Origin of the sequence: Anoxybacillus sp. MB8 (genome assembly GCF_011006755.1) — a bacterium.
Taxonomy (GTDB): domain Bacteria; phylum Bacillota; class Bacilli; order Bacillales; family Anoxybacillaceae; genus Anoxybacillus; species Anoxybacillus gonensis.
Genome location: NZ_RXXX01000020.1, coordinates 1 through 48,976 on the forward strand (window position 1 = coordinate 1; position 48,976 = coordinate 48,976).

Below are 48,976 nucleotides of genomic sequence, written 5' to 3' on the forward strand. Positions count from 1 at the left end.
AAAACAGCAGGGGTGGCAAGCTTTTTTTGTCGAAAACCGCATAAAATCAATAAAAACTTAGGGTATGTCTTTAAAACTTTTGACAATACCTTCGTAAAAAGGAGGGGTGTGGGAATGAAAAAACGTGTGGAAAATGCGCCGTTGTTGTATATTGTTCAGCCGAATTTAGGACCGAAAACGTGTTATATGCAACAGACGTTTCGAACGAGAAAAGAAAAGCCGTCGTATCCGCCGCCGTCATTTGCGAATTTTCGTGATATGAATACGGCTGAGCGCATTGAATTTTTAGCGACGCTTCCGAATGAACTTCGACCGGTGACGTGTGAATTGAAAACGAAAAATCGCACGTATGAAGGCATTGTTCAAACGTGCGATAAGAAAAAAGTCGTCTTTATCGTAAGCGATGAAGAAAAAACGATCACGATCCCGCTCGAACATATCGTATCGGTATCGCTTATTGGCAAATCTTAATATACACACGTTCCAGCTGCTCGGCTGTGTTTGCGAAGGAAAACATCGTTTCCGCTCGTTTTCGTCCTTCGTAAGCAAGTGCGAGCGCTTTTTCTTTATTCCCTAGCAATTCGCTGATCGCATGGGCGAATGCTTTTGGTGACGCATAGTCGTCAATGACAAGCCCGTTTTTGTTATGTTCGATCACTTCGCCATTTCCGCCGCGGTTTGTCGTAATGATTGGCATGCCTGCCGCCATCGCTTCGTAATGCACGCGGGCGAGCGGCTCGTGCCATTGCGAACTGCAAACGAACACATCGCCCATCGTGAATATGTGTGGAATATGTTCAGACGGGATGTAGTTTGTAAATTGAATGCGGTCGTTGTAAGGTTTCGCCAATTGATGAAGAAAGCGTACGTAATCGTTTGCCCGATTGTCGCTAAACCATTTCCCACCGACGATGACGAGCTTTGCGTTTCGATGTTCAGCTAATACGTGATTCATGCTTTCAATTAACACGTGTACCCCTTTTGTTTTGCTTAACCGCCCGATAAATAAAATAACGTCGTCTTTTTCAACAAAAAACCGTTGGCGCATATTGGTGCGCAGTTGTTTTCCTTCGTCTGTCCATGGCGGCATGTAGCGCGTTGCATCGACACCGGAGTAGACGACTTGAATACGATCGTTCGGGACATCGTATCGTGTTGTGACGGTGCGCTTCATATATTCACTGACGGTTGTGATGGCGTCCACTTCCGCGATGACTTGTTTTGCAACGTCTGGCGTCATTTTCATCGGTGAAAACATATCGTTATGCAAACTGGTGACGAAGCGGCTGTTTGGCGCGGCTTGTTTGTAAAACAGCACGTTTGCGGGACGGTTAAAGACGTGAATGACATGAAATGTTCGTTTTTTTAATTCATTTGCAATATGTTGTTCGTATCGTTCTTTTGGTACACGTACGTATTCAATGCCATCGCGTATTTCGTACATCGGAAGCGATGGGTCGGTAATGGAAAAAATGGTGAGCGAATGAGTTTCGGCAAAAAACGGGGCGATGCCATCAATCATGAGTTGAATGGCTCCCCCTTTTATTGCTGGAGACGGCAATTTTTCAGTACAAATCCATGCGATGCGCATTACGACCTCCCATAAAGCGAACGAATATATTCGACTTCACGACGCAATCCTTCTTGTAACGACACGTTCGGGGCGTAGGCAAGCATGTTTTCTGCTTTCGAAATGTCCGCCCATGTATGTTTCGGCTCGCCGATCGCTTGATTCACATATTGTTTTTTTGCTTGTTTTCCGATCAACGTTTCAAGCATCGCGATGACGTCGTTGACGGATGCGCGCTCTTTTCCGCCGATGTTGAACGTTTCGCCAATCGCTTTTTCATTGCCGAGAACAGCGAGCGTGCCGTTGACGCAATCGGAAATGTACGTAAAGTCGCGCGTTTGTGTGCCGTCTCCGAAAATCGTGATCGGCTCGTCAAACAACATTTGCCGAATAAAACGATGAAACGCCATATCGGGCCGTTGCCGTGGACCGTACACGGTAAAATAGCGCAAAATGGTGATCGGTACATGAAATGCGGATTCGTATATGCGGCATAAATGTTCTCCCGCAAGCTTCGTCATGCCGTATGGTGACAGAGGGGCAGGAGGTGTGTTTTCATGCACGCGCCCGTTCGTTTCACCGTATACAGATGACGTTGACGTATAAATGAACTGTTTTGGCCGATGTTGTTTACATGCTTCAAGCAACCGTTGCGTCGCTAATATGTTGTTTGTCGTATATAAATCAAACGATGTGCCCCAGCTTGTGCGCACGCCCGGCATGCCGGCAAAATGATAAATGACATCCACTTGTTGGACGATCTCGTCAAGCGGCAACGACAGCAAATCCCCTTCGATCCATGTGAAATGGTCATACGTGTTTAACGTTTCTACTGTTTTTTGTTTCATCGCTTTTGGCGTCGGACCGATCAAACAATCGATGCCAATGACGTGATGATGTGGCAACAATGCTTCACATACGTGCGAACCGATAAATCCAGCTGCTCCTGTGACGAGTATGTTCATCCGCGTCCCACCCCTATATAGTTTAGTCCTGCGTTCATGATCGCCTCACGAGGCAAGCTATTTCGTCCATCGATGATGACGTTTCCGTTCATCATTTGTTTCACATATGCCCAGTTTAATTGTTTATACTCATCCCAATCGGTCGCCACGACGAGCGCATCTGCTTGTGCGATCGCTTCTTCTAGCGTATTTGCTTGCTTTACATTGACATTGTGTAGCACAGCTTTCGGGTCATGAGCGATGACATTCGCCCCATGCGCATGCAGTTTTTTAATGAGTGAAACGGCAGGCGATTCGCGAATGTCATCTGTATTTGGCTTAAAGGCAATGCCGAGCACCGCAATCCGCTTTTTAGACATATGTCCGAGCGTACGCTTTATTTTTTGTACGTACCAGTTGAGCTGGGTATCGTTAATCGTTTTTGTCGCTTCTAACATGTACGGACGCACGTTTTGTTCATATGCCATTTGTTGTAGGGCGGCGACGTCTTTCGGAAAACAAGAGCCACCGTACCCGATGCCAGCTTGTAAAAAGTGCGGGCCGATTCTTCCGTCAAGTCCGATTCCTTTTGCGACATCGACAACGTCGACGCCGTACGCTTCACAAAGGCGGGCCATTTCGTTTATAAATGAAATTTTTGTTGCTAAGAAGGCGTTAGCAGCATATTTAATCATTTCGGCGCCGCTTAAACTCGTCACGACATATGGCGCGTGAATGCCCGCATATAACGCTTGCATAACGGAAAGTGAGCGATCATCATCGTGATGTAAACCGATGACGATGCGATCCGGATAAAGGGAATCAAAAATGGCGGACCCTTCGCGTAAAAACTCGGGGTTTGATACGACGTGGATATGTTTTCCTTCGTTTTTGAAATGGTTGTATATGCGTTCGTTCGTTCCGATTGGGACGGTGCTTTTTATAACAAGTGTTTGTTTTTCGTTTATGTGTGGGGTGAGATCGGCGATGGCACGGTTGACGTATGAAACGTCTGGCTTTCCTTTCGAATTAGCGGGAGTGCCGACGCAAATAAAAATAACATCTGCTTCTACATGTATTTGTTTATGATGAAAAAAAAGCCGACTTTGATGGTCGGTAAATAACTCGGCTAAGCCCGGCTCATAAATGGGAACGTCTCCGCGTTTTAAGGCGGCAATTTTTTGTTCATTTTCATCTACGCAATGAACGGTATGCCCAAGTTTTGCGAGAACAGCTGCCGTCGTTAATCCGACATAGCCAGCACCAATGATACAAACGTTCATCTTTTCACTTCCTTTATTCGTCTTCGTCGTCTGTTTTCGTCATTCCGATTGTCGTCGTTTGTTCTTGTGTTGCGGCGACGAGCGATTGTGTCGGCAACTCCACGGCAACGACGTCACGGCAGTGGATCGTCATGCGTTTTCCACCGTTTTCGTAAAATGGGTCGACGATGATGGTCAATGTTTTTGTGGCGGCGTCTAGTTGGACGAAGTGAGCATTGTAGTACGTCTCTTTGTTTGTGTGCACATGTAGTTCTGTTCCTTCGCTTACATTAGCTAGCGCGTCACACAACTGTTGCATATGACGATGTTTAGCTAAAAAATGTTTGCTGAAAAAAATGTTATACATCGTTTCACATCCTTTTTCGTTAGATCACTCATTGCATTATATGTGAAACAACAAAAAGGGGTACATTTTTTGCGACATGAGGCATAAAGTGAAGGGGAGGAGGAGAGAAGATGGACGTCTTTCACTTTTTTCTTTTATGTGTTGCATCGTTTCGTTTGACGCGGTTAATTGTATATGATCGGATTACGTCGTTTTTGCGGGCGCCGTTTCATGACGAGTTTGAACAAGATGGGGAAACGTATATTGTGATCAAAGGGACAGGAATAAGAAAATGGATCGGGGAGTTATTCAGTTGCCATTGGTGTACAGGGATATGGTGCGCAGCTGGGTTGTATGTCGGAACGGTTTATGCGCCAAGCATCTTTATGCCGCTCGTATCGGTATTAGCGATTGCAGGGGGAGCGGCGCTCATGGAAACAGTTGTCCAAAAATGGAGCGAATAAAAAAGCGGGCGAACGCCTGCTTATTTATTTACAACAATATAATTAGAAGATGATACCCCTTGTTTCAGTTGGCGAAAATAGACGAATGCTTCCACGACAACGGTTTGGATGATGCGCAATTCAAATGACGGAAAGCGCAGTTGTTCGTTCGGTAAAAGGGTTGTTTCGGCGATGGGCTTTAACCAATATTCTCCTTCTTTCATTTTTTCACGCCAATGTTCGACCGCGAACGTCCAGCCGCCTTCTTCTTGCGTTTGGCGGAATGAAAATTTTCCGCTTAGTTGCGCGTGATCGGGAGGGCGAAGACGAAGGCAAATAATCGGATCGTTAAGCGGTGTATTGCCGCTATTTTCGATGACGAAATCACCGATAATTGTCGCATCTTCCTCTTTTTGTTCTGGCATCATGACAGCGTACGTGAAATAAGCATAGGCGCGCACGACGTCTTGTTTGATTTCTTTTTTCCGCCGTTTTTCTTCCTCAAGCGCCACTTCGTAAAAAAGAAGTTGTTGTTTTAACTGTTCAATCGTTTGTTCATATTCGTCGAGTTGCTCCAGTTTTTTTTGCACATATTGATTGCGTAATTGCTCGCGCTTTAACTCTGTTTCGACAAGCTGTAATAGCTGTTTATATTTTGCCACTTCCGAGCGGTAATGAATAATTTTTTGTTGGAGTTGAATATGCTGGCTGTTCATCATGTACCTCCTTTCTTTATTTCATATATATGTAGCCATGAAAGGAAACATCAATAAAAAAAAGGCTGCTGAACGACAACAGCCTTTCATTCATTAATGTGCTGGGAATACTTCTGGGCATTGCGGTGGGAATTTGTCTGTTGGGCAAAGTGTTGCTTCTAAAATTTCTTCGCGCGGTTGGCAGAAGCGTGCTTCGACTTCGATTTTTACGTCTGCTTCCATTTGCACTTCTAAGCATAATGTAATCGATACATCAAGCTGTGAGAAGTTGTCAGTGCAAATTAAGCTTGCGTCACATTCGAAAAACGAAATGTGGCAGTCGAGCGTCGTTCCTTCTGGTGCGCATAAAATAAATGTTTGTGCTGTCGCAAACGGAATTGGGTTTGACTCGCAAACGACGTGGCCGTTCGCATTAACGACTTGCACGACGACGTGACCTTTCACAAGTGCTTTTACTTTTTGCAATGTGACTGTATCTCCGGATGGAAGTGTGACGTGCACTGGTTGACGGCCGTTTGGCTGTAAAATTTCTTGGCAAATGAGCGCGTTGTTGTCAACCGTTTGATCAATGCGGTTTCCTTCATCGTCTGTTAAAAAGCAGCGAATCGAGAAGTCGCCAGCGCTTAAGCCGTTAGACGCGAAAAAGTCACAAACCGTTTGCCCTTGGCGTGGACATTTGCTTTCAGGAAAGATCGTTTCCAAATCCCCATTTGAAAAACTACGCAACGGCACATCGACTTGACGAGTAACCCAGTCATACACTTTGCGTGTTTTAATACACACTTTTTCTTTACGCTCTTTATGATGCGTCATGCCTCGTTCCTCCTATTTCAGTTTTTCCCGTCGCATGTATCGGGACTACTGTATAGTATGAGAAAGGTAGGTAAGTGTGCAGGGATATGTGCGGAATTTTTTTGTCATAAATCGCGACGTTTTCGAATTGTTATGTAGTAGAAAGGAGGAGGGATATGCAAGAAATAGACGTATTGCGGGCAGAAAACGTGTTGTTAAAAGAATTGGCGGCGTTAAGCGAACAACGTTATGAAGAAATTAAACGATTAAGAAAAGAAAACGAGGAACTAAAAAAACAGCTAGAACAATTAACGAAACAGCTATTCGGGCAAGGGACGGATTCATGGTTTATGCATACCGTCAAACGCCAACAAGCGTTAAAACAAGGGATGCAACCGCCACTTTCGACGCCATTTTCATTTGCGCAAAAAAAGAAATAGGGAAAACGCATAGTCGTTCGCTCCATCTTTTTCATATGCTATTGTATCTTACATGTGTGGAGGGTTTGCTATGGAAAAGAAAAAACCGATTGTCCTCGGTGGAACACAAACAACGAAAGTATACACATCGTCACCTGCTCCTGTGAAAAAAACAGGCGGTTGCGGATGCGGAAAGAAATTAAAACAATAGCGGGGAGAGGAAAAAGATGGAGCGTTTTAAAAATTACGGGCTATGGTTAGCGATCGGTTCATTTATCCCGCTTTTATTACAGACGTTTGGCATTGATTTAGATTTAGGGAAATACGAGCAATTATGGAATGCGTTTTTAAGCATTTTAGTCATGGCAGGTATTTTAAATAATCCGTCGCTTGGGAACGGATTTCGCGATAAACGTTAGCTCCTTCGGGGGCTATTTTTTTTGTATAACTTTGTCGGATCAGCGCATGCTATGTAATGAAAAAACGAAGGAGGTTTTCATATGACTGTCGCAAGCTCTGTAAAGCAAACATTAGCGGGATTGAAATCAGCGCAGGCAAGTTTTGAAACGTTCGCCTTGCAAACGGAAAATGAAAAGGCAAAACAATTGTATCAACAAGCAGCGCAACAAACGCAAGCGATCGTCGATTTAATTGCTCCGCGCGTGCAAGAAATTGAACAAGAAGAGCCACAATATAAGCAATAAGTCATTTGGGTGTCCGATCGGGACGCCCTTTCGTTACATGAATAGAAAGGTGAACGCCATGAAAAAATGGTTTGTACTTATGAGTATGTTTTTTCTTATGAGTTGTGCGCATGAACAAAAAGAACAACAACAATCGCTTCAACAAGAAAACATCACAAACGTCAGCTATGACGGAAGCGCGAAACGAAGCGATCAACAACAGGCAAAACGGGCGGTTGACATGTTGAAAGAAAGGGAAGATGTAAAAGATGCGGTTGCCGTCGAAGCGAACGGACGGCTGCTTGTTGCGTATCAAGTGAAACATTTGCATCGCTTTCGCATGAAACAAATTGAAAAAGAGGTAGGAAAAGCGCTCAATGAACAGTTTCGCGAAAAAGTGATCGCATCGCACGATTTAAAAATTTTTTGGAAAACGAAAGCGTTAAAAGAAAAAATCGAAACGAAAAACATAAGCGAAAAAGAAATCGAAAAAGAAATGACAGTCATTCAAAAATTAAGTGAAGAACAAACGTAGCGAGGTGAGAGGATGGCGAACGAAAAACGAAAAAATTTAACGCCCGTCCAACAAGAGTATCATCAATTTGAACAAGCGCGTGAAACGAAGCGTCCGGTGTTGAAAAACTGTGTGCGCGCCTTTCTTGTCGGAGGTTTGATTTGTACCATCGGACAAGCCATTTCGTATTTTTACATGTATTTTTTCGACTTTACGGAAAAAACGGTCGGCAATCCGACGGTGGCGACGATGGTATTTATCGCTATGTTGTTAACCGGGTTTGGTGTGTACGACCGATTAGCGCAATTTGCAGGGGCAGGAAGCGCGGTGCCTGTCACCGGATTTGGCAACGCCGTCATTTCAGCGGCCATTGAACATCGGACGGAAGGGTTTGTGCTTGGCGTTGGGGGAAATATGTTTAAACTAGCCGGTTCCGTCATTTTGTTCGGCACGTTTTCTGCATTTGTCGTGGCGCTCATTAAAACGATTGCGGTGAAATGGGGTGGGCTCGGATGATGAAAGGGCATCGCACATGGGTGTTTGAAAACCGTCCGGTCATCGTCGCTACCGCAACGGTCGGTGGACCGTTTGAAGCGAACGGAAAGATTGCCGATGATTTTGACTTGTTGCATGAAGATCTTTGGCTTGGAGAAGATTCGTATGAAAAAGCGCATAAAGTGCTATTTGAAGAAGCGTTTTTTCAAGCGATGAAAAAAGCGCGCATCGAAAAAGAACAAGTGCAGTTTATTATTGCAGGAGATTTAATTAATCAAATGACCCCTTCAAGCTTTGCGGCCCGCACGCTCAGCACTCCGTATTTAGGCGTATTTGGCGCCTGCTCGACGTCGATGGAAGCGCTCGCTTTAAGTGCATTTATTGTCAATTACGGTGGGGCGAAGTACATATTAACGGGCGCCGCTAGCCATAACGCTGCGGTTGAAAAACAGTTTCGCTATCCGACCGAATACGGTGGGCAAAAGCCGCCGACGGCGCAATGGACGGTGACAGGGGCAGGAGTGGCGCTCGTCGGAAAAGAAGGAGATGGGCCGCGCATTACGTCGGCAACAATTGGGCGCGTCGTCGACATGGGATTAACCGACCCGTTTAATATGGGTGGGGCGATGGCACCAGCGGCGGTCGATACGATTGAGGCGCACGTTCGCGATATGGGAATCGATCCGTCGTATTACGACCTTATCGTTACAGGCGATTTAGGAAAAATCGGGCGCACCGTTTCCCTTGATTTGTTGCGAAAAAACGGGATGGAGCTTGAAGAAGAGCGGTATCAAGATTGCGGATTACTCATTTATCGAGAAGGGCAGCCGGTGTTGTCGGGAGGAAGCGGGGCAGGGTGTTCTGCGACGGTTGTGTATGGTCATTTGTTACATCGCATGAAGCGCGGAGAAATAAAACGGATGCTTGTCGTTGCGACAGGGGCGCTTTTATCACCGCTCACGTTTCAACAAGGGGAAACGATTCCGTGCATTGCGCATGCAGTAGCGATTGAGTATGGAGGCGATGATCGATGATGGCGATGTTTTTTTGGGCGTTTGTCGTCGGAGGGCTTATTTGCGTGATTGGACAAGTGATGTTTGATGTGTTCAAGTTGACGCCTGCCCATACGTTAAGCGCGCTCGTTGTTGCTGGAGCGATTTTAGACGGATTTGGGTTGTACGAGCCGCTTATTGATTTTGCAGGTGCAGGGGCAACGATTCCGATTACAAGTTTCGGGAATGCGCTCGTACACGGGGCGATGCAAGAGGCGGAAAAGCACGGCATCGTTGGGGTGTTGACGGGCATGTTTGAAGTGACGAGCGCCGGCATTTCTGCCGCCATCGTGTTCGGTTTTATCGGAGCATTATTATTTAAACCGAAAGGATAGATGGAGATGACGATTGGTTCACAAGTGAAACAAAGTTTAGCGAATATGAAAGCGATTCATGCGACGTTGCAAGAGCTTGCGCTTACTTCAACGAACGAGGAGGCGCAACGTACGTTTCATGAAGCGATGTTACAGACGGAACAAATGATTGCGGCATTAAAAGGACGCATCGCGACGCTTGAGCGCGAGGAGCCGCAATATAAGGGGATGTAAACATGCCAGCATGGTTAGAAGTGGCGATTCGTTCGATTTGCATTTTAATCGGTCTATTTGTCATTACAAAATTATTAGGAAAAAAGCAATTATCCAAATTGTCGTTTTTTGAATATATCGTCGGCATTACGATCGGGGATATCGCCGGATCGATGTCGATGGATTTAGATATTCGACTAACTGAAGGAATCACAAGCATTTTAATTTGGTCGCTTTTCCCTGTTGCTATTTCGATCATTTCGTTGCGAAGTAAAAAATTTCGCGACTTCGTCGAAGGCAACTCGACCGTATTTATTAAAGACGGAAAAATTTTAGAAGACAATTTGAAAAAAGAAAAATATACAGCCGACGAACTGCTTGAGCAACTGCGGAAAAAAGATGTGTTTCGCGTTGCCGATGTGGAATTTGCGACGCTTGAGGCAAACGGTGATTTAAGCATTTTGCTAAAGCGTGACAAACAGCCGCTGACGATTGGAGACGTACAATCATACGTTCCAGAGGAAAAAGAGCCACAAACGGTCATTATGGACGGCAAAATTTTAGACGAACCGCTTGCGACAGCCCGCCTAAACCGCGGATGGTTAAAGCAACAGCTCGATCAAATGGGGGTCGCTGTCGAAAACGTTTTTTTAGCGCAAGTCGATTCGTACGGTCAGCTTACTGTCGATTTGTATGACGACCGCATTCAAGTACCAGCGCCACAACAAAAACAACTATTGCTTGCATCGATGAAAAAAGCAGAAGCGGACTTTGAACTATTCGCCTTGCAAACAAACGATCCGAAAGCAAAACAAATGTATGAACAACAAGCGAAACAAATGCAACAACTTATTCAAAAACTACAACCGTTTTTAACTTAAGCCACGGCACGGACGTGGCTTTTTCGTGTGGGGGATATTTGAACATCGTTTCTTCGCATGTAAAAATATGCTGGGGTTGATTTTTGGTAATAATGTAAATTTTATAGAATTAAGGGTTATCCTCCTAAATCCGTGATGGATTGATATTGATTTTGATTTCGTAAAGGATTTTATAGATCTTTCATTCATAAAATCCTTTTTGTGATATTTGTGCTAGTTGAACGCTAGTGATCAACTAGCACCACGGGTTTATTTAATTCTGAAGTAACAATTCATTATCCTTACTATTTTTCCTAATCCATTCATTTATAACCAAATCATAGCTATCAATAACAATGAAATTGTCTTCTAAATCGTCATTCCGTATAAAATCAAAAAGACTTTCCTCATGTTTAGTTTTTATCAATATTTTCAAAATACAGTCCCTCTTTTTGCTTGCTTTAAGCAGCTTGTCCCTTGCTTCTTCAAAAGTTTCACTCTCTTTTTGTATCTTAATAGGAACCGGTTTACCTTGGTAATATTCTTTCAAGAATCCGTCAATTCCGCTATTTCTTTGAACTGGAATGGCATCCAAGCTATTTAAAATGGCTAATTCTTTTTCAGTTTTTGTTATATATTCTTTTTCACCTTTTTCAAGTAAAAATGATGACGTTTTAATTGGATTTTCTAACCTTTGTTTAGTAAGTTCAACTGCGTCCTTAGAAATATCAATTCCTATATATCTTCTGTTCAATAATTGTGCAGCTACTAAAGTTGTACCACTCCCGCAAAAAGGATCTAAAACTAGATCTCCCTCGTCAGTAGCAATTTTGATTATTTGTTCCAATAATAAAATAGGTTTTTGAGTAGGATAACCAATTCTTTCTTTTGCTTTTGGATTTAAAAACGGAATATTCCAAACATCAGATAAAGGAACGCCTTTCTTTTCTTTCCCAATCACAACTTTTCCGATTTCATTCACTTTATATACTACTTTGAAATTTTCATTTCTGACTCTTTCTTGGAGTATCTGGTCTACGTTTGTGGTCGGTGAATAATCAGTATAAATTGTGTTAAATTTAAAATTTTTTGTTTTGCTATAAAAATAAATGTTTTGATGATTATTTAATAATCCAACTTTCGAATTAGACCATCTTTTATAGCTCCATATTATTTCACTTTGAAAGTTCTCCATTCCAAACACTTCGTCTAATGCAACTCTTAAATAATGTGATGCTGCTTTGTCACAATGTAAAAATATTGAACCAGTCGGTTTTAATACCCTTCTACATTCAATTAAACGTAGCTTAATATAATCAATATACTCATTTATGGAATCCCAACAATCATCAAATGAATATTCTTTAGAGTTATCCCGTGTTTTCAATTTCTGTTTCTTTTGTGTAAAAAAAGGAGGGTCTAAATATATTAGGTCAACACTTTCATCTTTAATATTCTTAAGTTGTTCTAAACAATCTCCTAACAAAACGGTCATACTTCATTTGCCTCCTCTTTTTGTGTTATCTTCCGCTATCCTTTCGAGAATTTGTTTTAAATTCACATCAGTAGTATCTTCAATATATTGCCAAGCAGAATCACCATAATAATAGTAACCATTTACCCCCATATACAATGTTTCAAGCGTTTTTTGGATTTTTATTGCCTGTTCTCTGTTCGGATAATAAAACATAATACGAATTGGAACAAATCCAGCATTTTTAATAACTTGGATTCTTGTATGCTCCTTAGTAATATGGTCACCATCTGTTGTTGCATCTCGCCATTTGATTTCATAGGCATTATTATTTACTAAGCAGTCAATTTCAAATGTTTTGGGACGTTTCCCAATAGTATTGGGTATTTTAACTTTTTTTAAAGCATTTTCTCCAAATTTGTGTTCGAAACATAAAAGGGCAGCTTCTTCAAGAAATGAACCAGCATATTTGTAAAGAAAACGCCCTTTATTTTGATAAATATCTATTAATTCACCTTCCTGAACTGTGACTTTTAACACTTGATAAAGCAGATAGTGAGATTTATCATCATTTTTCATGTCTTCCACTCGTTTTTGCACTTTTTGATTAAGTTTATATGCGTAAGTCTCCGCTAAATTAGCTATCGTTTGTTCAATAGACATAATATTTTCTCCCCTTCCATGTCAACCGATGTAACTAACTTATAATTTTACTATACTCGTGGTGCAGGATAAACTGGAGCAATCGTAAAAAATAGCTCTTGCTAGTGGAATGAAAGTGCCAACAAACATTTGGAAGGAGAACACCCCATGCAAGAGCATTCTCATTTTTCTACAGATCGATCAAGATTTAAGGGCAATATACTTCTATTTTCTTTTCTGTGTCTGACCAACCGTCATCGATTCAGAAGTACCTGCAGCTCCGTAATCGTCATTTGGTCAAAAAGGAAGACGCCGTGGTTGTCGCGATTCGTCTTTTAGGAAAGTTGCTCGGGTTTACATCCGAACATGCATGGCATCGCTTTGTTATGGGGAGATTGTTCACAAATGGCTCGTTTCTTGAACGTTCTTAGTACAACTGTCGCTACCGAGCGTTGCACTTTGTGATTCAATGTATTCATTATCAGTAGCGATTTGCAAAAAAGTTGCATGAAGCGTACCAAATTGCATTTTGGGCTCTATCTTTCAAACAACTATCCGAAGCATGTGGGAAGAAAAACGTAAAGCAATCGAGGGGGTGTTTTCCGTCCTCGTTGATCAGTATCTCATTACAGAGATTCGTGGCAATTCGATTGCGGTAGGTGAGGTAACAATAGACGGCATCCTGTTTGTGTATTCACTTGTAATATTTGTGCTAGTTGAACGCTAGTGCTCAACTAGCACCACGAGTGTATATTAATGAAGTTTAAGCTGAATCCGTGATAAAAACACGTGCAAACTGCCGAGAGAGCTCAATAAATCAACAAATATTGCACTTCACCCAATAGGTGAATATGCAAAAATGAGCTAAAACCTCGATATGATGGGATTTTTTTGTACTTATGAGAAGAAACTGTCACGGATTCAGGGTTTAATATAAATTTCTAGTATTTAATAAATAACACTAACATCCTTTGTTAGCTTTTAATTGTTTGAAGAAACTCCTCGACTTGTTCGCGCGTTTTGGCATTGGCGCTATGTAAGTGAGCGATTTTTTCCCCGTTTTGGAATACAAGTAAGCTTGGAATGCCCATGACGTTGTACGTTTCTGCGATGTCTGGCACATCGTCGCGATTGATGTCATACCATGTAAATTGTGGATAACTAGCGATCACTTCGCCGATAAATTGATCCATGCGCACGCAATCTGGGCACCATGTTGTAAAAAATTTAACGACAACCGGCGTGCTTGAGGCGATCGCCTGTTCAAATTGTTGTGCGTTTTGTAGTCGTTCCATATGACACGTCCTTTCTTTTCATTTCGTCTTTTATTTTAGCACACGTTTCTGTTTTTTACGTATGAAAAAGCAAAGGGGGGAAGAGGCGATGAACAAATTCGAAAAAGAACTGCAATCATATGCGCGAGCAAAACATGAAAAGCACGATGCGCTTATGAAGGCGTTTGAAACGTGGGGAAAAGACATGGAAGCGACGTTAAATAAATTAGAAAAAATAAATGATGCCCTATTTCAACAGTTTCAAGCGAACATGAGCGATGCCGAGGCGTTTTTTGCGAAAAAGTGCATGTTTCATCATTTTCGCTAAAGCGCCCATACCAAATGAAATTCGGTGCATATGATGTAAGCGAAAACGTTGAAGGAGGTGGAGTCTCATGGGCTTCGGATATTGCGGATATGGTTACGGTGGTTACGGCTACGGCGGCGGATACGGTTCAACATTCGTGTTAATCGTTGTGTTGTTCATCTTATTGATTATTGTTGGTGCAGCGTTCGTTCACTAAGAAGAGGCGTTCCAAAGGATCACACCTTTGGAACGTTTTTTTTTGTTTTTCATATGCTGAAAAAGAAAAATGAAGGAGGCGGAGGAAGATGGATCAACACTTTTTTAAAAATATTGAAAAGAAAACGGGCGTGAATATGCAAGATATTTTTGCGCTCGCCAATTCATTACAAAACGCCAATTTTAAAGACGAAAAAACGGTGCGCGGCATCGTCAAACGCGTCGCACAAATTGCGAATCGCAACGTGCCAAAAGAATTGGAAGATAAAATTGTGCAATCGATCGTCAACAACGGAAAACAAATCGATTTTAACACGATTGCGAACATGTTAAATAAAAAATAACGAAAAAGCGAAAAGTCTTATACGAGGCTTTTCGCTTTTATTTCGAGAAAAGAAAGCAAGCGGGAAGTGTTTGCTTTTTTTAAGCGGCGCATGGACGGAACGGAAATAAAGAGGCGCTCTTTTGCGCGTGTGATCGCAACGTAAAGAAGGCGGCGCTCTTCTTCAAGCGGAGCGACATCCCCATTTCGATACGCCTCAAGCGCATAATCGTGCGGCAACAGTCCGTCTACTGCTCCAATAATATATACGATTGGAAACTCTAACCCTTTCGAGCGATGAATCGTCATGAGTTGAATGCCGTCGTCGCACGTTTTGCTCGCATACGTTTTGACGCGCTCGACGTGAGAAAGAAACGCTTGAATCGTCTTAAATTTTCGCGCGACGACTTTCATGTCGCGCACATCATCTGATCCTCTTTCGATCGCATTTCCTTCGTTTCCGCGCTTTTTTAAAAAGTCGCCAAAGCCCATGTCTTTTTCGATGAAGTCGATCGCTTCGAGCGGTTTCATTTCTTTCACTTTCGCAAAGAGCGGAGCGATCGCGCGCAATTTTTGTTGTTGAAACGGTGGAATGCCGTCGAGTTTGGCGAGCGCTTCGACGAGCGAACAGTCTTGTAAAATCGAGATCGCTTTGATATCGTTGATGACCGTCTGTTTTAAAAACAATACAGTGACGACATCAGCAAGCGCCTGTTCGTCGTTCGGATTGATGCTTAATTGAAAAAAGCTTAATAAGTAGCGCACGATGCGACGATTGTAAAACGAGTCCGCATCTGTTGTAACAGGTAAACGAAGTTGTGAAAGCCGTTCAAAGACGGCGCGTCCTGAAGCGTTTGTCCGGCATAAAATCGCAATATCGCTCGGTTTTGCGCCTTCTTGTAGCCGTTCGACGATGTCGCATGCGATCATCGTCGCTTCTTCTTCTTCATCGTACGGAAAAAAACAGATCGGCATATGTCCGCTATCTGTTTGGGCGTTCATTTGTTTCGGAATGCGCGTGCGACTTTTCGAAATAATGCGATTAGCAAGCGAGACGATCGGATGCGGCGAGCGATAGTTTTCCGTTAGCTTCACAATTGTTGTATTTGGAAAATCTTTTTGAAACTCGTGAATAAACGATGAATCTGAACCGCGAAACGCATAAATCGCTTGGTCGTCATCGCCAACTGCGCAAATGTGATGCGTATGTGAGGCGAGCAGTTTCATCGTTTCGTATTGCACGTTGTTAATGTCTTGAAATTCATCGATGAGAAAATAATGAAACCGTTCGTGATATTGTTTCAATCGTTTTTCATCTGTTCGCAACATGTCATAGCACGCATATAACATATCATCAAAATCAAATACATCGAGCTGCCGTTTTTTTTCTTCATATTGCACGTACAACTGTACGACGCGCTCGTCCCATTCGTTTTCAATGGCGATATGATCGAGCGAGGTAAGCGTATTTTTCCAATACGAAATGCGCTGCATCGCTTCATCATACGGAAAATCGCGTTCATCGATGCCGATGTCGCGACCGATTTCTTTCATCATCCGTTCTTTTTGCCAGTCGCGAATGAGCCGCTCATGACGCCAACGAAACGGATCGGCATGTTGTAGCATGCGATAAAATAAGCTATGAAACGTTCCGATAGTCGGCAACGCATCAAGGTTGTATGCATGAAGTCTTTCCGTCAGTTCTTTTGCGGCTTTTGTCGTAAAGGTGACGATCATCATGTTTGCCGCTTTGATGTGATGAGTTGCCATCATCGCAGCGGCGCGCGTCGTTAACGTGCGCGTCTTTCCGCTGCCAGCCCCCGCAAGCACAAGAAGGGGGCCTTCGATGCGGCGAACGGCTTCATACTGCTCGGCATCAAGCGACACGCCACATACGGTCATTTGTTTTTTTTCTTTCGCTTGAAACGGTTCGGTTGGCTGAATGGCGATGATATTGGCTCGTTTTCGTTCTTCTCGAATGCAAGGGTCAGAAACATGATAAAAGTGCGGGGCATGTTCAATCGCTAAATGAAAGCGAACGACTCCACCGCACATCGGACACGTCCATTTGTTTCGTAAACTTTGTTCATACACGAGCTCATATTTTTCTCGCGCTAACGTATGAATATCAAATAGCTTGCCGTTATATCGTGCTTTATTCATCGGTCAAACTCCTTCGTCTAACGTCAACGTCTATGTTAACAAATCATACAATAAGAGAAAAGGAGTTTTTTTATGGGTGGCGAATAAATAGACAAAGGAGGCGATTTGTATGCACATCCCACCGATTCGTCCAAACCCGCTTCATGTTCCGCGCGTGACAAACATCCAACGAGCAACAAACGACAAAAAAGAACAAACGGCACAAAAGAAAAAACGACCTCAAGATCGTTCCATGAAAAAACGCTAATATGCTTGGACGTGCATCCCTTTTCCGTCTTGCCATTCGGCGTATAAAATATCGTTATAGTTTTCAAAACCAGCGTGGCGAATATGTTTTTTTAACCATTGTTCGTCCCAACCGTTCTCTTGTAAATTGTCCCAAATGACTTCCCCGTCGATAATGACCGTCACAGGCAATGTCGCTTCCGATGCAGACATGTGATGATCTTGCCGCGTCGGCTGCTCGAACGGGGCTTTTTTCATGACGCTCACTGTGCCGTCTGTTTCTAAAATGGCGTATTCCACTTCGCGAACGGAAAAGACGTTGCGGGCGCGAAGCAAATGTTGCAGTTGGTTTAGATCGAGCTTCGTTTGTTTTAACGCTTCATACAAAATTTTTCCTTTCGAAATGACAATGACCGGTTTTCCTTCTAACAATTCACGAAGTTCTTTTTTCTTTTGTGTAATCATCTCCGTCGTGTAAATGAGCAGTCCCCATAGTCCAATCGCAAACAATACTTTCGAGAGTCCGACTTTTGCATCGTATAAACCGTTGCCGACAAGTTCCCCGAGAACGAGGGCAGAAATAAAGTCAAACGGCGTAATTTGCGTAATTTGTGTTCGCCCAAGTATTTTCGCCATAATAAATAAGGCGATATAACCGACAACTAATTCGACCGCAATTTGTCCAAATTCGTTCATAACGATATCCTTTCGTATGTAGCTTCTTTTGTTAGTATGTCGAGTGTAAAAAAAAACATGCGACCGTTATGATCGCATGTTTTTGACCATCGTCACATGTGGAATGCCCGCGTCCAGAAAGACGTCGGATACTGTTTCGTAGCCGAGCTGTTTGTAAAACGGTTCGGCATGTGTTTGGGCGTTTAGTTTCACCTTTGTGACGTGTTGTGAAGCATATTGTTCGATCGCTTCCATGATCCGTTTGCCGATGCCGCGTCCGCGATATGCGGGAAGGACGCAAATGCGTTCGATTTTCCCGACGTCATCGATTATACGAAAACGTCCTGCGGCAATCGGTTGATCGTCATCGTATATGACGAAATGAACAGATTCACGCTCGAATGCGTCAATTTCTTCTTCTTCCGGTACCCCTTGTTCGTCAATAAAGACGGCGCGGCGAACAAAAAGGGCATCGTGCCAAAGCGCTTCGTCTTGTCCTCGTTTGACGTACATGTTGTTATTCCTTTCCAAGATGAAATGTTTCGTATGCTGACCACGATCCGTTTTCAAGTTGATATAGTAAATGGAAGCGGTCGACTTGTTCTTCAAAGTAGACAGACTGCATCTTGAAGCGGCCGAATACGTCCGAATATTCGTCGTTTGACAAGTCGCGTGCGATCGTAATATGCGGCACGAACGCATAGTCTGTTTGTTCAACAAACGGCGGACGATGCAATTTTTCATGCAGCTGAGCGAGTGGCTCTGTTTTTTCCACTTTTAAATAAATGACGTTATTGACCGGATAAAACGAACTAAATTTTGTGACGCGCAACGGAAACGGTTCTGTTTCGCGCGCGACGTCGCGAAGTTGTTGAACGAGCTCATTGAGCTTGTCTTCTTCCACGTCAAACGCATATTTTAGCGTAATATGTGGCGGAATGAGGGCGTAATGAGAGTCGTACCGTTTGCGATACGAATTCGCAAAATCTTGAATTTTTTTTGATGGAAAAATCGCGATACCACATTTCATGCGACCTTCCTCCTTTCGTCATTATACTTATATATTATAACAAATTTTCGGAAAATACTGTTACATTTCAATCACTTTTTTTAATCCGATCGGCAAATTTGGTTGCCAGTATGTCCAAGAATGGTCGCCGTCAAACTCGTGGTAATGATAGCGAACTTGTTTTGTTTGAAGAACGTGAGCAAGTGCACGATTCGGTTCAATGAAGTTGCGCACCATCCCGTCTGTCGTTTTCACATCTGTCTCTTGTTTGCCGACGGAATGATAAAGCGCAAGCAAATGCCAGTCCGTAAATGATTGCACGTGCGCCATCACATCATCGTTCACATATGGCGACTGCATGACAACTTTGCCAAACGTATGTGGATATGTCATCGCAGTCAGAAGCGAAACGGTGCCTGCGAGCGAATCGCCAACGAGAATGCGCGTTGCACCCATTTGATATGTCGAAAAATGCTCATCAACGAGCGGCGCCAGTTCGTTCGCAAGAAAGCGCATGTATGCTTCCCGTTTTTTTCCGTTCGGATGATATTTCTCATAGCGATCTGACACGTTGCGATACGGCACGCCGATGACGACAGCGCGTATGCCAAGCTCATCGATGACGCGTGCGATTTTTCCGAACATAAAATAATCTTGTCCATCTTGTGCGATGATGACGAGATGTTTATAAAGCGGCGTGACAGGTTTAGAGCAATATACAGGTAACGATAGTTCCTCGTCTAAATGTTGGCTGTGAAGTGTTAACTCTTGCATGTTCTCCCATCCTTTTTCGACGTTGTTCTTTCTTATCGTACCACATTTCTGCATTTTTTGTCGTTGCGTGATATAATGAGAGAACGAGAGGAGGATGAGGAATGAAGCGCGTATCTAGTCAAGAAGTGTATGAAAGAACGTTGCAACTATTAACAGAACGTGGTGTGACGATTCCAGCGATTGCTGAGATTGTATATGAAATGCAAAGTCCGTACAATAAAAATTTAACGATGGCAGAATGTATTGAAAGCGTAGAAAAAGTGTTACAAAAACGCGAAGTACAACATGCGATTTTAGTTGGGATTGAGCTTGATAAACTTGCAGAAAACGGCATGTTGTCACAGCCGCTTCAAACGATTGTCGAAACGGATGAAGGGCTGTTTGGCGTCGATGAAACGTTGGCATTAGGAGCGGTGCTCGGATACGGTAGCATTGCAGTGACAACGTTTGGACATCTGGACAAAAATAAAGTAGGAATCATTAAACAGCTTGATACGAAACGTGGCAAAGGTGTGCATACGTTTTTAGACGACTTAGTCGCAAGCGTTGCCGCAAGCGCCTCTGGTCGCCTTGCGCACAACTTGCGCGATGAGGAAGAAGCCGCATTAAATGCGTAAAAGAAGCCGTAAATCCGTATGGGTTTACGGCTTTTTTGAAGAGATGTGAACATCACATGCAGGAAAATAGTCGATGTTGTCGAATAAAAACATCGAAACGATTGTATGCGAGGTGACTATATGTCCATTGACCACGATCGTCTGTTTAAACAGTTGATCCAAACGTTTTTTGAGGAATTTATTGCTCTCTTTTTCCCAGCGATGCATGAGCATATCGATTTTCGCCACGTCTCGTTTTTATCGGAGGAACTGTTTACCGATGTGACGGCAGGGGAGAAGTACCGTGTTGATTTGCTTGTCGAAACGAAGTTAAAAGGCGAAGACGGGCTTGTGATTGTGCATATTGAAAACCAAAGCTACGTTCAACCATCATTTCCAGAACGAATGTTTATTTATTTTAGCCGTTTGTTTGAAAAGTACCGCAAACCCATCGTACCTATTGCTGTATTTAGCTACGATACGATCCGCGACGAACCATCGACATTTACCCTCCAATTTCCTTTTGGCCACGTGCTAGACTTTCGTTTCTTCACTGTCGAATTGCGCAAACAAAACTGGCGAAATTACGTTCGAAATGATAACCCTATTGCCGCTGCACTGCTAAGCAAAATGGGATATACTGAAAGTGAACGAGTAGAACTGAAAAAACAATTTTTACGCATGCTTGTCCGATTGGAATTAGATGAAGCGAAACAACGATTATTGTTTGGCTTTTTTGAAACATATGTAAAATTATCCGATGAAGAAGAACGAAGACTACGAAGCGAGGTGAATGAAATGGAGACGAAAGAAAAAGACAAAGTGATGGAATTAATTATTTCGTATGAACAAAAGGCGTTAGAAAAGGGAAGAGAAGAAGGAGTGGAGCAAGGAATAAAACAAGGAATGAAGCGTCTTGTACAAACGATGGCGAAAAAAGGGATGAGCGTAAAAGATATTGCAAACGTTACGGATCTTTCGGAAGAAGAAGTAAAGCAGTTCGTAGAGAAAGAATGAGTGGGAAGCCCCCAAAAAGCTCTGGGGGCTATGGTGTTTCTTTTTGTTGTTTTAATAAATCGCGAATTTCTGTGAGCAGTTGTTGTTCTTTTGTGATCGTTGGTGCGGTTTGTTTCGTTTCTTCTTGTTTTTTGATTCGTTCGGATAAGTTGTTCAGCAGTTTGACGAATAGAAAGATAGAAAAGGCAATGACTAAAAAGTCAACGACGGTTTGAATAAAAGACCCGTATTTGACTTCTGCTTCACCGACTTTCCAAGATAATCCGCTAAAATCGACGCCACCTAAAATGAGACCAACAAGCGGCATAATGATGTCATTCACGAGGGAAGAAACGATTTTTCCAAATGCTCCACCGATGATGACCCCAACAGCTAAGTCGATGACGTTCCCCCGCACAGCAAATTTCTTAAATTCGTTCCACATCGGCACGCCTCCTTTTTCCATACCTTAACATATATCCGTTCTATTTGTCGATTTTTGCATGTGAGGCGCATAGTCGGGCAGTTGTGCATAACATGGCGATGAATATGAAAAAAGAGGTGAGAACATGTATTACTATCCGAATGTTGTGTATATGCCTGTGTATCCATATCCGATTATGCCTTATCCGTTTCCGCGAGAATATACGAAAGATTACGGACCGAACCCGTTTGTCGTACAAATAGAAGAAGCGACGAAACGAAACAACATGTTCCGTACGACGTTATGGACGGGACCTCATTTGCAAGTGACATTGATGAGCCTTCGTGTCGGAGAGGATATCGGTTTAGAAATGCATCGGGGTGTTGATCAATTTTTACGTATTGAACAAGGAGAAGGGATTGTGCGGATGGGCAAAAAGAAAAACGAATTGACGTTTGAAAGACGCGTGACGGATGGCTCTGCCATTTTTGTGCCTGCAGGAACGTGGCATAATGTGATCAACATAGGGAACGTTCCGCTTAAGCTGTACTCCATTTATGCGCCGCCACAACATCCAGCCGGCACCGTCCATCCGACAAAAGCCGATGCTCTTGCGGCGGAATGAAAGTTTGTTACAAGAAAATAAAAAATAGTTGAAATTTTTTTGGAAATAAGGTACATTAGTTAAAAATCAGAAAATTCAATATGCGTGTGCATTCTTATCAAGAGAAGGGGAGGGACTGGCCCGATGAACCTTCAGCAACCAGCCGAAAGCGGTCAGGTGCTAAATCCAGCGAATTGGTGTTCAATTCGGAAGATAAGAAGAAGCGTTTGTCTATGGACAGAAAGCCTTCTTCTTAGAAGGCTTTTATTTTTTTGAGAAAGGGAGAGAGCGAATGAGTCATGTGGAAACAGTATTAGCGCAAATCGGTAATCGAAGCGAGACGACGACAGGAACAGTGAATCCACCTGTATATTTTTCAACAGCGTATCGGCATGAAGGGATCGGACAGTCGACGGGGTACGATTACATTCGGACAGGAAACCCGACGAGACACATCGTCGAGGAGGCGATTGCGCAGTTAGAGGAAGGGGATCAAGGGTTTGCATGTAGTTCAGGCATGGCGGCAATTCAAACGGTGTTTGCGCTTTTTGAAAGCGGGGATCATTTTCTCGTTTCGGCCGATTTATATGGCGGGACGTATCGGTTGTTTGAAAAAGGGTGGAGAAAATACGGGCTGTCGTTTACATACGTCGATTTTCGCGATGTAGATGCGGTAAAGGCGCATGTGACGGACAAAACGAAAGCGATTTTTTTAGAAACGCCGACCAATCCGCTCATGCAAGAGGCGGATATTGAAGCGGTCGCGGCGTTTGCGAAACAACATGGGCTGCTTCTTATCGTCGATAATACGTTTTACACACCTGTACTGCAAAAGCCATTAACGAAAGGGGCGGACATCGTCATTCATAGCGCAACGAAATATTTAGGCGGGCATAACGACGTGCTTGCGGGGCTCATTGTCGCAAAAGGAAAAGCGCTATGCGAGCAATTGGCGATGTATCATAACGCGATCGGAGCGGTGCTGTCTCCGTTTGATTCATGGTTGTTAATTCGCGGCATGAAAACGCTCGCGCTTCGCATGCGCCAACATGAACAAAATGCAAAAGCGATTTATGAATTTTTAGCACAACATGAAGACGTGACCGATGTGCTATATCCAGGGAGAGGTGGCATGTTGTCGTTTCGCGTGCGCGACGAACGGTGGGTGAATACCTTTTTACGAAGCTTAAAGCTTATTACGTTTGCGGAAAGTTTAGGCGGTGTCGAAAGTTTTATTACGTATCCAGCGACGCAAACGCATATGGATATTCCAGAGGACGTTCGTATCGCCAACGGGGTATGTAATCGACTGTTACGTTTTTCGGTCGGCATTGAACATCATGACGATTTAATTGCTGATTTAACACAAGCGTTTCAACGCATGAAAGAGGTGTAAAAAATGGATGTGCAAACGCAACTCGTTCATAATAAATGGCAGATCGATGCGCAAACGGGCGCGGTGAGCGTCCCGATTCATCATGCATCGACGTTTCATCAGTTTGATTTTGATACGTTTGGAAAATATGATTATAGCCGCACAGGCAATCCGACGCGCGAGGCGCTTGAAGAAACGATCGCGGAGCTGGAAGGAGGAGTGAGCGGCTTTGCGTTCGCATCAGGCATGGCGGCGATTTCAACGGCGTTTTTGTTGTTGTCAAAAGGGGATCATGTGTTAATTACAGATGACGTATATGGCGGAACGTATCGCATCATCACGGATGTATTAAGCCGATTTGGCATTGAATATACGTTTGTCGATATGACCGATTTAGATGCGGTAGCGCGCCATATTCGTCCGAATACGAAAGTGATTTATATGGAGACGCCGTCAAATCCGCTGCTGAAAATTACGGACATTCGCGGGGTTGTGAAGCTTGCGAAAGCGCACGGTTGTTTGACGTTTTTAGATAATACGTTCGCGACACCTTTATTGCAGCGTCCGCTCGATCTCGGCGTCGATGTCGTGCTCCATAGCGCGACGAAATTTTTAGCTGGCCATAGCGATGTCGTCGCTGGACTTGCGGTTGTGAAAGATGAGCGACTAGCGAAAGAGCTTCGGAAGTTGCAGTATGCGTTCGGTGCGGTGCTCGGCGTGCAAGATGCGTGGCTTGTGCTGCGCGGGCTAAAAACGCTTCACGTTCGGCTTGATTACGCTTCCCGTTCAGCGATGCAGCTCGCGCAGTTTTTACATCGCCATCCGAAAGTGGCGCACGTATATTATCCGGGGCTTTCGCATCACGAAGGGCACGTCATTCATCGCGATCAAGCGCGTGGGTTTGGCGCGGTGTTGTCGTTTGAATTGGAAAATGAACAAGCGGTGCGGACGTTTGTGAAATATGCGCATATTCCGGTATTTGCGGTTAGTTTAGGAGCGGTAGAGTCGATTTTATCTTATCCGGCAAAAATGTCGCATGCGGCGATGCCGAAAGCGGAACGCCTTCGTCGCGGCATTACGGACGGTTTGTTGCGCTTAAGTGTTGGATTAGAGGCGACCGATGATTTGCTTGCTGATGTGGAACAGGCGTTATCATATGTATAGGCTAGGCACATCGCCTAGCCTTAGCTAATTTGGTCGAGCGCATCACGCTTCATTTGCTGTTCGACCATGCGATCAAGTTGTTGAATTTTTTTCAAGGCGAGTTCGTCATCGATTTGGCGATAGTGATGTTTGCCGCCTGGTTCTTCATCTGCTTCATCGGCAAGTTTAACGATCGTCTGAAGCGGTTTTCGTTTTAGCTCTCCTTCTGGAAGATACGAATCGGTATGAAGCAAAATGGCGAGGGCGATTTCTTTCGCATGTTGAGGATGTTCACCGAGTCGAATAAGCAATTTGTGCGCTCGCTCCGCCCCTTTAATCGCATGAATGTCGTTTTGTTTATATGTTTCATAGTCCCACGTTCCATTAGAGTACCATTCATAATGCCCAATATCATGAAGCAGTGCCGCTTTTGTCGCTAAATCGACATTGACTCCATATTGCAAGGCAAGGCGATACGCATGATATGCGGTAGCGATGGCGTGTGCGACGCCTGAACGTTTTAAATATTTTTGGGTGATGGGGTGAAGGAAGATGTCAGTTAATGTGACACGTCTCATCGTGCATGCCCCCTTTTTTGTTTTTCTAATTATCATACCATGTCTTATTTAAGAAAGGCAATACATATTTTTTCTGTTTTTCTTTCATACTAAGTGAAAAAAGTATGGAGGATACGTATGTTTTTATCATTGTTATTATCAGTTATGACGGCGCTTTCGTTCAATGGCCATGCTTGTACGAAAAAATTAGAGGAAGCAAACGTGCAACTATGCGGCAAAGAAGATGGAGATTGGGTGCGTCATTTTACGCTTCACGTCGGAAAAGCGACGTATGCTTTTCCGGAATGGGAACATATCCATGACCCGAAAGCGACTCCGCAATTGTATTCTGTTGATGTGACGGACGATGGAAAGGAAGATGTCGTCGTTTTTCTCGTGAAAGCACGCGGCAACGGCACGTATAAAAACGAAGTGCACGTATTTGCCCATCGTGAAAACGGCATAGAAGAAATGATCGTCGAAGATCCGCGCACCGTCGTTTTAAAAAGCATGAAAATGAAAGAGACAGACGAAGGAACGGAGATCATCATTGATCACGTTCACGCGTTCATTCCGTACGCGCGCGAAGGGCAAAAAGGGGTAAAAACGACATTCGACCGCTTTTTAAAATATGCGCTCGATAAACAAAAGCTGAAAGCCGTATTACTTCTCGAACGAAAAAAAGGGGAATACATCGGCAGTTTAATTATCACATACGAATATAAAGATGGCTTTTTCCAAGGCACTCACATCGACTTTATCCGCCATTAGCCATTGCCTAGGCAATGGCTAAAAAATTTTTTAAAAAAGTATTTGACAATGTGAGAGAAGGTAAGTATAATGAAAAATGTGTTCGATAGGACAACAACATACGATTCCGTAGCTCAGCTGGGAGAGCGCCACCTTGACAGGGTGGAGGTCGCTGGTTCGAGCCCAGTCGGAATCATCACAACCCCGAGTTCTTTTAGAGAGCTCGGGGTTTTTCGTTGTATTCAGCATCTTCTTCCGACTGACGCAAATGTTTTCGTATGCAGGAAAATAGTCGATGTTGTCGAATAAAAACATCGAAACGATTGTATGCGAGGTGACTATATGTCCATTGACCACGATCGTCTGTTTAAAGAGTTGATCCAAACGTTTTTTGAGGAATTTATTGTTCTCTTTTTCCCAGCCATGCACGAGCATATCGATTTTCGCCACGTCTCGTTTTTATCGGAGGAGCTGTTTACCGATGTGACGGCAGGCGAGAAGTACCGTGTCGATTTGCTTGTCGAAACGAAGCTGAAAGGGGAAGACGGGTTAGTGATCGTGCATATCGAAAACCAAAGCTACGTCCAACCATCGTTTCCTGAACGAATGTTTATTTATTTTAGCCGCTTGTTAGAAAAGTACCGCAAACCCATCGTACCTATTGCTGTATTTAGCTACGATACGATCCGCGACGAACCAGCGACATTTACCCTCCAATTTCCTTTTGGCCACGTGCTTGACTTTCGTTTTTTCACTTTGGAACTTCGTAAACAAAACTGGCGAAACTACATTCGTCAAGACAATCCAATCGCTGCTGCACTGTTAAGCAAAATGGGATATACTGAAAGTGAACGAGTAGAACTGAAAAAACAATTTTTACGCATGCTTGTCCGATTGGAATTAGACGAAGCGAAACAACGATTATTGTTTGGCTTTTTTGAAACATGTGTGAAACGATCAGATGAAGAAGAACGAAAACCGCGAAGCGAGGTGAATGAAATGGAGACGAAAGAAAAAGAACAAGTGTTGGAACTCATGATTTCGTATGAACGACAAGGCATGAAGCATCTTGTGCAAACGATGGCGAGAAAAGGAATGAGCGTCAAAGATATTGCAAACGTCACAGACCTTACGGAAGAAGAAATACAGAAGTTGTTAGAGAAGGAATAAGTAATTTGTTCATCATTTCACAGCTGCCGTCGGCCTCCAATCTTGCAAAAACTCCGGGGGATCGACGACAAATGTACCAATCCATAAAGATGATGGACTAAACTTAACCCCAGCTATGTTCAGATAGCTAGGGTTTCATATGGGCATATGAGACATGATGTTCTTATTCATTGTTGTCAAATGACAGTAGTTTACAATAGGAATTTTTGTTATGATTAAAGTTGGAAGAGATGAAAGAACAAGAAAAAATGGAGGCATCACGATGAGCAAGTTAACGCTACAAGAACTTGAATCTCATTTATGGGAATCAGCGAATATATTGCGTGGTAGTATTGATTCGTCAGACTATAAAAACTATATTTTTGGAATGTTGTTTTTAAAACGATTAAATGATGTATTTGTGGAAACCGCTGAGCGGATTGAAAGGGAAGAAGGAGAAGATTACGGTTGGTATGATCGCGACGAACACCAATTTTTCGTACCTGAAAAAGCACGTTGGAGTTATATTCAATCCCATTCCCAAGACGTGGGGGCGGTTATTAATAAAGCCTTTGAACTATTGGAAGATGAAAACCCTTCCCTACAAGGGGTATTAGCGAATATTGACTTTAACGATAAAGAAAAATTATCCGATAAAACGATTCTTCAATTAGTACAGCACTTCTCACAAATTGACTTACGTAACGAAAACTTGTCGGAACCTGATATCCTTGGTCGTGCGTATGAGTATCTCATCAAACAATTTGCTGACGATGCAGGAAAAAAAGGTGGCGAGTTTTATACGCCAAGCCAAGTCGTTAAATTAATTGTCAAACTGATTAAACCTGAAGAAGGTATGCGTGTATGCGATCCAACCGCAGGGTCTGGTGGAATGCTCATTCAATCGGTCGACTACATAAAAGAAAAAGGCGGCAATCCACGCAACATTACATTGCACGGACAAGAGAAAAACTTAAATACGTGGGCCATTTGTAAAATGAACTTGTTGCTTCACGGCTTGAGTGACCATGAAATTAAAAAAGGCGATACGATTCGTGAACCGAAACTATTAGACGAAAACGGCGAGCTTCTATTATATGATCGCGTCATCGCCAATCCGCCGTTTAGCTTGAAAAACTGGGGACGTGAAGAAGCAGAAGCAGATGAATTTAACCGTTTCCGCTTTGGTTTACCGCCAAAAAACGCAGGAGACTATGCGTTTATTCAGCATATGATCGCCACGCTCAATGATGAAGGAAAAGCGGGAGTCGTTATGCCGCATGGCGTTCTTTTCCGCGGCGGAGCAGAAGGGAAAATCCGTCAAGGCATTTTAGAAGAAGATTTAATCGAAGCGATTATCGGTTTACCAGCAAACCTTTTCTACGGAACAGGCATTCCAGCTTGTATTCTTATCATCAACAAAAACAAAGAAGAGCATAAAAAAGGAAAGGTTCTTTTCATTGACGCATCACACGATTATCAAGAAGGAAAAAATCAAAACGTTCTTCGTGATGAAGACATTGAAAAAATCGTCAGCACATACGATGCATGGAAAGATGTGGAGAAATACAGTCGTGTCGTGACACTTGAAGAAATAAAAGAAAACGACTACAACTTAAACATTGCCCGCTACATTGACACAACCGAAGAAGAAGAACAAATCGATGTGGCAGAAGCCCTTCGCCAACTTCGCCAACTCGAACAAGAGCGGGAAGAAATTGAAAAGGTGATGTATGGATATTTGAAGGAGTTGGGGTATGATGGGTGAATTGAATTGGAGACGTGTGAAATTAGGTGAAATTTCAGATATTTTAATAGGCGGTACTCCTTCGAGAAAGAAAGGGGAATATTGGGATAAGGATCTGAAAACTGATAATCTTTGGGTTTCAATTTCTGATTTACAAAGTAAATACATTCAAAACACTAAAGAACGGATTACCGATGAAGGGATACGAAACTCAAACGTAAAGTTATTGCCAGAAAATACTGTAATAATGAGTTTTAAGCTCACAGTTGGAAAAGTTGCTATTACTAAAAGACGATTATATACAAATGAGGCGATTGCTGGTTTCTTGCCAAAACAACAGAATACGTTTTCTAGTGAATATTTGTATTATGCTTTAAGTAATTTAGATTACAAAGATTCTTTAGATGTTGCTGTTAAAGGACAGACATTGAATAAAGAGAAATTAAAAAATTTAATTATAATGTTACCCTCTCTTTCCGAACAACGCAAAATCGCAGCGATTCTTTCTTCTGTTGATGAAGCGATTGAGAAAACCGAAGTGATCATCGAGCAAACAGAAAAAGTGAAAAAAGGGCTTATGCAACAGTTGCTGACAAAGGGAATCGGACATACGAAATTTAAAAAGACGGAGATTGGGGAGATTCCTGAAGAGTGGGAAGTGTTAAAGATACAGGATTTTGCATTAAAAGTTACGGATGGAGAGCATAAAACCCCTAAGCGTACAGAATTTGGAGAACTCCTCTTATCAGCACGAAATATCAGAAATAATATGCTCGATTTGTCCAATGTTGATTACGTCTCTCAAGAGGAGTTGGAAAAAATAACAAAAAGATGTAACCCTGAAGAGGGAGATATCCTTATTTCTTGTTCTGGTACTATAGGAAGAGTATGTGTTGTACCGAAGGGAACGAAGTTTGGTTTAGTACGAAGTGTTGCATTAGTAAAGATAGATAAAAACACTACAAATTCAAAATTTTTGATGTATGCACTCCAGTCTCCAAATCTTCAAAAACAAATGATGTTAAATCAAAGCCAGTTAGCTCAAGCCAACTTGTTTCTGCGAGATATAAATAATCTTAAAGTACCGTTTCCATCGCTTGAAGAGCAAGAAAAAATCGCAAAAATAATTGAAACATTTGATTTAAAGCTTACGTTTGAAACTCAGAGATATCATGAACTTAATAAAATCAAAAAATCCCTAATGCAAACCCTACTCACAGGCAAAGTCCGTGTGAAAGTCGATGATGAGGTGATGTCGCAGTGACCGCCGCAAGTGAATGGAATGAGTTAAATCTTGTAGAAAAACGTTTGATCGAGCAGCTTCAAGAGTTGGGCTATGAGCATGTCACAGGCTCAGCTCTTGAGTCTGAACGTGATTCGTTGAGCGAAGTCATTTTGAAGGAACGGTTAAGGAAAGCGATTCAGCGGTTAAATCCATGGATTGATGACAACAATCTTGCTCGCATGATTTACAATCTAACTCACATCGAAGCAACAGGATTAATGCAAGCGAATGAAAAGTTTCATGAAATGCTTGTGAACTACATTTCGATTCAACAAGATTTAGGAAAAGGGAAAAAAAATCAAACGGTGAAACTCATTGATTTTGATAACCCTTATAACAATGAATTTCTTGTCGTTGACCAGTTCCGCATTCAAAATGCAAGAGGCACGATTCGTCCTGACGTTGTAATTTTTGTGAACGGATTGCCTTTAGTCGTTGTCGAATGTAAAAGTCCAACGTTACAAGAAGATACGCAAATTTCAAAAGCAGTTAATCAATTACGACGTTATCAAGAAACTCATGAGCAGCTGTTCTACTATAACCAATTTATGATTGCGACAAGTAATTATCGTGCAAAAGCAGGAACAATTGGTGCAAAAGTGCAACATTACGGCGAGTGGAAAGATCCGTATCCAAGAACGGTGCCTGAACTTGGTGACTCACCTACGAAACAAGATATTTTAGTTGCAGGAATGTTATCGAAAGAAAACTTGCTTGACTTGATTCAAAACTTCATTGTCTTTGAAGTTGATGGTGGACGGGTCGTTAAAAAGATTGCTCGTTATCAACAATTCCGTGCGGTCAATAAAGCGATTCAGCGCATTTTACATGCAAAAACACCAAAAGATCGCGGCGGGGTGATTTGGCATACACAAGGTTCAGGTAAATCATTGACGATGTTATATTTAGCCGTCAAACTGCGACGAATCAAAGAGTTGCAAAACCCGACGATCGTCGTTGTGACTGATCGGAAAGACTTGGATGATCAAATTACAAAAACATTCCGTAAATGCGGTTTCCCGAATCCGCAACAAGCGGAAAGCGTCAAAGACTTGAAAAGGTTATTACAACAAGGCCCTGGTTCAACGATTATGACGCTTGTGCAAAAGTTCCAACCAGACAAGGAGCAAGACGAGTATCCAGAACTTTCAAGGTCGGAAAATATTTTTGTGTTAGTCGACGAGTCGCACCGTACGCAATATAAAGGTCTAGCGATGAACATGCGGAAAGGCTTACCGAATGCATGTTACCTTGGATTTACAGGAACACCGATCGATAAAGAAGATAAAAGTACAACACGAACGTTTGGCTCGTATTTGATAAATATACGATTGAACAAGCGGTCGATGATGGGGCAACCGTTCCGATTTTCTATGAAGCGCGAATGGTCAACCTTCATTTGCAAGGCGATTCACTAGATCGCTTATTTGACCGTAAATTTAGCGAATATAGCGAAGAAGATCGTGAGCGAATAAAAAAGAAATATGCCAAAGAAGAAGCCATCTTAGCCGCTCCGAGCCGCATTGAACAAATTGCTTTAGATATTGTGGAACATTTTGAAAATTATATTTTGCCAAACGGTTTTAAAGCACAAGTGGTGGCGGTGAATCGCGAAGCAGCAGCGATTTATAAACGAAAACTAGATGAACTCATTAATGGAAAATATGAAACCGCATTAATTATTTCAACAGGGTCTGAAGACAAAAATAATGAACTACTAAAAGATTACTCCTTATCTCGTGAGGAAGAAAAACAATTAATTGAACGCTTCAAAAAGCCATTTGAAGAAGATAAACTGGCGATTTTAATTGTTTGCGATAAACTTCTTACAGGCTTTGACGCACCAATCGAACAAGTGATGTACTTAGATAAACCGTTAAAAGAGCATAACCTACTTCAGGCAATCGCTCGTACAAATCGTACGTATGAAGGAAAAACGTATGGACTGATTGTCGATTACTTTGGGGTATCCAAATTCTTGGAGAAAGCCCTAGCGATTTTCTCTAAACAAGATATTCAAGGGGCGTTACTGCCGATTGAAAGTGAATTACCGAAATTGAAACAAGCCCACCGAAAAGCGATGAGCTTTTTCGATTATATTAATCGAAGCGATGCAGATGCTTGTGTTCAAGTATTAGAGCCTGAAGATGTGCGGCATGAATTTGAAAAAGCGTTTAAAGAGTTTTCGAAGCGAATGGATATGATTTTACCGAACCGCGAAGCTTCTCCATATGTCGAAGACTTAACGTTTTTAGGAAAAGTTCGGCAAATGGCAAAAACGTTATATCGTGATGAGCAAATGGATATTTCCGGGTGTGGCGAGAAGGTGAAACAATTAATTGCTGAGCATTTATATGCACAGTCTGTCGAAATCATCCATGAACCAATTGATATTTTGTCGAATAAGTTTGATGAGCGGTTGGAAAAAGCTCCTTCAAAAGAGGCGCAAGCAGCGGAAATGGAACATGCGATTCGTCATGAAATTAAAGTGAAGCTGGAAGAAAACCCTGTGTACTATACATCTTTAAAAGAAAAACTCGAGCAACTCATCGAAGCAAGACGAAAAAAAATGATGGACATTGCGGAATTGGTAGACAAGCTACGCAACATGGTCAACGATATGAGAAATGTCAACCAACAAGCGCAAAATCTTGGCTTTACACGCGAGCAATATCCGTTTTATCAACTGTTCCAACAGCTTCTTCCAGACGAAGAACATAAAGATACGATCGATGCGTTGACGCATCTTGTAACAGACATTATTGCCGAGGAAAGTCAAGTGATTGATTGGGTAAATAAAGAAGATGTCAAACGGGAAATGAGGAAGAAGATTAAGAAGCAGTTGCGGGCAAGCGTCATCCCGAAAGATCAGTTAGAAAACGTCACGCAACAAATTATGTCGTTAGCGATGGTTCATTATAAACGATAAACGTATGAAAGCCTCCTACCAATCTAGGGAGGCTTTCGTCATTTATAAAGTTAAGGTTGGGCCATTGACACGCAACCATTCTTTTCTTTGCTCATAGTCCGACATGACACATTGAATAAAATGCCAAAAATCATTCGAGTGATTTGGATATTTCAGATGTGCTAATTCATGCACTAATAAATAATCGATAATCGGCACGGGTGCCATCATAATTCTCCAGTTTAAATATATCGCTCCTTCGTTCGTACATGTTCCCCAGCGCATTTTTTGTTCTTTTAATTTCATTTTTGTGGGGGTTACTCCCATTTTAGGGCAATACACGTTTAACCGTTCTTGTAGTTTTATTTCTCCGTGTAAAATGTACCAATGTTTGAATGCTTGTTGGAAAAATGAGATTCTTTCTTTTTCTGTGATATGGGGTGGCACCGTGGCAATAAATTTCCCTTGTTTAAACATAAGAGTTGGCTTTGTTACTTCTTCGCTTTTATATACTTTTAACCGATATTTACGCCCTAAGTATGCAAATTTTTCTCCGCTTACGAACTCTTTCGGAGTAGGGGGATGAGAAATTTGATTTAACGCTTGCCATTTATCAATAATCCATCCGGCTTTTTTATAAAGAATGGAATGTAATTGTGAATCCTCGATCCCCTCAGGAGCGACTACCTTCACTCCCTCTAGCCATTCAACTGATATCGTCACATCCTGCTTTTCTGGCTTATACTCTATTGCATAATCTATCGTTGTTTTGCCGTATTGAAAGCTAGGCATAGAAATACTGACTCCTTCGTTCCTTTAATTGTCTTTCATTTTAACTTTGGGAAAGCAAAAGGTCAATCGGTAAACGATGAATTTGAAAAATGGTAACTATTCAGCCACATGATCAAGTGGGCTGAATTTAATCACTCTCTCCCTTTAAAAATTAAATTTTCAACCTAAAAAACGGTTCATCCTCCCACTTTTTTACCCCCATTTGTCATAAAAATTTTCCGCAAAATTCAATTTTCTACTTTTGCATTTCCCTTATTTCCCGATTTTAATCAAATTGTTCCTTATATTCTACGAAAGGATGATCTGTATGCAATACCTCGATTTAAAAATGGATTTTATGTTTAAACAACTGTTCGGCCACCCAAGCAGAAAGTCAATCACGATGGCGTTTTTAAATGCGTTGCTACATCGGACTGGAGATGATCGCATCATCGACGTACAGTTTGAAAACACCGAACTAACGAAAGAAACAGAAGACGGTAAGACTGGACGGTTAGATGTCATCGTTCGCACAAACCGCAGCGAGCGCATTCATGTTGAAATTCAAATCATCCCACAATACGGTATGCCCGAACGGCTATTGTATTACTGGGCAAGGTTGTTTTCATCTTCACTATCGAAAGGAGAACGGTACGACATCCTCCCTCCAACGATTATGATCGCCATCTTAAATTATCCCCTTTTCCCACATGAAACAGATCGCTTCCATACCGTTTTTCACATTCGTGAAGACGAAGAACAGTTTCTTTGGAGCCATCACCTTGAATTTCATGTACTCGACTTGTCACAATTTATGGTAAAATGGAAGAAATATCGGAGAGAAGTGAAACAGTCACCGGAATGGCCATGGCTAACGATGTTGTCGGCTGTCGATGGACGAACGAAAAAAATGGATGAAGAGATGTTTCGTGAATTGGAGGGAATCGCCATGACAGAACAAGACATTTTAGAAGCGCTAGAAGAATGGCAAAACTTAAGCGTCGACCCCGAAAACCGTTACGCGTACGAAATGCGGCTGAAATGGCTCCTTGATCAACTCTCAAACATTCGCGGCAGTCGGGAAGAAGGATTGAAAGAAGGATTGAAAAAAGGCTTAGAACAAGGTCGAGAAGAAGGGAAAAATGAAACGATTCGAAAAATGGTCGAAAAAGGAATGAGTATAACAGACGTTGCCCATATTCTCGACATGACAGAGGAGGAAGTACGGGAACGGTTGGGAGATTAGCGAACGGTGTCATCAAACGGTGCCAGGCACTGTTGTTCAAAGAAACGTTCGCGCAGTCGTTTTGCATCGCAAGAAGCATCGTTTCCACACTGACGAAACACGAAAAAAACGTGTGGGATTCGTTATGTCTTCTGTTGACAGGCGAAACGCTCGATCGTGTTCTTTCTACCACTTAGGGCATTTTCTATTACGGGGATGCCCTATTTGTGTTGCGCTTCTTTACATACTACTATCGGAGTGAATAGTTACAATAGAATTTTTTGATGTAGCTAATTAAATGAATCGCACGGTAAATATTGGGTTGATTTTTTTAAATTCCATTCTTTTTTTGTTTTTAATTCAAATAAATATTTGAATAATAAAAGAAATGGGGGTATAATATATTCAAACGGAAATTTGAATATGAAAGGGGGATAATGAATGAGTAAGAAAGATACATGTGAAATTTATTGTTATGACGAAGAAAAAGTCAATCGAATACAAGGGGAATTGCAAAAAGAAGATATATCCAGTGTTGTCCTGTTGTTTAAAGCACTGGCAGATGAAAATAGGGCAAAAATTGTCTATTCACTTTGCCAAGATGAAGAGTTATGTGTATGTGATATTGCTAATATCATCGGGGCTTCTGTTGCAACAACTTCCCATCATTTACGCACCCTTTATAAACAAGGGATTGTAAAGTATCGAAAAGAAGGAAAGCTAGCATTTTATTCGCTGGATGATGACCATATTAAGCAGTTAATCATGATTGCGTTAGTACATGATAAACATGATAAAGAGGTGAAAGTCCGTGTCTGAACAACAAGCAAAATTATCTAAATCAGAAGCGAAAACCTACCGTGTTCAAGGATTTACTTGTGCAAACTGTGCGGCAAAGTTTGAAAATAATGTAAAATCATTGCCAGGTGTTCAAGATGCTAAAGTAAACTTTGGAGCGTCTAAAATTACCGTTTGGGGTACAACAACCATCGAAGAATTAGAAAAAGCAGGAGCTTTTGAAAACTTAAAGGTTCGGGAAGATAAAGAAAAAGCAGTCAAGCGTGAACCTTTTTGGAAGCAAAAAGAGAACATTAAAGTGTATATTTCCGTCGTTTTGCTTGTGATTAGTTGGTTTTTAGGGAAGCAATACGGAGAAGAGCATATCTTTGCGGCAATTGGATATGCTGCAGCAATTTTAATCGGTGGATATTCGTTATTTATAAAAGGTTTCAAAAACCTAGTTCGATTGAATTTTGATATGAATACGCTGATGACAGTGGCGATTTTAGGAGCTGCAGCGATTGGTGAATGGGGAGAAGGTGCAACGGTTGTTATTCTATTCGCCATTAGCGAAGCCTTAGAGCGTTATTCCATGGATAAAGCTCGTCAATCCATTGAATCGTTGATGGATATTGCTCCAAAAGAAGCATTAATTCGTCGCGGAAATGAAGAAATGATGGTCCCTGTTGACGATATTCAAGTCGGAGATATTATGATCGTAAAGCCTGGTCAGAAATTAGCGATGGATGGAATCGTCATCAAGGGTACATCTACGCTAAATCAGGCTGCCATTACAGGGGAAAGTGTTCCCGTAGCGAAAACAGTCGGTGATGAAGTCTTTGCAGGAACATTGAATGAAGAAGGTTTATTGGAAGTAAAAGTGACAAAACGAGTGGAAGATACAACCCTTTCGAAAATCATCCATTTAGTGGAAGAAGCTCAAGCAGAACGAGCGCCTTCTCAAGCATTTGTGGATCGTTTTGCCAAATACTATACACCAGCCATTATCATTTTTGCTCTTTTACTAGCCGTTATTCCGCCATTATTTATGGGTGCCGATTGGAGCGAATGGATTTATCGAGGTCTAGCTGTATTAGTGGTTGGTTGTCCGTGTGCGTTGGTTATTTCCACGCCTGTTTCGATTGTAACTGCCATTGGAAATGCAGCGAAAAACGGTGTGTTAATTAAAGGTGGTATTTATTTAGAGGAAGCAGGAAACTTAAAAGTGATTGCTTTTGATAAAACAGGAACATTAACAAAAGGTATTCCTTCCGTCACCGATGTAGTCACTTATAATGGCAATGAAAATGAACTAATGACCATTACAGCAGCCATTGAAAAAGGCTCACAACATCCACTTGCTTCCGCCATTATAAGAAAAGCAGAAGAAGATGGATTGAATTTTAATGATGTATCGGTTGAAGAATTCCAATCCATTACAGGTAAAGGGGTCAAAGCCAAAGTAAATAACGCAATGTATTATGTCGGAAGTCCAGGTCTTTTTGAAGAACTTCTTCCAAATGGCATCCAATCAGAAATAAAAGAACAAATTACAACCCTTCAAACACAAGGGAAAACGGTCATGGTATTAGGGACGGAAAAAGAAATTCTGGCGTTAATTGCCGTGGCAGACGAAATAAGAGAATCATCCAAAGAGGTTATTCGAAAACTTCATCAAGTCGGTATTGAAAAAACGGTAATGTTGACAGGGGATAACCAAAGAACAGCCGAAGCCATCGGAAAACAAGTCGGCGTTTCCGATATTAAAGCCGATTTACTTCCAGAAGATAAACTGAATTTCATTAAAGAGCTTCGTGACAAGCATCAAAGCGTGGCGATGGTTGGAGATGGTGTGAACGATGCACCAGCTCTTGCAGCTTCAACTGTTGGTGTGGCAATGGGTGGTGCTGGAACCGATACAGCCCTAGAAACAGCCGATATTGTCTTAATGTCTGATGATTTAAGCAAATTGCCATATACGATTAAATTGAGCCGCAAAGCTTTAGCGATTATTAAGCAAAACATTACTTTCTCTTTAGGGATTAAGGCATTGTCATTACTGTTAATTGTGCCTGGTTGGTTAACGTTATGGTTAGCGATATTTGCGGATATGGGAGCAACATTAATCGTAACATTAAACAGCATGCGATTGCTAAAAGTTAAAGAATAAGCTCTTCACCACAAGTTGTACTTGATCATTTAAGGTAGGTGTGCATAGAGGGTACAAAAAATGCGAATTTTCCTGTATGGTAAAGGTGACCAAACCGAACCATGGAGGGAAATTCGCATGTACTCTCAGTTTATCAAAGAACTCATCGATTGACCAGATGTTTTGATTCAAAAGGTGCGAAAAGAAGGGGAACGTTGGATTTTCGAACTTTCTCTACCCGAACAATGCCCGTTATGTCCTGTCTGCTTGAAGCGCACGATCAAAATGACAGACAAAAAGAAGCAATGGATGCATGGCTATGCTCAGCGAATCGGAATTTTTTGGATCGAACTTCCTGTCGAGCGCAGACGTTGTAGCACGTGTGGCGTGACGTTCAGCACGTCGTATCCAGCCATCTCTCCTCGAAGTGTGGCGACGGATGCGTTTCAGCGATGGGTCGCGCAATCTTGCATCGGAACATCCATTCAGGCGGTGGCTCGTATGCTCAAGCTTCCTTACACGACCGTTGAACGATGGTTTTATACCCATGCCCCTTCCTTCCTATCGAATGACGTCCAACCAAAGGCGGTTTGTGTCGATGAGTTTGCTTTTCGAAAAGGGCACGACTATGGAGTGGCGATCATGGATGCCGAAACGGGAGAAGTGTATGCCATTGAAGCAGGAAAGAACGAGGAAGCCATTGGGCGTGCATTGGCTCATGTGTCTCGTTCCGTTCAGTATGTCGTGAGTGACTTGGCTCCAGCGATGAAAAAAGTGATTCAACGGGTTTGCCCAGAGGCGACACATGTCGTCGACTATTTCCATGTCATTCAGCTGTTTACCGATGCGTTAGAACGATGTCGCAAATATTTGGGCAAAGGAGGCAAGAAACACGGAAATGTTCGTTCCGTTTGCCGTTTATTGAGCCAATGTCCAGAGAAATTAACAGAGGAAGAACGTCAAATCATACGAGAATGGTGTAATGAAAGTGGTGACTTAAAGTCTGTTCATTAAACGGTGCCAGGCACTGTTCGTAAGTATGTGTTCTTGTTGCAAGAGACCGTACAAAAGCAACCGTCTCCAAAGTATCTTGTATGGGGCGTATTGTAAAAACCAAAATTGAAACTATCATTGGTACTAAACTATCGTCTGACAATGTGCTTGTTACAGATGCTTGGAGAGCATACAAAACCTATGCAAAAGAAAAAGGATTAGAGCATTACTGAATCAAATCCGATGATGGAAAGCACGTTATAAAAGGCTTATATCACATTCAAAATGTCAACAGTTTTCATTCTCGGATGAAGAAGTGGATTGACCGTTTTAAAGGTGTGGCTACAAAATATCTTGATAATTACCTTGCTTGGTTCTTATTTGTAGATAGCCGCAGTAACGAAAATACCAAGCAACATATAAAAGAGCTTCTGCTTACATCATTTGTATTTGAAATGACAGAAACTTTTGAAAGTCTCCGTCTATCTAAGTTCAGTGCTTAAAAAGGTCATTAACGGGCAATCGGCTTATAAATACTGGGAGAGGAGAACTCAATTTATGGAAATTAGAAAACCAAACGATTCGGAATATAAAAAGATTTTATCACTTTCACCACAAGCATTATTCGAAGGTACATTAGGCGAAGCAAAACCGTCAGATGAAAAAGTCAAACAACTTATTGAACCATTATTGCAGAAAGGAAGCTATTATTTGATAGCAACTGAAGGCGATAATCTAATGGGTTGGATTCTTATAGGAACAAGTAAAGACCAATTTACTGAAAAGATATATGGATTTATTTATGAATTGTTTGTGTTAGAGGAATTTAGGGGAAATGGAATTGCAAAACAATTGATGGAAACTGGTATCGAACATCTTAAACAAGATGGATATTCAGAGGTTCGCTTAAGTGTATATGCAGGAAATCAAGCGATTAAACTATACGAAAAATTAGGATTCAAAAATAGAACCATTACAATGAGTATGAACATATAAAACAAACATCTTTATTGAATATCTAATAGACTGGTTTATTGAGAATTGGGGAACCAAAAGATGGTTCCCTAACATTTTATTGAAAAATCAACATTAAACATTAACAGAGCCTAAAATTAAGAAAAGGAAATGGAGGAATTTTCAAAGCAACTTTTTTAAGCTAACGGGGGCGATACTTCAAGAAGGGGTATCGCTTTTTCCTTATTGTGTTAACGGGGCAGTTTAGTTAAATAAGCTGAGGGTGTTGGTTATTGATTTAAAAGGAATTATTTAGTCCTTGTTGAATTTAATGATTGGAGATTAATGCTAGGAGTGAGGTGGAATGAACAAAAATCCGATAACATAAAAATTAATAAACAATATGGAGGTATTTGTAACTATTCAGCCACATCATAAAGTGAGCTGAATATTTTCTTCTTTCCTTGTCTATGATGTGAATACTGATAGACAAGGAGGTGAATCGCATGTTGACGGTACAACAAGCTGTATTTACAGTTGAGAGCTTAATCGGCAAAGTTCAACAACAAAAACAGCTCATTCATCAACTCGTTCAAGAAAATGAACATTTGCGTCACGAAAACAAACAACTACGCAAAGAAAATGAACAACTGAAGTACCGTGTTCAAGAGCTGGAAGCACGCACGAAAAAAAACAGCTCCAATAGCCATTTGCCCCCATCTTCTGACCGTTTTACCAACACACGTTCTTCTCGTCAACCATCTGGCAACAAGCCAGGCGGACAAGAAGGACATCAAGGAACGACGCTCCGTCAAGTGGAACATCCACATCATCGCATCGTTCATCGTGTGCATACGTGTCAAGGATGTGGGGCTTCTTTGCGTGAAGTCAAACCGTTCAAAGTCGATATCCGTCAAGTGTTTGATGTCCCTCCTGTGGCGATCGAGGTGACACAACATGAACGTGAAGTGAAATCGTGTCCACATTGTCGATGTGTTCAACAAGCCGAATTCCCATCCCATGTCACGAATCATATGCAGTACGGTCCACGGCTCACGGCGCTCGTTGTTTATTTACATCATATCCAATTGATCCCGTACAAGCGTTTAAGTGATACAATCGAAGCGTTGTTTCCACACTGACGAAACACGAAAAAAACGTGTGGGATTCGTTATGTCTTCTGTTGGCAGGCGAAACGCTCGATCGTGTTCTTTCTACCACTTAGGGCATTTTCTATTACGGGGATGTCCTATTTGTGTTGCGCTTCTTTACATACTACTATCGGGATGAATAGTTACGAGAACCGCTTAGTTAAACAAGGAAATTGAGTTGATTTGTAGAATAGATATTTTAACAGTAAGCAAATCGTAAGAGTACTGAATTTGAAAAGGATTCAAGTATTTATGGTATTCTCCAGCAACATTTTTCCTAAACCCATCATTGGCTAGAATGTTTGTTAAATATTGTCCAAAATAAAGAATTGGAGGAAAAAATGTGAAAAAGCCGATCGATTTAGGACATGGGGTTTCATTGATTGACGTTTATGATTTAGGAGTCGCACAACGAACAGGTACATACGTGCTTCATGAAGAAGAATTAACGATTATTGAAACAAGTGCAAGTCCGTCCATTCCGTATTTACTAAAAGGATTAGAAGCGTTAGGGCTTGAGGCAAAAAACATCAAAAACATTATTGTCACCCATATTCATCTTGTGCTATGGGAATTGTCGATTATTTACAAAAAAGATAACATCACGAACAAGCCTTACAGGAGAGGGAACGTCTGTTTTTAAACGATTTCCCGCTTCTTGATTTTTAGAATCAGAAGCAAAAATATGTAAAAAGAGACTGAAAAAAGTTAGAATAAAGTGAAAAGTAATTTTTGTTTGGGGGTTTTACATGTTTGGTGTGCTAGCGTATTTAAAACCATATACGAAATGGATGATACTAGCATGGGGGCTTATGCTTATTGAATTAGCTATTGAACTGTGGCATCCATTGCTGATGGCAAAAATCATTGACGACGGAATACTGCAACACGATTTTTCTGTCGTCTGGAAGTGGGGGAGCATCATGATGAGCACTTCCCTTATTGCTTTTATGGCTGGAATCGCCAACTCTTTTGTGGCTGCTTACGTTGGTCAAAATTACGGGTTTGCTTTGAGAAATCGTTTATTCGAAAAAGTTCAATCGTTTTCTTTTTCTAATTTTCATCAATTCCCGACGTCTTCTTTAATTACGCGAATGACAAACGATATCACGCAAATCCAAAACACCGTGTTTATGAGTTTGCGTATTATGCTGCGGGCGCCGCTGTTAGTGTTGTTCGGTACGGTGATGGCGCTTTATGTTCATTTTAAACTTGCGCTTATTTTAGTTTTCACGGTTCCGATTTCATTATTGTTTCTTATATGGATGATGAATAAAGGGATGGCATTATTTAAAATGGTGCAGCAAAAACTCGACCAAGTCAATGAAGTGATGCGGGAGAATTTAACGGGAATGAAACTCATTAAAGCAATGATGAGAGGGGAACATGAACAGCGGCGTTTTACAAAAGTGAATGAAGATTTGATGAACCGCACCATTCGATCATTGCAAACCATGGAACTCTCAATGCCTGTTCTATTATTCGTTATGAACATAGCGATTATCCTTATTCTCTGGTTTGGTGATATAAACATTCAAATAGGCAGCGCAAAAGCAGGAGAGGTGGTAGCGATTGTTAACTATGCTACACGTATTACCTCGGCTTTATCGATTTTTACGTTTATTCTCATCGTTTTTTCCCGGGCCAAAGCATCGGCGCGGCGGGTCTCAGAAGTGCTGGCAGTAAACATCGATTTGTCAGATCGTGAAGAAACTAATTATGAAACAACGATCAAAGAAGGCAAAGTCATATTTGAAGATGTTCACTTCCAATACTCAAATTCTCAAGTTCCCGTTTTAAAAAATATTTCGTTTATTGCCCATCCCGGGGAAACGATTGCCATTTTAGGAGCGACCGGGTCGGGAAAATCTTCTTTATTGCAACTAATTCCGCGGTTGTATGATGTGAATAAAGGTCGGGTTTTGATTGATGGCATCGATGTTCGCGACATGAATCAGGAAATGTTGCGAAAACAAATCGGCTTTGTTCCGCAAGAAGTTTTATTGTTTTCCGGAACGGTGAAAGAAAATATCGCTTTTGGGAAAGAAGACGCTTCAATGGAAGAAATGATAGAAGCAGCGAAACATGCGCAAATTCACGAAACGATTATGAAACTGCCAAACGGATATGATACGATTGTTGGACAAAAAGGTGTGAATCTCTCCGGCGGCCAAAAGCAGCGGCTTTCCATCGCAAGAGCGCTTATACGGAAGCCGAAAATTTTGCTGCTAGATGACAGTACAAGTGCACTCGATTTAAAAACAGAGGCGGAATTATTGAAATCTTTGAAATCATATACATGTACAACGTTCATTGTGACCCAAAAGGTAAGTACGGCCATGAAAGCGGATACGATTTTACTTCTCGATGAAGGGGCTTTATTAGCCAAAGGGAATCACGAATGTTTATCGAAAAGCTGTGCTCTATATCAAAAAATTGTGCAATCACAGCTTAATAGCGAGGAGAAATACATATGTTGAGGCCGCAGCATCATTGGAAAAAAACATCGGAACAAAAAGCAAACAAATTGTTTCAAACATTAAAAAGAATAGCAACACTCCTTTCAAAGCAAAAAGGAATGTTAGCTCTTGTGCTTCTCATGGTTGTCTTCAGCTCTTTTTTAAGTCTGTTTGGCCCTTATTTCATTGGAAAAATCATTGATGAACATATCGTCGTAAAAAAGCAAGACGGGCTCATTCAGTCGCTCATGATATTAGGTGGAGTGTATCTTTTTCTCTCTCTGTCTCTTTTTCTGCAAAATTATTGGATGATTGCGATTGCTCAAAAGACGGTTTATTCGTTAAGAAAACAGCTGTTTGAAAAGTTTCATAAACTCCCAATCCGCTTTTTCGAAGAACGGCAACACGGGGAGCTCATGAGCCGAATCACAAACGATATTGAAAATGTGAGCCAAACATTAAATAGTTCCATTATTCAATTGTTCTCAAGCACTCTTACGCTTGTTGGCGCGGTTATTGTAATGGTTTCGCTAAGTCCGCTGCTGACGGTTTTGACGTTAACAATTGTTCCAATGATGTTCTTTGGCATGAAATGGATTACGAACCGTACGCGGATGTTATTTAAAGAACAGCAGCGCAATTTAGGAGAGCTCAACGGCTTCATTGAAGAATCCATTTCTGGTCAAAAAATTATCAAAATGTTTTCACAAGAAAGACAGACGATTTCTGAATTTCAACGAAAAAACGAAAAGCTCAAACAATCCGGTTTTTGGGCGCAGACGTATTCCGGTTTTATTCCAAAGTTGATGAACGTATTAAACAATATCAGCTTTGCCATCATTGCCGGGATAGGAGGAGTGCTCGCGTTAAAAGGCCTCATTTCGATTGGCGTCATCGTTATTTTCGCGGAATATTCACGACAGTTTACCCGGCCTCTTAACGATCTTGCCAACCAATTTAATATGTTGCTGTCGGCGATGGCCGGGGCGGAACGAGTTTTTGAAATTATCGATATGGAAGAGGAAGAAGACAACGAAGAGGCCATTCATTTACGAAACATAAAAGGAGAAGTGGAATTTCGCCACGTTTCGTTTTCATATGAAAAAAGACAGGAGACGATACGCGAGATTCATTTTCATGTTTCTCCTGGTGAAACGGTGGCATTAGTCGGTCCGACAGGAGCAGGAAAAACAACGATTATTAACCTTCTTTCCCGCTTTTATGACCCGGATAGCGGACAGGTGTTTATTGACGGCTACGATATCAAACATATTAAAAGAGCGAGTCTTAGACAGCATATGGCGTTCGTTTTACAAGATACGTTCCTTTTTCAAGGGACGATTCGAGAAAATATTCGTTACAGCAGGATAGATGCCAGTGACAAAGACGTGGAAGAAGCAGCCAAATTAGCGAATGCCCATTCGTTTATTATGAAGCTTCCAAACGGGTACGATACTGTTTTAAACGAAGAAGGAAGCGGAATCAGCCAAGGGCAAAAACAGCTTTTGGCGATTGCCAGAGCGATTTTAGCCAACCCGTCCATCTTAATCTTAGACGAAGCGACAAGCAGTATTGATACAGTAACGGAGCTGAAAATACAAGAAGCGTTACAGCGGCTCATGAAAGGGAGAACAAGTTTTGTCATCGCCCATCGCTTAAATACGATTCGAAACGCTGACCAAATTATTGTGCTTCACGAAGGACGCATTGTTGAAAAAGGCACCCATCATTCATTGTTAAAAGCAAAAGGGTTTTATTACGAACTGTATCATGCTGGTACCGATCAATTTAACATTTCAAGGGGAAGATAGAAATTTTTCTGTAAAAAATGAACAAGGAAACCGCTGTTTCCATTCGTTCTCAAACGTGATGTAAAACATTTGTATGTAATAATGTTTTATTTGGCAATGAAGAGGCACATTTTTTGATTGCGATGGATGATGCGGAAACATATATTAAGTATGAAGGTGAAGCAGGAAATGAGGGGGGAATAATGGAATATAAAACAATCATTGACAAATTAAGCAATCGAACACCGACTTTGTTAGGACATGAACAGTTCGGTAAATTCGCAGTACTTTTACCGTTAATCGAAAAAGACGATGAGCTTCACGTCTTATTTGAAGTCAGAGCGTTTCATTTAAACAGGCAGCCTGGAGAAATCTGCTTTCCCGGTGGAAAAATTGATCCAAATGACAAAAATGCCCAAGAGGCAGCCATTCGGGAGACAGTTGAAGAATTAGGGATCGAAAAAGCAAACATCACTGACGTTTTTCCGTTAGATTACATCGTGTCTCCTTTTGATACGATCATTTATCCGTTTGTTGCGACGATTCGTCATCCTCACAAAATGAAACCAAATAAAGAGGAGGTCGCTGAAATATTTACTGTTCCGCTGTCTTTCTTTCAACAAACGGAGCCGGAAGTTTATTACGTCCACTTTAAAGCAGAGCCTGAACCAAATTTTCCATTTGATAAGATTCCGAACGGAGAAAATTATAATTGGCGCCCCCGAAAAATGGATGAGCACTTTTATTATTATGAAAATAAAGTCATTTGGGGGTTAACGGCAAGGATCATTTACCATTTTATTGAATTGATTCAGAAAGATTGAAAAGAGTCAATCGAAACATATTGAATTCAAATCTAAACAACATCAACTGGAAACAGGAGGAGAGGCCTTTGTCAACTACCCCCACTTAGCTAACGCTTGAAGCGGGGGCTTGCAACTCCCCAGAAGTGCGAACGGACTTCGTCCTCCTTCCTTGACTTGGGGTTGCATCAGGGGCAGGTTGACGACTACCCAACGACATAGGTCATGCCTATATCGCTACCGAGTGGCTCGGCATGTCTGTAGGCAGTACTTGACTTCCACGCACAACAGACGGATGTACGCTCGATGTTTTACGGTTGCAACGTTTCCTGCAACCAACTCCCTACATCGAGTAACGGGGATTGGAGTGCCTTGATTCAACGGTTTTCTCCACATTCTTATTCTATCATATACAAAAGAAAGGAGGAAGGGCGATTCCTCCCCGACTTTCGCTCTCGCTTAGAAGTCGGGGTCTCCTCGCCAAAGATGATGAAAAAACAACGAGGCATTCGTCGTATTAAGACAGTGCAGTACCAAACAAACAGCCCAATTCACCAGAATGGTTTTGTTTTAGAACCGGGAAATTGGCAAGAATACGACCCGTTCTTAATGCTTGCCGAAGATTTTTTTCAAAGAGGAACGTTCGATCTTCATCCGCATCGCGGCATTGAAACGGTGACATATGTGATTGATGGGGTGCTTGAACATTTTGACAATAAAGCAGGTTATGGAAAACTGGAGCCGGGAGATGTGCAATGGATGACAGCTGGGAGAGGTGTCATTCATAAAGAAGACCCAGCACCTGGTTCTACTGTGCATAGCCTGCAGTTATGGATTAACTTACCGAGCTCGAAAAAAATGACCGAGCCTCGTTATCAAAATTTAAAAAGTAAGGATATGCCTGTGCGTAAAGAAGAAGGGGCTATTATTCGAGTTTTTTCTGGTTCATCAAAAGGAGTACAGGCTTCAACCCTTAATCATGTTCCTGTTACGATGGTAGAAATGTTGCTAGAGCCAGGGGCGAGTGTCGTACAAGATTTGCCGGGAAGTTATAACGGCTTTCTTTATATTTTAGAAGGAAGCGGAACTTTTGGGATCGATGAAACAGAAGGACATAAAGGACAAGTGTTATTTTTAAGTTCAGCGGACGGAGCTTCCGAGAGCGAAATTAAAATCACTGCTAAAGAAAAACTTCGCATTCTCCTGTATGCAGGTGAGCCAATAAATGAACCCGTTGTCGCATACGGACCGTTTGTCATGAATACAAAAGAAGAGATTCGTCAAGCTATTCTTGATTATCAAACAGGGAAGTTCGATGAATGAAACGGCTTTTATTTTTTATGAACTGAGGGAAAACGCCTTTATTCTTGAATAAAAGGACAAGAACGCCTAAGAACGCCTAATAGGTTGATAGAATGATGGTCTTAGGTATGAAAAAAACAATCACCAAAATATTATAAATTAATAAAGAATTGGAGAGGGGAGTTTTGGAAACAAAATTAGCAATCATAACCGATATTCACGGCAACAGTGCTGCCTTGCGAGCGGTATTGGATGATATTGACAGAAATAATCCAGTAGAACATATTTACTGCCTAGGTGATTTAGTGGCGATTGGACACGAAACAAACAAAGTTCTTGAACTTTTATTTTCCCGCAATGATATATCTTATGTTATGGGGAATCATGATGAAGCCATTTTAAACATAATGAAAGGGAAAGAACCGGGAAGTGTGGGCGAAGAAAAAGAACATCATCAATGGATTGCTTCACAGCTGGACAAAAAGTTTATTCCCGCTTTATCGAAAATACCGAAAAAATTATATGCCGAATACAATGGGAAAAAATTATTATTTGTGCATTATCATTTGAACGAAGAAAATCAGTTTATCCCTATTGATCAACAACCAACAATAAAGAAACTTGACGAACTATATAAAACTTCTGACGTAGATGTCGTTTGTTTCGGTCATCATCATATACTACATCATTTTAGATCTAAGGAGAGGCTTTATATTAATCCGGGCGCTTTAGGCTGTTATCACAAGCCTCTAGCTCCATACGCTATTCTAAACATCGGTGCGGAAGGAATCAGTGTCACTTTCAAAGAAGTAGCGTATGACAATCGGGAATTTTTGCTTGCCTACGACAAACTGAAGGTCCCAGCCCGTGATTTTATTCTTCGTGTTTTTTACGGAAATCAACATTTGCAATTTAACTAAATTCTGTTTTCAACTAATGAAATAGACTTAGTGAAGAAAGAAAAGTGAGGATCACTCATAAGGTAGAACATTTCCTTAGATTAATCCTTATTTACAATTTATATAAAGATTGGAAGAGATTTCATTATGAATGATCGCTACTGTCACACCCAGGCGTTTACGTTTCTTGCCTGGGCTTCTTTTTACTGTTATGTGGGTTTATGTTCATCAGTTTGGACAATATGATACTGGTGCTATATAGGTTGTAATAAAGAATTTCCGATCTCCATGTCCCGTCTTTATCACCTGACAAGCTGGCACGGTGACAAGAAGAGCGAACAATGCCATGTAAAACAAAATTGCAACTTATATAGTATAGTTTTATGGACAGCTTTTAGTTAACTCTCTATCATAAAAGATAAGAGAGGAAGTGTCCGATATGAAACAAAAAAAGAAATATAA

General features: G+C 41.7%; 50 protein-coding genes, 1 tRNA gene, 6 pseudogenes and 1 riboswitch. Of the genes and pseudogenes, 40 read left to right on the forward strand and 17 right to left on the reverse strand.

Going from position 1 to position 48,976, the window contains the following annotated elements:
- Positions 1 to 114 precede the first annotated feature (114 nt).
- Positions 115 to 471: a CotO family spore coat protein gene (locus EKC99_RS08535; RefSeq protein ID WP_009362161.1), complete on the forward strand. Its 357-nt coding sequence runs from the start codon at positions 115 to 117 to the stop codon at positions 469 to 471.
- Here EKC99_RS08535 and EKC99_RS08540 read toward each other — a convergent pair.
- The 4 genes from EKC99_RS08540 to EKC99_RS08555 are packed head-to-tail and all read right to left on the reverse strand — an operon-like array spanning position 455 to position 4,143.
- The gene (locus EKC99_RS08540) at positions 455 to 1,591 is read right to left on the reverse strand and encodes a glycosyltransferase family 4 protein (RefSeq protein ID WP_163151433.1); all 1,137 of its coding nucleotides are present in this window, start codon (positions 1,589 to 1,591) and stop codon (positions 455 to 457) included. The two genes, EKC99_RS08535 and EKC99_RS08540, sit on opposite strands and share 17 nt — an antisense overlap.
- The gene (locus EKC99_RS08545; protein ID WP_075039704.1) at positions 1,591 to 2,535 is read right to left on the reverse strand and encodes an NAD-dependent epimerase/dehydratase family protein; all 945 of its coding nucleotides are present in this window, start codon (positions 2,533 to 2,535) and stop codon (positions 1,591 to 1,593) included. Before EKC99_RS08545 ends, EKC99_RS08540 begins: the two co-directional genes overlap by 1 nt.
- Positions 2,532 to 3,797, reverse strand: coding sequence for a UDP-glucose dehydrogenase family protein (locus EKC99_RS08550; protein WP_075039705.1), 1,266 nt, complete (start codon positions 3,795 to 3,797; stop codon positions 2,532 to 2,534). The genes EKC99_RS08545 and EKC99_RS08550 overlap by 4 nt, the downstream gene beginning before the upstream one ends.
- Positions 3,798 to 3,810: 13 nt before the next feature.
- Positions 3,811 to 4,143, reverse strand: coding sequence for a hypothetical protein (locus tag EKC99_RS08555; protein WP_075039706.1), 333 nt, complete (start codon positions 4,141 to 4,143; stop codon positions 3,811 to 3,813).
- A gap of 110 nt (positions 4,144 to 4,253) precedes the next feature.
- Between EKC99_RS08555 and EKC99_RS08560 the strand changes: the two genes are divergently transcribed.
- Positions 4,254 to 4,586 (forward strand): DUF1360 domain-containing protein, encoded by a 333-nt coding sequence (locus EKC99_RS08560; RefSeq protein ID WP_075039707.1) that lies wholly within the window; start codon positions 4,254 to 4,256, stop codon positions 4,584 to 4,586.
- Positions 4,587 to 4,606: 20 nt separating this feature from the next.
- On the opposite strand, the gene EKC99_RS08565 is transcribed toward EKC99_RS08560, so the two are convergent.
- Together EKC99_RS08565 and EKC99_RS08570 are read right to left on the reverse strand one after the other, a co-directional pair.
- Positions 4,607 to 5,284 carry a hypothetical protein gene (locus EKC99_RS08565; RefSeq protein ID WP_240468832.1) on the reverse strand — a complete coding sequence of 226 codons (678 nt, stop codon included), beginning with the start codon at positions 5,282 to 5,284 and terminating at the stop codon, positions 4,607 to 4,609.
- A 90-nt stretch (positions 5,285 to 5,374) separates the two neighbouring features.
- Entirely contained in the window at positions 5,375 to 6,094 is a 720-nt protein-coding gene (locus EKC99_RS08570; RefSeq protein ID WP_075039709.1) for a BMQ_0737 family morphogenetic spore coat protein, read from the reverse strand.
- 155 nt (positions 6,095 to 6,249) lie between these two features.
- Here EKC99_RS08570 and EKC99_RS08575 point away from each other — a divergent pair, with 155 nt between their 5' ends.
- The 9 genes from EKC99_RS08575 (at position 6,250) to EKC99_RS08615 (ending at position 10,644) form a co-directional block, all read left to right on the forward strand.
- Entirely contained in the window at positions 6,250 to 6,513 is a 264-nt protein-coding gene (locus EKC99_RS08575) for a spore coat protein regulator protein YlbO (protein WP_075039710.1), read from the forward strand.
- 206 nt (positions 6,514 to 6,719) lie between these two features.
- Positions 6,720 to 6,911 carry a phage holin family protein gene (locus EKC99_RS08580; RefSeq protein WP_009362151.1) on the forward strand — a complete coding sequence of 64 codons (192 nt, stop codon included), beginning with the start codon at positions 6,720 to 6,722 and terminating at the stop codon, positions 6,909 to 6,911.
- 81 nt (positions 6,912 to 6,992) lie between these two features.
- The gene (locus EKC99_RS08585; RefSeq protein ID WP_042534447.1) at positions 6,993 to 7,196 is read left to right on the forward strand and encodes a DUF1657 domain-containing protein; all 204 of its coding nucleotides are present in this window, start codon (positions 6,993 to 6,995) and stop codon (positions 7,194 to 7,196) included.
- A gap of 58 nt (positions 7,197 to 7,254) precedes the next feature.
- Positions 7,255 to 7,710 carry a YhcN/YlaJ family sporulation lipoprotein gene (locus EKC99_RS08590; protein ID WP_163151435.1) on the forward strand — a complete coding sequence of 152 codons (456 nt, stop codon included), beginning with the start codon at positions 7,255 to 7,257 and terminating at the stop codon, positions 7,708 to 7,710.
- 12 nt (positions 7,711 to 7,722) lie between these two features.
- Positions 7,723 to 8,205: a stage V sporulation protein AC gene (gene spoVAC, locus EKC99_RS08595; RefSeq protein ID WP_163151437.1), complete on the forward strand. Its 483-nt coding sequence runs from the start codon at positions 7,723 to 7,725 to the stop codon at positions 8,203 to 8,205.
- Complete coding sequence (gene spoVAD / locus EKC99_RS08600) at positions 8,202 to 9,218, forward strand: stage V sporulation protein AD (protein ID WP_041638727.1); 1,017 nt, start codon at positions 8,202 to 8,204, stop codon at positions 9,216 to 9,218. Before spoVAC ends, spoVAD begins: the two co-directional genes overlap by 4 nt.
- Complete coding sequence (gene spoVAE, locus EKC99_RS08605; RefSeq protein ID WP_012575626.1) at positions 9,215 to 9,571, forward strand: stage V sporulation protein AE; 357 nt, start codon at positions 9,215 to 9,217, stop codon at positions 9,569 to 9,571. Before spoVAD ends, spoVAE begins: the two co-directional genes overlap by 4 nt.
- A 6-nt stretch (positions 9,572 to 9,577) precedes the next feature.
- A complete protein-coding gene (locus EKC99_RS08610) occupies positions 9,578 to 9,784 on the forward strand; it encodes a DUF1657 domain-containing protein (protein WP_163151439.1) in 207 nt (68 codons plus the stop codon).
- A gap of 2 nt (positions 9,785 to 9,786) precedes the next feature.
- Positions 9,787 to 10,644 (forward strand): DUF421 domain-containing protein, encoded by an 858-nt coding sequence (locus EKC99_RS08615; RefSeq protein ID WP_136260473.1) that lies wholly within the window; start codon positions 9,787 to 9,789, stop codon positions 10,642 to 10,644.
- Positions 10,645 to 10,897: 253 nt separating this feature from the next.
- On the opposite strand, the gene EKC99_RS08620 is transcribed toward EKC99_RS08615, so the two are convergent.
- Positions 10,898 to 12,118: a DNA-methyltransferase gene (locus tag EKC99_RS08620; protein WP_163151441.1), complete on the reverse strand. Its 1,221-nt coding sequence runs from the start codon at positions 12,116 to 12,118 to the stop codon at positions 10,898 to 10,900.
- 3 nt (positions 12,119 to 12,121) lie between these two features.
- Positions 12,122 to 12,760: an ApaLI family restriction endonuclease gene (locus EKC99_RS08625; RefSeq protein ID WP_163151443.1), complete on the reverse strand. Its 639-nt coding sequence runs from the start codon at positions 12,758 to 12,760 to the stop codon at positions 12,122 to 12,124.
- Between the two features lie 147 nt (positions 12,761 to 12,907).
- Here EKC99_RS08625 and EKC99_RS08630 point away from each other — a divergent pair.
- Positions 12,908 to 13,466, forward strand: a pseudogene (locus EKC99_RS08630) (transposase family protein).
- A 247-nt stretch (positions 13,467 to 13,713) separates the two neighbouring features.
- Here the strand turns inward: EKC99_RS08630 and EKC99_RS08635 are convergent.
- On the reverse strand, positions 13,714 to 14,034 hold the full coding sequence (locus tag EKC99_RS08635; RefSeq protein WP_163151445.1) for a thioredoxin family protein: 321 nt from the start codon (positions 14,032 to 14,034) through the stop codon (positions 13,714 to 13,716).
- An 88-nt stretch (positions 14,035 to 14,122) separates the two neighbouring features.
- Between EKC99_RS08635 and EKC99_RS08640 the strand changes: the two genes are divergently transcribed.
- The 3 genes from EKC99_RS08640 (at position 14,123) to spoVIF (ending at position 14,880) form a co-directional block, all read left to right on the forward strand.
- A complete protein-coding gene (locus EKC99_RS08640) occupies positions 14,123 to 14,341 on the forward strand; it encodes a hypothetical protein (protein WP_163151447.1) in 219 nt (72 codons plus the stop codon).
- Positions 14,342 to 14,408: 67 nt separating this feature from the next.
- A complete protein-coding gene (locus EKC99_RS08645; protein WP_009362140.1) occupies positions 14,409 to 14,537 on the forward strand; it encodes a YjcZ family sporulation protein in 129 nt (42 codons plus the stop codon).
- An 88-nt stretch (positions 14,538 to 14,625) separates the two neighbouring features.
- A complete protein-coding gene (spoVIF, locus tag EKC99_RS08650; RefSeq protein WP_009362139.1) occupies positions 14,626 to 14,880 on the forward strand; it encodes a sporulation-specific transcription regulator SpoVIF in 255 nt (84 codons plus the stop codon).
- Between the two features lie 17 nt (positions 14,881 to 14,897).
- Here the strand turns inward: spoVIF and EKC99_RS08655 are convergent, their stop codons facing one another.
- Positions 14,898 to 17,021: an ATP-dependent helicase gene (locus EKC99_RS08655; protein ID WP_163151449.1), complete on the reverse strand. Its 2,124-nt coding sequence runs from the start codon at positions 17,019 to 17,021 to the stop codon at positions 14,898 to 14,900.
- A gap of 109 nt (positions 17,022 to 17,130) precedes the next feature.
- Here EKC99_RS08655 and EKC99_RS08660 point away from each other — a divergent pair, with 109 nt between their 5' ends.
- The gene (locus EKC99_RS08660) at positions 17,131 to 17,268 is read left to right on the forward strand and encodes a hypothetical protein (RefSeq protein WP_163151451.1); all 138 of its coding nucleotides are present in this window, start codon (positions 17,131 to 17,133) and stop codon (positions 17,266 to 17,268) included.
- Here EKC99_RS08660 and EKC99_RS08665 read toward each other — a convergent pair.
- From EKC99_RS08665 to EKC99_RS08680, 4 genes are all read right to left on the reverse strand, one after another.
- On the reverse strand, positions 17,265 to 17,942 hold the full coding sequence (locus EKC99_RS08665; protein ID WP_009362136.1) for a DUF421 domain-containing protein: 678 nt from the start codon (positions 17,940 to 17,942) through the stop codon (positions 17,265 to 17,267). The two genes, EKC99_RS08660 and EKC99_RS08665, sit on opposite strands and share 4 nt — an antisense overlap.
- A gap of 66 nt (positions 17,943 to 18,008) precedes the next feature.
- A complete protein-coding gene (locus EKC99_RS08670; protein WP_163151453.1) occupies positions 18,009 to 18,434 on the reverse strand; it encodes a GNAT family N-acetyltransferase in 426 nt (141 codons plus the stop codon).
- A gap of 4 nt (positions 18,435 to 18,438) precedes the next feature.
- Positions 18,439 to 18,951 (reverse strand): YjcG family protein, encoded by a 513-nt coding sequence (locus tag EKC99_RS08675; RefSeq protein ID WP_009362134.1) that lies wholly within the window; start codon positions 18,949 to 18,951, stop codon positions 18,439 to 18,441.
- A gap of 60 nt (positions 18,952 to 19,011) precedes the next feature.
- Positions 19,012 to 19,704, reverse strand: a complete 693-nt coding sequence (locus tag EKC99_RS08680; protein WP_163151455.1) for an alpha/beta hydrolase — start codon at positions 19,702 to 19,704, stop codon at positions 19,012 to 19,014.
- A gap of 101 nt (positions 19,705 to 19,805) precedes the next feature.
- Between EKC99_RS08680 and EKC99_RS08685 the strand changes: the two genes are divergently transcribed.
- Both EKC99_RS08685 and EKC99_RS08690 read left to right on the forward strand, forming a co-directional pair.
- Entirely contained in the window at positions 19,806 to 20,321 is a 516-nt protein-coding gene (locus EKC99_RS08685) for a phosphatidylglycerophosphatase A family protein (RefSeq protein ID WP_009362761.1), read from the forward strand.
- 120 nt (positions 20,322 to 20,441) lie between these two features.
- Positions 20,442 to 21,317, forward strand: a complete 876-nt coding sequence (locus tag EKC99_RS08690) for an Rpn family recombination-promoting nuclease/putative transposase (protein WP_163151457.1) — start codon at positions 20,442 to 20,444, stop codon at positions 21,315 to 21,317.
- A gap of 28 nt (positions 21,318 to 21,345) precedes the next feature.
- On the opposite strand, the gene mscL is transcribed toward EKC99_RS08690, so the two are convergent.
- Positions 21,346 to 21,741 (reverse strand): large conductance mechanosensitive channel protein MscL, encoded by a 396-nt coding sequence (gene mscL / locus EKC99_RS08695; protein WP_163151459.1) that lies wholly within the window; start codon positions 21,739 to 21,741, stop codon positions 21,346 to 21,348.
- Positions 21,742 to 21,865: 124 nt separating this feature from the next.
- On the opposite strand from mscL, the gene EKC99_RS08700 reads away from it, so the two are divergent.
- The 3 genes from EKC99_RS08700 (at position 21,866) to metC (ending at position 24,863) form a co-directional block, all read left to right on the forward strand.
- Positions 21,866 to 22,345, forward strand: coding sequence for a cupin domain-containing protein (locus EKC99_RS08700; protein ID WP_163151461.1), 480 nt, complete (start codon positions 21,866 to 21,868; stop codon positions 22,343 to 22,345).
- Positions 22,346 to 22,436: 91 nt separating this feature from the next.
- Positions 22,437 to 22,544, forward strand: a riboswitch (SAM riboswitch).
- A gap of 72 nt (positions 22,545 to 22,616) precedes the next feature.
- Entirely contained in the window at positions 22,617 to 23,720 is a 1,104-nt protein-coding gene (locus tag EKC99_RS08705) for a methionine biosynthesis PLP-dependent protein (protein WP_163151463.1), read from the forward strand.
- A 3-nt stretch (positions 23,721 to 23,723) separates the two neighbouring features.
- Complete coding sequence (gene metC / locus EKC99_RS08710) at positions 23,724 to 24,863, forward strand: cystathionine beta-lyase (protein ID WP_163151465.1); 1,140 nt, start codon at positions 23,724 to 23,726, stop codon at positions 24,861 to 24,863.
- A 20-nt stretch (positions 24,864 to 24,883) separates the two neighbouring features.
- On the opposite strand, the gene EKC99_RS08715 is transcribed toward metC, so the two are convergent.
- Entirely contained in the window at positions 24,884 to 25,420 is a 537-nt protein-coding gene (locus tag EKC99_RS08715) for an HD domain-containing protein (protein WP_163151467.1), read from the reverse strand.
- 117 nt (positions 25,421 to 25,537) lie between these two features.
- Here EKC99_RS08715 and EKC99_RS08720 point away from each other — a divergent pair, with 117 nt between their 5' ends.
- The 6 genes and pseudogenes from EKC99_RS08720 to EKC99_RS08745 all read left to right on the forward strand — a co-directional run bounded on the left by EKC99_RS08720 (position 25,538) and on the right by EKC99_RS08745 (position 33,259).
- The gene (locus tag EKC99_RS08720; protein ID WP_163151469.1) at positions 25,538 to 26,170 is read left to right on the forward strand and encodes a hypothetical protein; all 633 of its coding nucleotides are present in this window, start codon (positions 25,538 to 25,540) and stop codon (positions 26,168 to 26,170) included.
- Between the two features lie 102 nt (positions 26,171 to 26,272).
- Positions 26,273 to 26,345: transfer RNA gene (locus tag EKC99_RS08725), tRNA-Val, on the forward strand.
- A 146-nt stretch (positions 26,346 to 26,491) separates the two neighbouring features.
- Positions 26,492 to 27,319, forward strand: a complete 828-nt coding sequence (locus tag EKC99_RS08730) for an RpnC/YadD family protein (protein ID WP_163151471.1) — start codon at positions 26,492 to 26,494, stop codon at positions 27,317 to 27,319.
- 262 nt (positions 27,320 to 27,581) lie between these two features.
- Positions 27,582 to 29,066, forward strand: a complete 1,485-nt coding sequence (locus EKC99_RS08735; protein WP_163151473.1) for a type I restriction-modification system subunit M — start codon at positions 27,582 to 27,584, stop codon at positions 29,064 to 29,066.
- A complete protein-coding gene (locus EKC99_RS08740) occupies positions 29,056 to 30,309 on the forward strand; it encodes a restriction endonuclease subunit S (protein WP_052135726.1) in 1,254 nt (417 codons plus the stop codon). The genes EKC99_RS08735 and EKC99_RS08740 overlap by 11 nt, the downstream gene beginning before the upstream one ends.
- Positions 30,306 to 33,259: pseudogene (locus EKC99_RS08745) on the forward strand (type I restriction endonuclease subunit R). Before EKC99_RS08740 ends, EKC99_RS08745 begins: the two are co-directional and overlap by 4 nt.
- Positions 33,260 to 33,301: 42 nt before the next feature.
- Here the strand turns inward: EKC99_RS08745 and EKC99_RS08750 are convergent.
- Positions 33,302 to 34,030 carry a M48 family metallopeptidase gene (locus tag EKC99_RS08750; RefSeq protein WP_163151475.1) on the reverse strand — a complete coding sequence of 243 codons (729 nt, stop codon included), beginning with the start codon at positions 34,028 to 34,030 and terminating at the stop codon, positions 33,302 to 33,304.
- A gap of 307 nt (positions 34,031 to 34,337) precedes the next feature.
- Between EKC99_RS08750 and EKC99_RS08755 the strand changes: the two genes are divergently transcribed.
- From EKC99_RS08755 to EKC99_RS08815, 13 genes and pseudogenes are all read left to right on the forward strand, one after another.
- Complete coding sequence (locus EKC99_RS08755) at positions 34,338 to 35,255, forward strand: Rpn family recombination-promoting nuclease/putative transposase (RefSeq protein WP_163151476.1); 918 nt, start codon at positions 34,338 to 34,340, stop codon at positions 35,253 to 35,255.
- Positions 35,256 to 35,675: 420 nt separating this feature from the next.
- Positions 35,676 to 36,053 (forward strand): ArsR/SmtB family transcription factor, encoded by a 378-nt coding sequence (locus EKC99_RS08760; protein ID WP_163151478.1) that lies wholly within the window; start codon positions 35,676 to 35,678, stop codon positions 36,051 to 36,053.
- Positions 36,046 to 38,184, forward strand: a complete 2,139-nt coding sequence (locus tag EKC99_RS08765; RefSeq protein ID WP_163151480.1) for a heavy metal translocating P-type ATPase — start codon at positions 36,046 to 36,048, stop codon at positions 38,182 to 38,184. Before EKC99_RS08760 ends, EKC99_RS08765 begins: the two co-directional genes overlap by 8 nt.
- A gap of 162 nt (positions 38,185 to 38,346) precedes the next feature.
- Positions 38,347 to 39,174, forward strand: a pseudogene (locus tag EKC99_RS08770) (transposase); the annotation flags it as partial.
- 26 nt (positions 39,175 to 39,200) lie between these two features.
- A pseudogene (locus EKC99_RS08775) lies at positions 39,201 to 39,659 on the forward strand (IS1595-like element ISBsu3 family transposase); the annotation flags it as partial.
- A 55-nt stretch (positions 39,660 to 39,714) separates the two neighbouring features.
- On the forward strand, positions 39,715 to 40,152 hold the full coding sequence (locus tag EKC99_RS08780; RefSeq protein WP_128999919.1) for a GNAT family N-acetyltransferase: 438 nt from the start codon (positions 39,715 to 39,717) through the stop codon (positions 40,150 to 40,152).
- Positions 40,153 to 40,616: 464 nt separating this feature from the next.
- Positions 40,617 to 41,249 (forward strand): annotated as a pseudogene (locus EKC99_RS08785) (DUF6444 domain-containing protein); the annotation flags it as partial.
- A gap of 355 nt (positions 41,250 to 41,604) precedes the next feature.
- Positions 41,605 to 41,823, forward strand: a pseudogene (locus tag EKC99_RS08790) (MBL fold metallo-hydrolase); the annotation flags it as partial.
- A 187-nt stretch (positions 41,824 to 42,010) separates the two neighbouring features.
- Complete coding sequence (locus tag EKC99_RS08795; protein WP_163151484.1) at positions 42,011 to 43,741, forward strand: ABC transporter ATP-binding protein; 1,731 nt, start codon at positions 42,011 to 42,013, stop codon at positions 43,739 to 43,741.
- Complete coding sequence (locus EKC99_RS08800; RefSeq protein ID WP_032100691.1) at positions 43,735 to 45,531, forward strand: ABC transporter ATP-binding protein; 1,797 nt, start codon at positions 43,735 to 43,737, stop codon at positions 45,529 to 45,531. The genes EKC99_RS08795 and EKC99_RS08800 overlap by 7 nt, the downstream gene beginning before the upstream one ends.
- A 182-nt stretch (positions 45,532 to 45,713) precedes the next feature.
- On the forward strand, positions 45,714 to 46,334 hold the full coding sequence (locus EKC99_RS08805) for an NUDIX hydrolase (RefSeq protein ID WP_163151486.1): 621 nt from the start codon (positions 45,714 to 45,716) through the stop codon (positions 46,332 to 46,334).
- A 468-nt stretch (positions 46,335 to 46,802) separates the two neighbouring features.
- Positions 46,803 to 47,636 (forward strand): pirin family protein, encoded by an 834-nt coding sequence (locus EKC99_RS08810; RefSeq protein WP_163151488.1) that lies wholly within the window; start codon positions 46,803 to 46,805, stop codon positions 47,634 to 47,636.
- Positions 47,637 to 47,800: 164 nt separating this feature from the next.
- Complete coding sequence (locus tag EKC99_RS08815) at positions 47,801 to 48,535, forward strand: metallophosphoesterase family protein (RefSeq protein ID WP_035067472.1); 735 nt, start codon at positions 47,801 to 47,803, stop codon at positions 48,533 to 48,535.
- Positions 48,536 to 48,976 lie beyond the last annotated feature (441 nt).

What these genes read in the sequence shown, in the direction of transcription:
- EKC99_RS08535 (WP_009362161.1), top strand. Translation starts at nt 115, where the DNA reads ATGAAAAAACGTGTGGAAAATGCGCCGTTGTTGTATATTGTTCAGCCG.
- EKC99_RS08540 (WP_163151433.1), bottom strand. Translation starts at nt 1,591, where the DNA reads ATGCGCATCGCATGGATTTGTACTGAAAAATTGCCGTCTCCAGCAATA.
- EKC99_RS08545 (WP_075039704.1), bottom strand. Translation starts at nt 2,535, where the DNA reads ATGAACATACTCGTCACAGGAGCAGCTGGATTTATCGGTTCGCACGTA.
- EKC99_RS08550 (WP_075039705.1), bottom strand. Translation starts at nt 3,797, where the DNA reads ATGAACGTTTGTATCATTGGTGCTGGCTATGTCGGATTAACGACGGCA.
- EKC99_RS08555 (WP_075039706.1), bottom strand. Translation starts at nt 4,143, where the DNA reads ATGTATAACATTTTTTTCAGCAAACATTTTTTAGCTAAACATCGTCAT.
- EKC99_RS08560 (WP_075039707.1), top strand. Translation starts at nt 4,254, where the DNA reads ATGGACGTCTTTCACTTTTTTCTTTTATGTGTTGCATCGTTTCGTTTG.
- EKC99_RS08565 (WP_240468832.1), bottom strand. Translation starts at nt 5,284, where the DNA reads ATGATGAACAGCCAGCATATTCAACTCCAACAAAAAATTATTCATTAC.
- EKC99_RS08570 (WP_075039709.1), bottom strand. Translation starts at nt 6,094, where the DNA reads ATGACGCATCATAAAGAGCGTAAAGAAAAAGTGTGTATTAAAACACGC.
- EKC99_RS08575 (WP_075039710.1), top strand. Translation starts at nt 6,250, where the DNA reads ATGCAAGAAATAGACGTATTGCGGGCAGAAAACGTGTTGTTAAAAGAA.
- EKC99_RS08580 (WP_009362151.1), top strand. Translation starts at nt 6,720, where the DNA reads ATGGAGCGTTTTAAAAATTACGGGCTATGGTTAGCGATCGGTTCATTT.
- EKC99_RS08585 (WP_042534447.1), top strand. Translation starts at nt 6,993, where the DNA reads ATGACTGTCGCAAGCTCTGTAAAGCAAACATTAGCGGGATTGAAATCA.
- EKC99_RS08590 (WP_163151435.1), top strand. Translation starts at nt 7,255, where the DNA reads ATGAAAAAATGGTTTGTACTTATGAGTATGTTTTTTCTTATGAGTTGT.
- spoVAC (WP_163151437.1), top strand. Translation starts at nt 7,723, where the DNA reads ATGGCGAACGAAAAACGAAAAAATTTAACGCCCGTCCAACAAGAGTAT.
- spoVAD (WP_041638727.1), top strand. Translation starts at nt 8,202, where the DNA reads ATGATGAAAGGGCATCGCACATGGGTGTTTGAAAACCGTCCGGTCATC.
- spoVAE (WP_012575626.1), top strand. Translation starts at nt 9,215, where the DNA reads ATGATGGCGATGTTTTTTTGGGCGTTTGTCGTCGGAGGGCTTATTTGC.
- EKC99_RS08610 (WP_163151439.1), top strand. Translation starts at nt 9,578, where the DNA reads ATGACGATTGGTTCACAAGTGAAACAAAGTTTAGCGAATATGAAAGCG.
- EKC99_RS08615 (WP_136260473.1), top strand. Translation starts at nt 9,787, where the DNA reads ATGCCAGCATGGTTAGAAGTGGCGATTCGTTCGATTTGCATTTTAATC.
- EKC99_RS08620 (WP_163151441.1), bottom strand. Translation starts at nt 12,118, where the DNA reads ATGACCGTTTTGTTAGGAGATTGTTTAGAACAACTTAAGAATATTAAA.
- EKC99_RS08625 (WP_163151443.1), bottom strand. Translation starts at nt 12,760, where the DNA reads ATGTCTATTGAACAAACGATAGCTAATTTAGCGGAGACTTACGCATAT.
- EKC99_RS08635 (WP_163151445.1), bottom strand. Translation starts at nt 14,034, where the DNA reads ATGGAACGACTACAAAACGCACAACAATTTGAACAGGCGATCGCCTCA.
- EKC99_RS08640 (WP_163151447.1), top strand. Translation starts at nt 14,123, where the DNA reads ATGAACAAATTCGAAAAAGAACTGCAATCATATGCGCGAGCAAAACAT.
- EKC99_RS08645 (WP_009362140.1), top strand. Translation starts at nt 14,409, where the DNA reads ATGGGCTTCGGATATTGCGGATATGGTTACGGTGGTTACGGCTACGGC.
- spoVIF (WP_009362139.1), top strand. Translation starts at nt 14,626, where the DNA reads ATGGATCAACACTTTTTTAAAAATATTGAAAAGAAAACGGGCGTGAAT.
- EKC99_RS08655 (WP_163151449.1), bottom strand. Translation starts at nt 17,021, where the DNA reads ATGAATAAAGCACGATATAACGGCAAGCTATTTGATATTCATACGTTA.
- EKC99_RS08660 (WP_163151451.1), top strand. Translation starts at nt 17,131, where the DNA reads ATGCACATCCCACCGATTCGTCCAAACCCGCTTCATGTTCCGCGCGTG.
- EKC99_RS08665 (WP_009362136.1), bottom strand. Translation starts at nt 17,942, where the DNA reads ATGAACGAATTTGGACAAATTGCGGTCGAATTAGTTGTCGGTTATATC.
- EKC99_RS08670 (WP_163151453.1), bottom strand. Translation starts at nt 18,434, where the DNA reads ATGTACGTCAAACGAGGACAAGACGAAGCGCTTTGGCACGATGCCCTT.
- EKC99_RS08675 (WP_009362134.1), bottom strand. Translation starts at nt 18,951, where the DNA reads ATGAAATGTGGTATCGCGATTTTTCCATCAAAAAAAATTCAAGATTTT.
- EKC99_RS08680 (WP_163151455.1), bottom strand. Translation starts at nt 19,704, where the DNA reads ATGCAAGAGTTAACACTTCACAGCCAACATTTAGACGAGGAACTATCG.
- EKC99_RS08685 (WP_009362761.1), top strand. Translation starts at nt 19,806, where the DNA reads ATGAAGCGCGTATCTAGTCAAGAAGTGTATGAAAGAACGTTGCAACTA.
- EKC99_RS08690 (WP_163151457.1), top strand. Translation starts at nt 20,442, where the DNA reads ATGTCCATTGACCACGATCGTCTGTTTAAACAGTTGATCCAAACGTTT.
- mscL (WP_163151459.1), bottom strand. Translation starts at nt 21,741, where the DNA reads ATGTGGAACGAATTTAAGAAATTTGCTGTGCGGGGGAACGTCATCGAC.
- EKC99_RS08700 (WP_163151461.1), top strand. Translation starts at nt 21,866, where the DNA reads ATGTATTACTATCCGAATGTTGTGTATATGCCTGTGTATCCATATCCG.
- EKC99_RS08705 (WP_163151463.1), top strand. Translation starts at nt 22,617, where the DNA reads ATGAGTCATGTGGAAACAGTATTAGCGCAAATCGGTAATCGAAGCGAG.
- metC (WP_163151465.1), top strand. Translation starts at nt 23,724, where the DNA reads ATGGATGTGCAAACGCAACTCGTTCATAATAAATGGCAGATCGATGCG.
- EKC99_RS08715 (WP_163151467.1), bottom strand. Translation starts at nt 25,420, where the DNA reads ATGAGACGTGTCACATTAACTGACATCTTCCTTCACCCCATCACCCAA.
- EKC99_RS08720 (WP_163151469.1), top strand. Translation starts at nt 25,538, where the DNA reads ATGTTTTTATCATTGTTATTATCAGTTATGACGGCGCTTTCGTTCAAT.
- EKC99_RS08730 (WP_163151471.1), top strand. Translation starts at nt 26,492, where the DNA reads ATGTCCATTGACCACGATCGTCTGTTTAAAGAGTTGATCCAAACGTTT.
- EKC99_RS08735 (WP_163151473.1), top strand. Translation starts at nt 27,582, where the DNA reads ATGAGCAAGTTAACGCTACAAGAACTTGAATCTCATTTATGGGAATCA.
- EKC99_RS08740 (WP_052135726.1), top strand. Translation starts at nt 29,056, where the DNA reads ATGATGGGTGAATTGAATTGGAGACGTGTGAAATTAGGTGAAATTTCA.
- EKC99_RS08750 (WP_163151475.1), bottom strand. Translation starts at nt 34,030, where the DNA reads ATGCCTAGCTTTCAATACGGCAAAACAACGATAGATTATGCAATAGAG.
- EKC99_RS08755 (WP_163151476.1), top strand. Translation starts at nt 34,338, where the DNA reads ATGCAATACCTCGATTTAAAAATGGATTTTATGTTTAAACAACTGTTC.
- EKC99_RS08760 (WP_163151478.1), top strand. Translation starts at nt 35,676, where the DNA reads ATGAGTAAGAAAGATACATGTGAAATTTATTGTTATGACGAAGAAAAA.
- EKC99_RS08780 (WP_128999919.1), top strand. Translation starts at nt 39,715, where the DNA reads ATGGAAATTAGAAAACCAAACGATTCGGAATATAAAAAGATTTTATCA.
- EKC99_RS08795 (WP_163151484.1), top strand. Translation starts at nt 42,011, where the DNA reads ATGTTTGGTGTGCTAGCGTATTTAAAACCATATACGAAATGGATGATA.
- EKC99_RS08800 (WP_032100691.1), top strand. Translation starts at nt 43,735, where the DNA reads ATGTTGAGGCCGCAGCATCATTGGAAAAAAACATCGGAACAAAAAGCA.
- EKC99_RS08805 (WP_163151486.1), top strand. Translation starts at nt 45,714, where the DNA reads ATGGAATATAAAACAATCATTGACAAATTAAGCAATCGAACACCGACT.
- EKC99_RS08810 (WP_163151488.1), top strand. Translation starts at nt 46,803, where the DNA reads ATGAAAAAACAACGAGGCATTCGTCGTATTAAGACAGTGCAGTACCAA.